The 45,765-nt window shown below is 57.0% G+C and carries 36 protein-coding genes; 16 read left to right on the forward strand and 20 right to left on the reverse strand.

Annotated features, from left to right (window positions below):
* Positions 1-209 (forward strand): hypothetical protein (locus CEE69_RS33430; RefSeq protein ID WP_233215786.1); only part of this gene is annotated, 209 nt, incomplete at its 5' end.
* A gap of 558 nt (positions 210-767) precedes the next feature.
* Here the strand turns inward: CEE69_RS33430 and CEE69_RS29725 are convergent.
* The 3 genes from CEE69_RS29725 to CEE69_RS29750 all read right to left on the reverse strand — a co-directional run bounded on the left by CEE69_RS29725 (position 768) and on the right by CEE69_RS29750 (position 5,205).
* Positions 768-2,093: a nucleotide sugar dehydrogenase gene (locus CEE69_RS29725; RefSeq protein WP_199169989.1), complete on the reverse strand. Its 1,326-nt coding sequence runs from the start codon at positions 2,091-2,093 to the stop codon at positions 768-770.
* Positions 2,094-2,943: 850 nt separating this feature from the next.
* On the reverse strand, positions 2,944-3,954 hold the full coding sequence (gene gmd / locus CEE69_RS29745; RefSeq protein WP_099264162.1) for a GDP-mannose 4,6-dehydratase: 1,011 nt from the start codon (positions 3,952-3,954) through the stop codon (positions 2,944-2,946).
* A gap of 306 nt (positions 3,955-4,260) precedes the next feature.
* Entirely contained in the window at positions 4,261-5,205 is a 945-nt protein-coding gene (locus CEE69_RS29750; protein WP_099264163.1) for a GDP-L-fucose synthase family protein, read from the reverse strand.
* 702 nt (positions 5,206-5,907) lie between these two features.
* Here CEE69_RS29750 and CEE69_RS29760 point away from each other — a divergent pair.
* From CEE69_RS29760 to CEE69_RS29775, 4 genes are read left to right on the forward strand one after another with little or no spacing between them, the layout of a single operon-like run.
* Positions 5,908-6,753, forward strand: a complete 846-nt coding sequence (locus tag CEE69_RS29760; protein ID WP_099264165.1) for a hypothetical protein — start codon at positions 5,908-5,910, stop codon at positions 6,751-6,753.
* Positions 6,754-6,767: 14 nt separating this feature from the next.
* A complete protein-coding gene (locus CEE69_RS29765; protein ID WP_099264190.1) occupies positions 6,768-8,165 on the forward strand; it encodes an HD domain-containing protein in 1,398 nt (465 codons plus the stop codon).
* 22 nt (positions 8,166-8,187) lie between these two features.
* Positions 8,188-8,943: a glucosamine-6-phosphate deaminase gene (nagB, locus tag CEE69_RS29770; protein WP_099264166.1), complete on the forward strand. Its 756-nt coding sequence runs from the start codon at positions 8,188-8,190 to the stop codon at positions 8,941-8,943.
* Positions 8,940-10,448, forward strand: coding sequence for a DUF389 domain-containing protein (locus CEE69_RS29775; RefSeq protein WP_099264167.1), 1,509 nt, complete (start codon positions 8,940-8,942; stop codon positions 10,446-10,448). Before nagB ends, CEE69_RS29775 begins: the two co-directional genes overlap by 4 nt.
* A 156-nt stretch (positions 10,449-10,604) precedes the next feature.
* Here CEE69_RS29775 and CEE69_RS29780 read toward each other — a convergent pair whose 3' ends face one another.
* Both CEE69_RS29780 and CEE69_RS29785 read right to left on the reverse strand, forming a co-directional pair.
* Complete coding sequence (locus CEE69_RS29780) at positions 10,605-11,615, reverse strand: substrate-binding domain-containing protein (protein WP_099264168.1); 1,011 nt, start codon at positions 11,613-11,615, stop codon at positions 10,605-10,607.
* Positions 11,616-11,853: 238 nt separating this feature from the next.
* Positions 11,854-12,114, reverse strand: a complete 261-nt coding sequence (locus tag CEE69_RS29785) for a hypothetical protein (protein WP_008655679.1) — start codon at positions 12,112-12,114, stop codon at positions 11,854-11,856.
* A 337-nt stretch (positions 12,115-12,451) separates the two neighbouring features.
* Here CEE69_RS29785 and CEE69_RS29795 point away from each other — a divergent pair, with 337 nt between their 5' ends.
* The 7 genes from CEE69_RS29795 to tnpA all read left to right on the forward strand — a co-directional run bounded on the left by CEE69_RS29795 (position 12,452) and on the right by tnpA (position 21,983).
* Entirely contained in the window at positions 12,452-14,248 is a 1,797-nt protein-coding gene (locus tag CEE69_RS29795; protein WP_007324371.1) for a 30S ribosomal protein S1, read from the forward strand.
* Between the two features lie 305 nt (positions 14,249-14,553).
* Positions 14,554-15,831: an ABC transporter substrate-binding protein gene (locus CEE69_RS29800; RefSeq protein ID WP_099264170.1), complete on the forward strand. Its 1,278-nt coding sequence runs from the start codon at positions 14,554-14,556 to the stop codon at positions 15,829-15,831.
* Positions 15,832-15,836: 5 nt separating this feature from the next.
* Positions 15,837-17,759, forward strand: a complete 1,923-nt coding sequence (locus tag CEE69_RS29805) for a sensor histidine kinase (RefSeq protein WP_233215789.1) — start codon at positions 15,837-15,839, stop codon at positions 17,757-17,759.
* On the forward strand, positions 17,756-18,220 hold the full coding sequence (locus CEE69_RS29810; RefSeq protein ID WP_099264172.1) for a response regulator: 465 nt from the start codon (positions 17,756-17,758) through the stop codon (positions 18,218-18,220). The genes CEE69_RS29805 and CEE69_RS29810 overlap by 4 nt, the downstream gene beginning before the upstream one ends.
* 218 nt (positions 18,221-18,438) lie before the next feature.
* Positions 18,439-19,479, forward strand: coding sequence for an N-acetyl-gamma-glutamyl-phosphate reductase (argC, locus tag CEE69_RS29815; protein WP_099264173.1), 1,041 nt, complete (start codon positions 18,439-18,441; stop codon positions 19,477-19,479).
* Positions 19,480-19,535: 56 nt separating this feature from the next.
* Positions 19,536-20,915, forward strand: coding sequence for a DUF1015 domain-containing protein (locus tag CEE69_RS29820; protein ID WP_261341367.1), 1,380 nt, complete (start codon positions 19,536-19,538; stop codon positions 20,913-20,915).
* Between the two features lie 615 nt (positions 20,916-21,530).
* The gene (tnpA, locus tag CEE69_RS29830) at positions 21,531-21,983 is read left to right on the forward strand and encodes an IS200/IS605 family transposase (protein WP_099264176.1); all 453 of its coding nucleotides are present in this window, start codon (positions 21,531-21,533) and stop codon (positions 21,981-21,983) included.
* Positions 21,984-22,486: 503 nt separating this feature from the next.
* Here the strand turns inward: tnpA and CEE69_RS29840 are convergent.
* The 13 genes from CEE69_RS29840 to CEE69_RS29900 form a co-directional block, all read right to left on the reverse strand.
* The gene (locus tag CEE69_RS29840) at positions 22,487-23,422 is read right to left on the reverse strand and encodes a lactate/malate dehydrogenase family protein (protein ID WP_099264178.1); all 936 of its coding nucleotides are present in this window, start codon (positions 23,420-23,422) and stop codon (positions 22,487-22,489) included.
* 145 nt (positions 23,423-23,567) lie between these two features.
* Positions 23,568-24,431 (reverse strand): class II aldolase/adducin family protein, encoded by an 864-nt coding sequence (locus tag CEE69_RS29845; protein ID WP_008670095.1) that lies wholly within the window; start codon positions 24,429-24,431, stop codon positions 23,568-23,570.
* Positions 24,432-24,517: 86 nt separating this feature from the next.
* The gene (locus CEE69_RS29850) at positions 24,518-24,820 is read right to left on the reverse strand and encodes a EutN/CcmL family microcompartment protein (protein ID WP_008655706.1); all 303 of its coding nucleotides are present in this window, start codon (positions 24,818-24,820) and stop codon (positions 24,518-24,520) included.
* Entirely contained in the window at positions 24,817-25,491 is a 675-nt protein-coding gene (locus tag CEE69_RS29855; RefSeq protein ID WP_099264191.1) for a hypothetical protein, read from the reverse strand. Before CEE69_RS29855 ends, CEE69_RS29850 begins: the two co-directional genes overlap by 4 nt.
* 81 nt (positions 25,492-25,572) lie before the next feature.
* Positions 25,573-25,860 carry a EutN/CcmL family microcompartment protein gene (locus CEE69_RS29860; protein ID WP_099264179.1) on the reverse strand — a complete coding sequence of 96 codons (288 nt, stop codon included), beginning with the start codon at positions 25,858-25,860 and terminating at the stop codon, positions 25,573-25,575.
* A gap of 2 nt (positions 25,861-25,862) precedes the next feature.
* A complete protein-coding gene (locus CEE69_RS29865) occupies positions 25,863-27,287 on the reverse strand; it encodes an aldehyde dehydrogenase family protein (protein ID WP_008655710.1) in 1,425 nt (474 codons plus the stop codon).
* A 53-nt stretch (positions 27,288-27,340) separates the two neighbouring features.
* Positions 27,341-27,649, reverse strand: a complete 309-nt coding sequence (locus CEE69_RS29870) for a EutN/CcmL family microcompartment protein (RefSeq protein ID WP_008655712.1) — start codon at positions 27,647-27,649, stop codon at positions 27,341-27,343.
* A gap of 63 nt (positions 27,650-27,712) precedes the next feature.
* Positions 27,713-28,948 (reverse strand): acetate/propionate family kinase, encoded by a 1,236-nt coding sequence (locus CEE69_RS29875; protein ID WP_099264180.1) that lies wholly within the window; start codon positions 28,946-28,948, stop codon positions 27,713-27,715.
* Between the two features lie 84 nt (positions 28,949-29,032).
* Positions 29,033-29,302, reverse strand: coding sequence for a BMC domain-containing protein (locus CEE69_RS29880; protein ID WP_007324357.1), 270 nt, complete (start codon positions 29,300-29,302; stop codon positions 29,033-29,035).
* A 70-nt stretch (positions 29,303-29,372) separates the two neighbouring features.
* Complete coding sequence (locus CEE69_RS29885; protein ID WP_008655717.1) at positions 29,373-29,669, reverse strand: BMC domain-containing protein; 297 nt, start codon at positions 29,667-29,669, stop codon at positions 29,373-29,375.
* 116 nt (positions 29,670-29,785) lie between these two features.
* Positions 29,786-30,511, reverse strand: coding sequence for a phosphate propanoyltransferase (pduL, locus tag CEE69_RS29890; RefSeq protein WP_099264181.1), 726 nt, complete (start codon positions 30,509-30,511; stop codon positions 29,786-29,788).
* Positions 30,508-31,383 (reverse strand): DeoR/GlpR family DNA-binding transcription regulator, encoded by an 876-nt coding sequence (locus CEE69_RS29895; protein WP_099264182.1) that lies wholly within the window; start codon positions 31,381-31,383, stop codon positions 30,508-30,510. Before CEE69_RS29895 ends, pduL begins: the two co-directional genes overlap by 4 nt.
* Positions 31,384-31,569: 186 nt before the next feature.
* Entirely contained in the window at positions 31,570-32,163 is a 594-nt protein-coding gene (locus CEE69_RS29900) for a hypothetical protein (protein ID WP_099264183.1), read from the reverse strand.
* An 84-nt stretch (positions 32,164-32,247) separates the two neighbouring features.
* Here CEE69_RS29900 and CEE69_RS29905 point away from each other — a divergent pair, with 84 nt between their 5' ends.
* Positions 32,248-33,333: a DMT family transporter gene (locus CEE69_RS29905; protein ID WP_099264184.1), complete on the forward strand. Its 1,086-nt coding sequence runs from the start codon at positions 32,248-32,250 to the stop codon at positions 33,331-33,333.
* A 37-nt stretch (positions 33,334-33,370) separates the two neighbouring features.
* The gene (locus tag CEE69_RS29910; protein WP_099264185.1) at positions 33,371-36,331 is read left to right on the forward strand and encodes a GTPase-activating protein; all 2,961 of its coding nucleotides are present in this window, start codon (positions 33,371-33,373) and stop codon (positions 36,329-36,331) included.
* Between the two features lie 222 nt (positions 36,332-36,553).
* Here the strand turns inward: CEE69_RS29910 and CEE69_RS29915 are convergent, their stop codons facing one another.
* Positions 36,554-41,293 (reverse strand): PVC-type heme-binding CxxCH protein, encoded by a 4,740-nt coding sequence (locus CEE69_RS29915; protein WP_233215790.1) that lies wholly within the window; start codon positions 41,291-41,293, stop codon positions 36,554-36,556.
* 292 nt (positions 41,294-41,585) lie between these two features.
* On the reverse strand, positions 41,586-43,505 hold the full coding sequence (locus CEE69_RS29920; RefSeq protein ID WP_099264192.1) for a sulfatase family protein: 1,920 nt from the start codon (positions 43,503-43,505) through the stop codon (positions 41,586-41,588).
* Between the two features lie 355 nt (positions 43,506-43,860).
* Here CEE69_RS29920 and CEE69_RS29925 point away from each other — a divergent pair, with 355 nt between their 5' ends.
* Together CEE69_RS29925 and CEE69_RS29930 are read left to right on the forward strand one after the other, a co-directional pair.
* On the forward strand, positions 43,861-44,637 hold the full coding sequence (locus CEE69_RS29925; protein ID WP_099264187.1) for a TatD family hydrolase: 777 nt from the start codon (positions 43,861-43,863) through the stop codon (positions 44,635-44,637).
* Between the two features lie 213 nt (positions 44,638-44,850).
* Positions 44,851-45,540 (forward strand): response regulator transcription factor, encoded by a 690-nt coding sequence (locus CEE69_RS29930; RefSeq protein ID WP_099264188.1) that lies wholly within the window; start codon positions 44,851-44,853, stop codon positions 45,538-45,540.
* The last annotated feature ends 225 nt before the right edge of the window (positions 45,541-45,765 follow it).

Genomic DNA, 45,765 nt, shown 5'->3' on the forward strand with positions numbered 1-45,765 from the left:
TCGACCCGCCGCTTGTGGCCCAGGTCCAACGATTGAAACTCCTGCCGTACCCATTCGACCACCATCCGTGCAACCTCCGTGCGATGAAAATTCAATTCGGAAAATCTTCGCACGGACGCGGCAAAAGGCAAGGAAAAGTTGTGGGGTATAAAAAGGCTTCTAGCCTGTCGATCGGCTGCTGGGAACTGGAGCTTACGCTCGGTGGCTAAGAGGTTGGTTGCGGAAGGGGGCGGGTTGTGGCGGAGGCCCTCAGCCTTTCCCTGTCGCATGTGAGGTCGTGTAGTTTTGCTTTGCCCTCCCTTTGGGAGGGTCGGACCGCTTCGGGCCGGGGAGGGTTACTCGCTGGATCCAATGCTGAGTCCTCCCCTCGCTTCGCTCGACCCTCCAAGGGGAGGGTGATGACAAAGGCTTTGCAAAATAACAACTTGAAAACTGCACAACCTCGTCAGAGAGGGAACGTGATGAATTGGGGCTTGCTTACGCTGCGGGTTGAGATTTGCAGCGACGAAGAGGCCTTCGTCGCCTATAGGTTGTGCGGGGGTGACAGGCTGGAAGCCTTTTTGTACCCCACATCTTTTGAGAGCCGCTTGCGTTGGGAATACAAGCGGTTTAAGACCAAACATCCCTTGCCGAGGAATCATTAGTGTTTGATTAGCGGCGATTAGTGTTCCCTTGACCGCTCTGGTGGAACACTAATCCACTCTGATCGGACACTAATCTTTGGTGTTTCGAGATGTGGGGTATAAAAAGGCTGGAAGCCTATCCCACTAGGCTTTGAGGACTTTGGTTTGTTGTTCGGGGGGCAGTTTGGCAGTGGCGTTGCGGGTGTCGACGATGAATTTGGACCACTGGGCGAGTTCGTGAATGTCGAGGCAATCGTGCCAGGTGGAAATCAGGACCAGGTCGTAGTTTTGGATCGTTGCTTGATCCCAGGCGACGCTGGGTTTGCCGGCCCAGTGTGAGTGTTCTCGTGATGGGCGAATGACGGGGACATACGGATCGTGGTAGTCGACCTCGGCACCCTGCGAGGTCAGGCGATCCAATAGTTCGTAGGAGGGTGATTCTCGGTCGTCGTCAACGTTGGGTTTGTAGGCCAGGCCAACCAGTAGCACCTTGCTACCGTTGAGGGCTTTTTTGTGTTGGTTCAACGCATCAGCACAGCGGCGAACGATGTGCGTGGGCATCGCTCGGTTGATCTCACCAGCCAGCTCAATGAACCGAGTGTGAACGCCGAATTCGCGGGCTTTCCAAGTCAAGTAGAAAGGGTCGATTGGGATGCAGTGACCACCGAGGCCGGGGCCAGGATAAAAGGCTTTGAAGCCGAAGGGTTTGGTGCTGGCGGCTTGGATGACTTCCCAAATGTCGATGCCCATTTGGTCGGCGACAAGTTTTAATTCGTTGACCAATCCGATGTTGACGCTGCGGTAAATGTTTTCGAGCAGTTTGGTCAATTCGGCAACTTGTGTGCTGCTGACCGGGACGACTTGATCGAAAACGCTGCCGTAGAGGGCTTCGCCTGCCTTCAGGCACGCTGGCGTGTGACCGCCGACGACTTTGGGGATGTTGGTGGCGGCGAACTCGGGGTTGCCGGGGTCTTCTCGTTCGGGCGAGTAGACGACGTGCACGTCGGTGCCGACGGTCAGTCCGGCGGCTTCAATGCGAGTGACCAGTTCTTCGGCGGTGGTGCCAGGGTAAGTCGTGCTTTCGAGGCTGATCGTTTGCCCTGCACGCAGATGCGGCAGGATCGATTCGATGGTTCCTACAACGTAGGAGAGATCGGGTTCGAAGTGTTCGTCCAGCGGCGTGGGGACGCAGAGGATGATCGCATCGATTTCACGGATTTGGCTGAAGTCTGTTGTGGCGGCGAGGTTGCCGGATTGAATCGCTGTGGCAATGGAGTCCGCAGCGATGTGTTTGATGTAGCTGGTGCCAGCGTTGATGGCGGAGGTCTTCTTGTCATCGATGTCGAATCCAACGGTCTTGAAACCGCCGCCAGCATAGGCCAGTGCGAGGGGAAGACCGACATAGCCGAGTCCGATCACGCCTATGGTGGCGCTGTGATCTTGGATCCGCGAAGTGAACTCGGATGGCATGAAGGTAATGAGGTGTCGGCTTCGGGGGGAGAGAGGAAGTGGGATAGGCTTCTGGGCTGTGCGTGAAGGTCAAAGGGACTCAGGATGGTGTTCCGAGGCCTTCACTCCGAAGATGTCGTGCGGTGTTGAAGTGCCGTGCTCGCAAGGTTGAAATCACCCTCCTGAACGCAGTTGGGGAGGGTCGGAATGCGAGCGTTCAGCGAGAATTCGGGGGAGGGTAATGCGCGCCGTTTCCCATGCTCGGCCCTCACCCTCGCGTACGCCTGAACGGCGTCGCTCGACCTCTCCCCAAACTTCGTTTCGGGAGAGGTGCACGATGTTGGATGGCCGAATCTGACTACGGGGCGGGCCTTGCTTACGCGGCGGGTTGTGATGAGGGTGGCTGCCAGGGAACCGGAGCTAACGCTCGGCGGCTGATAGGCTCGGTTGTGGATGGCCGAATCTGGCGAGTCCGGCTACGGGGTGGGCCTTGCTTACGCGGCGCGTTGTGATGAGGGGGGCCGCCAGGGAACCGGAGCTAACGCTCGGCAGCTGATAGGTTCGGTGGGGTGTAGGTGAGCGACGAAGGGGGCTTCGTCGCCTACAGGTGACATGGGGAACAGGTGATATGGGGGATGACAGGCCACAAGCCTTTTTATACCCCACATCTCGAAACACCAAAGATTAGTGTCCGATCAGAGTGGATTAGTGTTCCACCAGAGCGGTCAAGGGAACACTAATCGCCGCTAATCAAACACTAATGATTCCTCGGCAAGGGATGTTTAGCCTTAAATCGCTTGTATTCCCAACGCAAGCGGCTCCCAAAAGATGTGGGGTACAAAAAGGCCACAAGCCTATCCCATATTTGGTGCTATGAGAGTGACTTTTGGGCTAACTCGGTTTTGGCGAGTTCGAGGTCGTGTTCGACCATCAGCTCAGCCAATTGTTTGCAGCTGGTTTCTGGTTCCCAGCCGAGTTTGGTTTTGGCTTTGGAGTAGTCGCCCAGTAGCAGGTCGACTTCGGTGGGGCGGAAGTATCGAGGATCGATCTCGACGTACTTGTTCCAATCCAGGCCCAAGGCTTCGAAGGTGTAGTCGAGGAACTGGCGAATGGTTTGAGTTTCGCCGGTGGCTAGGACAAAATCATCGGGCTCGTCGTGCTGGAGGATTCGCCACATGCCTTCGACATAGTCTTTGGCATAGCCCCAGTCTCGTTTGGCGTCGAGGTTGCCGAGATAGAGTTTGTCTTGCAGCCCGAGCTTGATCCGTGTGGCGGCACGAGTGATTTTGCGAGTCACAAACGTTTTGCCGCGGCGTGGGGACTCATGGTTGAAGAGAATGCCGTTGCTGGCGAACAAGTTATAGGCGTGCCGGTAATTCACCGTTTGGTGGAAGGCGTAAACCTTGGCACAGGCATAAGGACTTTGCGGTTGAAACGGTGTCGTTTCGGTCTGCGGTGTTTCGATCACGTCGCCGAACATTTCACTGCTGCTGGCTTGGTAGACGCGAGTCGGTTTTTGCTTGTTGAGTTGGCGAGCGGCTTCGAGAACGTTTAGCGAGCCAAGGCCAACGGTTTGTACCGTGTAAACAGGCGAGTCGAATGAAACCCGCACGTGTGACTGGGCACCGAGGTTGTAGATCTCGTCGGGTTGGATGTCCAAGACGAGGTTGGTCATGTTTTGACCGTCGGTCAGATCGCCATAGTGCAAGTGCAGGTTGGAAGACTCATGCGGGTCTTTGTAGACGTGATCAATCCGGTCGGTATTGAAAGTGCTGCTTCGACGAACGATCCCGTGGACCTGATAGCCCTTTTCCAGCAGCAAGTCGGTGAGGTAGGAGCCGTCTTGGCCCGTGATGCCGGTGATGAGTGCGGTTTTGGTCATGGTAGGAAAAGAGTGGGAAAGGGACGCAGGGGCTCAGGGCCACAGGTTCAGGGTTTTCCGAATTCTGGCGAATGCGGGTACGGAGTGTGAGGGGATGCCTTGCTTACGCGGCGGCTTATGAAGGATGGACGCCTTGCTTGCCGGCTTGTCGTTTGAGTTGCCTACGGCGTTTTCACGGTGTGGGATGGGCACTCTTGCCCGTCGAAGTTTTAGAAGTCGGCCGAGAGTGGCCAACCTAGAGCAAATTCGACAAGCCTTGCTTACGCGGCGGGTTATGACAGCGGGTGGTGATTGGTGACGTAGAGGCTAGACCGAGCGGACTTCGCCGGATTGGGCTCGTTGTCGATAGTCGGCGACGGTTTGGGTGAGGCCATCGTCCAGGCTGATGGTTGGTTGCCAACCGGTGGACCGGATTCGGCTGATGTCGGTGCATTTAACGGGGGTCCCGTCTGGTTTGCTGGCGTCTTGGACGATTTGTCCTTTGAAGCCCGTTGCCTCTGCAATCTTTTTGGCAAGATCGGCGATTGTGAGGTCGACTCCCGTTCCGACGTTGACCCAGTTTGGAGGGTTTTCAAGCTTGAGCAGGTGTTCCACGGCGGCGGCCAAGTCATCGACGTGCAGGAATTCACGTCTTGGTTTACCGCTGCCCCAAACGGTGACTGAGTCGGCGTTCTCTTTCGCTGCGGCGTCGAAGCGGCGAATGAGGCCCGGAATCACGTGTGAGTTGTCGGGGTGGTAGTTGTCGCCTGGGCCATAAAGGTTTGTAGGCATCGCACTATGGAAGAGTGCGCCGTGCTGTTGTCGGTAGTACTGGCAAAGCTTTAGCCCCATGATTTTTGCCAGGGCATATCCCTCGTTGGTTTCTTCAAGCGGGCTGGTCAGTAGAGCGTCTTCTTGGATCGGCTGAGGAGCCATCCGCGGGTAGATGCAGGTGCTACCTAAAAACAAGAACCGTGAGACACCCGTTTGGTACGCCGCGTGGATGGCGTTGGCCGCCATCATGGTGTTGTCGTAGGCGAAATCGGCCGGGTAGGTCGCGTTAGCGTGAATCCCACCGACTTTGGCTGCCGCAAAGACAACAGTGTCGGGGCGTTCCGATTCGAAGAACTCGTTGACAGCAGCTTGGTTGCAAAGATCGAGCTCGGTCCGAGTCCGAGTGATGATTTGCAGATCATCGCGGTCGGCAAATCGGCGAAGGATGGCCGATCCGACCATGCCTCGGTGTCCAGCAACGAAGATCTTCTGGGGCATTGTTGGGAAGTGGGAAAGGGCCGCAGGGGCTCAGGGCCACAGGCGGATGCTTTGGGGGACGGCTCGCTTCCTGGCGGAAGCATCGGTTGGGGTGCCAGGTGAGACCTGGCCTACGGGAGGCTTGGACGGCCTTGCTGACGCGGCGGGTTATGACTGGTGCCGGTCGTTTCGACCAGGAAATCGTTTGGTCAGCGCGGACTTCGTCCACTTGGGTGACACTTGTTTCATTGTCACCGCCGGCGGACCGGAAAGTTCAGCCAGAGTGAATTCGTCGCCTAATCGGACTTTCCACATCTGGATGATTGTTAAGTGCTCAAAGTCGCGGCATCGGGTGCGACCTGGTGGGGCTGCACGTATTGCACGACTTCAAGGTATCTGGTTCAGGTCCATTCTAGCTTCCTGAACCAATTCCGCTTCCCCCTCCGCAACTTTTGATCGCCCCCGTTGGGGCACCCGAGCTGCGGTGTGAAAAGCTACTCAATCCATAGCACGCTGAGCGGGCGGAGGAGCAACTTCCCGGGGATGCCGTGAAGATTAGTTGGTGTCATGGATTGTGAATCGGCGAACTCGCCAGTGCTGGCGTAATCGGATTCATTTTCTGTTAAGCTCTCGCTACAACCCACACCTCGCTCGTTTTCGGCTGTCACAAAGTGCACCGCCGTCTGATATTTTCGTCCCGATTCGACCGGTTCGCCGCCCCCCATGCCGATTCAAGTCACTTGTCCAAATTGTCTGAAACGGTTCCAAGTCAGCGACAAGTTTGCTGGGAAGCAGGGGCCCTGCCCGGCCTGCAAAAAGACGATTCGGGTCCCCGACGCTTCCGAAGCCGTCACGATCCACGCGCCCGAAGACGATGGGCCGAAGGATTCAAAGGGACAGAGCGTCCTCAAGCCGATCACTCGGACAGACCGAGATTTCACGCGGCGGCACCTCTACATCGCAGCAGGCGTTGTCATTGGGATGCTCTTTCTGGCTCTCGGGTTCCGCTTTGCGATGGGTGGGGCTCCGCTATGGGCTCAGATTATCGGGATTCTATTGCTTGCGCCGCCCGTGGTGCGAACAGGGTACAGCTTCGTTCACGACGCTGAATTGGAACCCTACGCTGGGGTTGAGCTTCGCAACCGAGTCCTGATCTGCTCGGCGATTTACACAGCGATTTGGCTGGTCTACGCGTTCGTTCCTGCGTACGTGTTGGAATTGGACCATGCCAGCGAGATGTCTTGGACGACGGCCGGGATCGTGTTTTCCGTCATGATCCTGATCGGGGCGGCGGTTTCGGTGGGGGCGTTTGAGCTGGAGTTCATCAACGGGCTGGCTCAATCCGGTTTGTACTTCGTCACCGTGATTTTGCTGGCTCTGGTCGCAGGTGTTTCGCTCGCGGGGCAACCGGGAGCACGCCGTGAGCTGGATCCGGATTGGGAAGACGAGGAGTTCGTCGACGATCTCGTGCAATTGTCTTTCCCGGTGGAGGTTACCAGGGCGACTGAATCAACATTTCTCGATCGAGCCAGGCAAATGAATGGCACGGTTCAGGATTTGTCCGTTTGAGCGACCGCGAATCTGTGTGTGTTCCTGAAGTGCATTTGATGGATCGCGGGCCGTCACGGTTGCGGATTCCGCCGGCGATCGATGTCCCCGTCTCGGCTCGTGTTCAGCGATTGATTGACACCTCTCCAATGAGGCGGCTGGCGTCGATCAGTCAGCTCGGGTTGGTGTCCATGGTTTATCCGGGAGCGATGCACAGCCGATTGGAGCATTCGCTTGGCGTCTATGCCTGGGCATTACGAGTCTTGAATCAGGTCGGCGAGCCGAGCCTAGCGAATCAAAGCCCAGCAACCCAAGACGCTGATGACGTTCGTGCATCAGAAGCCTTCATTGTCGCGTCTTTGGTGCACGATGCTGGTCACTGGCCGTTTTGCCATCCCATCGAAGACATGGGCCAGTCCGGTATGCCGCGACACGAGGAACGTGTCGAAGCGATGTTGCGGTCCGGGCCGCTCGCCGATGCACTGCTGGCGGATTGGTCGTGCACCGCCGACGACGTCATGGCGATCCTGTGTCCGAAAAAGATTGATCAGTATCCAGCGGCAACTCCGTCGGAGCACATCGCGTTTTATGCGAGCTGCCTGAGTGGGCCAATCGATGTCGACAAATTGGATTACTTGCAACGTGACAGTCTGCATGCGGGGGTTCCGTACGGTCGAAACTTTGATCCGATGCGAATCATCGCTTCGTTGGTCCGGCATCCGGATCGGCCGAAGCTAGCCATTCACGAAAAAGGACGTACTGCGGCGGAGATGATGGTCTTCGGTCGCTATGTGATGTTCAGCGAAGTCTACTGGCATCACACGGTTCGGTCCGCCACCGCGATGTTGCAGCGAGCCGTTCACGAGTTGCAGCAAACTGTCGACGGCCAGAAAGCCGACATCACCGAGTGGATAGATCTAAGCGAGTCAGCTTGGGTCAGTCGGTTTGTTGACGCTGCGGATCAGCGTGGTGGACCGGTGAAGAGTTTGGCGGATGGGTTGTTCGGGCCGACTCGGAAGTTGCTTAAGCGAGCGGCGGAGTTCAACGTTGAGTCCGGCGAAGACATGCACCAGATTCTGGCGAGGCGTCCGTATTGGTGGCTCGCGTCTTGTTCGCAACCATTGGCCGATTCTATCAGCGATGCGATTGGAAAGCCCGTTGAGCCGGAGTTGGTGCTGATTGATGCGCCTCCGGTCAAGCTGGAGGTCGACATCAACATCGACATCGTGCTTCGGTCGGGCGAGGTCGCGACGCTGGGGGATGTCTCGCCGGTTGCGTCGGTGTTGGCCAACCGGCAGTTCGACAATCATGTCAAACGCGTTCGCGTCTTTGTGCCGGAGTGGGTTCGAGATTGCCTGGCTGATTTGCCTGGCGATTCGATGAGAAGATGGCTGACCGCGGCGGTTGCTGAAACAGAGAAACAGTGGGCGTGACTCTGGGATCCTTTTTGAGCGGGTGGGCGGAATCAACGTGATTGAGTTAGAGATTGTTGCCGACCACGAATCGGCCTCCGCACGATTGGCGGGTTGCATCGTCGAGCAGGTTCGTCGCGAACCGGCAAGTGTTCTTGGCCTGGCCACGGGTGGAACTCCCGAACGAACGTATGAGCTTTTGGTTGAGAAGGTGCGAGCCGGTCACCTGTCGTTTTCGCAGGCCACCACGTTCAACTTGGACGAATACGTTGGGTTGCCGCCCGCTCATCCACAAAGCTATCACGCGTACATGCGATCTCGTTTGTTCGGTGAGACCGACTTTGATCCAAAGCGCACCCATCTGCCCGATGGAACGGCGGATGATCTGGCGAAAGCGGGAGAGCAATACGAGGCATTGATCACCGAAGCGGGCGGCATCGATTTGCAATTGCTTGGTTTGGGTGCGAACGGGCACATCGGGTTTAACGAGCCCGGTGCGACGGAAGACAGTCGCACGCGAGTGGTGGATTTGACGGAAGAAACCATCGCCGCGAATGCACGGTTTTTTGAAGCACCCGAGGACGTTCCGCGGCGGGCACTCACGATGGGAATCGCGACCATTTTGGAAGCTCGTGAGATTGTTTTGATCGCGACGGGCGAGTCGAAAGCGGAAGCGGTCGAGCGAGCCGTTCGCGGCCCGGTTACTTCGCAGATGCCGGCGTCGTTTCTTCAGCAGCATTCAAGCGTCACGTTTGTGTTGGACGAAGCCGCGGCAAGCTTGTTGGGTTCGCGGGCATGAGCGTCACGTTGCTGGTCGGTTCGCAGAAGCAGTTGGCCGATGGGCTGCCCTGGCTTCGTCAATTCGCGGAATCGACGAAGTTGCGTGCGGACATACTGGTGCTGGGGTTGGATCACCGAACGCTGGAGCTTCGCAGTCAAAAGGAGCTGGAGAGCATCGGGTCAGAGTCGCCGAAGCAAGCAGCCACGAAGTCACCCAATCGCGTCGAGCGAGTGGAAGCCGATGTGGAGGCGATTTCGCTGCAGCTGGCCAAGTGGGATTCGCGTTTGTTGTTGATGGTCGACGATGTGGATGACGACCGGTTCCAAGCGACCTTGTTCGATCGGTGTGCGATCAAATCAGTTTGGCTGAGTTCGAAGGGAGCTCCGCCGGAGTCGTCTCATCATGTTTTCTCGATCGACGATTCGTCTGACAAAGTAACCCGATGGATCTCGCGGCGTTTGTTGGGGATGGATCCCGGGTTGCATTTGGGACACGAATGGTTGACCGAACTAGCCAAGCAAAGTGAGCCGCCGTCTGATTCCGAGTCAGAGCATCCTGACCCAATTGATGCGGCGATCGAGAAAGCACTGAGTTTGGAACGCCAGCGCTGTGACGCTGGCGATTTGATTTGGGTGCCGTTTGGTTCGAAGCCTTCGTCCGAGCCGCACTACAAAGTTGCTCGAGCGTTGCTTGGTCAATCGACGCAAGCCTCGGTGGCGTTGGTCAGTCAGAAAGAGAGTTGGAATCAGTCGTTGTCGGCGAGCGTTCGCTATTGGGCCAGTCACGTGGCCGAGCCGATGGATCGTGAGGCACGGTTGGAGTTGGCTCGGTCTCTCGAGGAAGGATCCGAGCCCAGTTTGGAGTTCCTTGGATTGATTTCGGCGGCGGCGATGTTGGCCGCCTTTGGTTTACTGCAGAATTCGGCGGCGGTGATCATTGGTGCGATGTTGATTGCTCCTTTGATGACGCCGATCATGGGGGCCGGATTGTCGTTGGCCCACGGAAACCGGCCGTTGTTCCGGCGTTCGATGCTTTCGATTGGAATCGGTTTTGCGGGCGCGTTTGGATCGAGCTTCCTGTTTGGATTGCTGGTTCGGTTGGTGCATCATCCGGTTGTGACGGATGAGATGTGGGGCCGCTGCAATCCATCGCCGTTGGATTTCTGTGTCGGTTTGGTCGGCGGCATGGCGGCTTCATACGCTCGCACGCGAAGTCACTTGTCGTCGGCTTTGGCGGGAGCGGCGATTGCGGCGGCGTTGGTGCCGCCCATTTCGACCGCGGGTTTGCAGGCATCGTTCAATGTTTGGGAATCGACCGAGCGTGGATGGCCGGTGTTTGGGCCGCTGATCTTGGTCTGCGTCAACGTGTTGACGATCATGATCGGGACATCGTTTGTGCTCTACGCTCGCGGGTTGCGAGTCGAATCAGGGCACAAGTGGGCAACGCGGATGACAGTTTCGTTGGTAACGTTGCTGATGTTGGTGCTGGTGTGGATGATGCACCTTGAGAAGTGGCTGTTCTGACGAAGCGGCCTGCAACTGTAGCTCGGTGGTCCTCCACCGAGAAATAACCGATTTAAAACACCGACCTCACATAGCGGTGCGGCGCAAGCCGCCCGGTGCCGCAACACCGTAGGGCTCGCGCCCTGACGCTACAAACGCTGTTAGTTTCGAGTCTAGCTACGTCGCAGTTCTTTGCTGAACCGATTCACGGAGCACGACGTCGCCGCCGAGTGTCGGCAAGTCTGGTTGGCCGCCGTTGATCATCGCGATGATGGCGGTGGCTGCGGCCTGGCCCATCTCTTTGCCGGGCTGGCGGATGGTGGTCAGTGGCGGGATCATCCACTCCGATTCCGGTTGATCATCCACGCCAATCAACGAAACCTGATCGGGAACGGAAGCCTGCCGGCGATGGAGAGCCAGTCGTGCACCGAATGCCATCAGGTCATTCGCGGCAAAGATCGCGGTGTAGGGCACGCCGCGCTGAACCAGTGTCTCGATCGCGTCCGCGGCGGATTCCGCGTGGAAGTCACCGTGGATGATGTGATCGTTGGTCACCTCGATTCCGGCTTGCTGCATCGCGTGTTGGAATCCAGCGAGCCTGCCAATCGCATCGATGTGATCCGCGGGCCCCGAGATGTGAACGATTTCTCGATGGCCGTGATCGATCAGCGTTTGCGTCGCGTTGGCACCGATTTGGAAGTTGTTCGTTGCGATGTTCACGCCATTCCAATCCGGCATTTCTCTCGCGACGACCAGTGTTGGTTTTTGCTCGCCGAGTTCTTCGATTTTTTCAGACGGTATGTCGCCCGCGATCAAAATCAATCCGTCGACATTTCGTCCCATCAGAGTTCGGGCGGCGTCGAGAAACAAATTCTGCTTCAGCATCGCGTCACCGACGATGGGTGAGAAGCCCGTTCCGTTCAGCCCTTGCATCACGCCTTGCACGACCGAGTCATAGAACGGCGTGCCGATGTTTTGGGTCACGATCCCGATTGTCATCGAGCGGCCACCGGCCAACGATCGAGCGACTTGATTGGGTTCGTAGCCCAGTTCCGCCATTGTCGCCATCACGCGTTCGCGTTTGTCGGCTTGGACAATCAGCGGGCTGTTGAGGACTCGCGAAACGGTGCTCTTGGAGACTTCTGCTCGATTGGCGATGTCCTGGATCGTGATCCGGCCTTTTGACATCGGGCGTGGTCTCATTGGGAAGCGAAGGAAAGGATCGTTCTGCAGGGAAGTGAACGTTCGATTCTGATTCTAACCCGATTTGGCCAAAAAGGCGCCACCACGTGAGTCGACGTGGAGCGTTTGCTTTGTGGCCCTATTGAGCGTGCCGGTCAGGCTCTGCGACCCGACGATTTGCCTTCGCCGGCCTTGGGAGGCCAGCGTGCGTTTTTCGGCAGCGGAGTTGGTCTCGCGGGCGAGATCACTTCGCCGGCGGATTCAATTCCTGCAGCGACTTGCCCAAGCGTTTCCGCGGGGCGGCTTTTCGGCCGGTCGAGCGCGTGCCCTTCTTGGCCGGCAGGGCTTGTTTACCCGTCGTCGGTTCTTGCAGCAACGCCGCGACTTGCGGGTTGATTTCGGACGACTCGTCAGGAGTGCCGATTTGCTCGACCGCGTCGCTCACGCCCAGGATGACGGATTGGCGAACGCCGTCTCGTAGCCAGTCGAAAAAATTCAGGTTCATATCTCAATTGGGTGGTTGGTGTCGGTGAAGGATCGCCGCTGATGGACCGAGGATTTCGGTGTCCGGGTGGCTGCGATCCGTCCACGGGTCTCAGATCACGTGTCATGCCTCACGTTCGTCGCCTGTAAAACAATCGTCGGCGGGGTGTCCAGACCAACAAACGCATTGTGACGAATTTCCGACTTTGGTAGGCTTCTCGGCTAGGCGCCGCGGCGAGTCCGCGGGGACGCCCCCCTCCGGCTATAGTTTTACAATCCACACCACCAACCCAGGTGACGGATCGACGGGTCATTTGCCGGAGCCCGATCGATACGATTTCACCATCGGTAACGTTTTTATGGTTAACCGCAACCTCATCCGCTCCCTCGAAGACGACGACATCCTCGGCGATTTGGCGCTGCTTGCCCCGGAGGACGAAGCCGAAGAATGGCTTCTCGACGCGATTGCTGCTGAGCAGCAAGATTACAACTCCGGCAAAATCGTCGACGGACGAATTGTTGAACTGAACGACGAGTGGGCTCTCGTCGACGTCGGCTTCAAAAGTGAAGGCACGGTCGGACTGGATGAGTGGGGTCCCGAAGAGGACCAGCCGAAGATCGGCGACACGGTCAAAGTTCTGATCGAAGAGATGGAGGATGAGCTCGGTGCAGCCGACGATCCTTATGGCATGATTTCGCTGTCCAAGCGAAAAGCCGAGAAGATCATCGAATGGGAAGCGATGATGGAAACGGTTGCCGAGGGCCAAGTGGTCACCGGTACCGTCATTCGCAAAATCAAAGGTGGCTTGCTCGTCGACATCGGCGTCAACGTCTTCCTGCCTGGTTCGCAAGTCGACATTCGTCGTCCCGGCGACATCGGCGACTTCATCGGTCGTGTTGTCCAAGCCGAAGTGCTCAAGATCGACGACACTCGTCGCAACATCGTCATCAGCCGCCGCAGCTTGATCGAACGTCAGCGTGAAGAAGATCGCGCTTACTTGATGCAAGAGCTGGAAGTCGGCCAAATCCGCAAAGGTATCGTCAAGAACATCGCCGACTTCGGTGCGTTCGTTGACCTCGGCGGCATCGACGGTTTGTTGCACATCACCGACATGGCTTGGGAACGAATCGGTCACCCAACCGAAATGCTGTCGATCGACCAAGAGATCGAAGTCAAGGTTCTGCACATCGACCGCGAAAAGCAAAAAATTGCTTTGGGTCTGAAGCAAAAAGACCGCAACCCTTGGGAAAACATCGAGACCAAGTACCCGGTCGAATCGGTTCATCCTGGCGAAGTCGTCAACGTGATGAGCTACGGTGCGTTCGTGAAGCTGGAACCAGGCATCGAAGGTCTGGTTCACATCAGCGAAATGAGCTGGACCAAACGGGTCAATCACCCAAGCGAATTGGTCAATATCGGCGACAAGATCGATGTCATGATCTTGGGTGTCGATCCCGAAGGTCAGCAATTGTCGCTGGGTATGAAGCAAACGCTGAAAAACCCATGGGACGAAGTCCTCGAACGTTACCCCGAAGGCAAAGACGTCAAGGGCAAGGTTCGCAACCTCACCAACTACGGTGCCTTCATCGAGTTGGAAGAAGGGATCGACGGTCTGTTGCACGTCAGCGACATGTCCTGGACCCGCAAGATCGCTCACCCGAGCGAAGTGCTGGAGAAGGGCCAAGAGATCGAATGCCGTATCCTCAGCGTCGACGAACAACGTCGCCGGATCGCTTTGGGTCTGAAGCAACTCGACAACGACCCCTGGGATGGCGACATTCCAGACAAGTACCAACCCGGCCAATTGGTCAAGGGTGAGGTCACGAAGATCACCAACTTCGGTGTCTTCATCGGACTCGAAGACGGCTTGGAAGGTTTGCTGCACATCAGCGAATTGGCCGAGCACAAAGTCGAAGATCCGGAAGAAGTGGTCAAGGTTGGCGATCCAATCGAAGTCAAAGTGCTTCGCGTGGACACCGACGAACGCAAAATCGGTCTGTCGCTCAAACGAGTTGACTGGAGCGAAGAGCAAGAGAAGACCGCCGCCGCAGCCGAAGCCGCCGAGTCGGGCATGCCGACTCCGATGGACGAAGGCGATTTGAAGGGCGGTTTGGGATCGGCTGGACCGTTGATCCCGACTTCCGACTCGGAATAGTCCGAAAAATTTTCGATCGAGCCAAATCGGATGTTTTCGCATCCGGTTGCTCGGTTGAAAAGGTTTCTCATCGTTGGAGGGCCTCTTTCGGCCTTCACAGCTTCGATGGGGGATATGGGATCGAAACGAGGCGTGCTCATCTTGAGTACGCAGAGCATTGAACAGTTGACACATACAACGGGCGTTTGATCTGCTTCAGACGCCCGTTTTTGTTTGCGCCGTATGTTTTATCTCTGACATGCGGTCAGCTTTCAAAGACTGCTCCTGCTTGTTTCTCCACGATCTCATATTTTACGACGGTTGCCATGAATCTCAATCGACGCGAAATGATTGGCGCAACGCTGGCGACCGTTGCTGCATCGACGCCGATCGCTCGATCGACGGCGTTCGATCCTCCGACGATTCACGTCCCGACCAAACCGGTCGTGCGAGTCCTGGGGACACACGTGACGTTGCAAGAAGATTTGCGCGTCCGTGCCGAGGCTGATCTCGGGATCCAACTGGAGTTCTCGCCCGGCGGAAGTGCTGAGGTGCTGCACCGAGCTTCAACGCGACCGGAAACGTTCGACTTGTACGAGCAATGGTCCAACAGCATTCGGGTCCTTTGGCAGGCTGGGGCGATCCAACCGATCGAACGAAACCGCATCCGTTACTGGGACGAGATCAACCCACTGACTCGAGTCGGACGTTTGACGCCCGATGCGAAACGAGGGGCGGGTGACGCGCCGAACAAACTGTTGTTTATCCAGCCCGATGGAACGCTTGGCGGCAAGGCGACCGACCACGTTACCTTCCTGCCCTATGTCCACAACGTTGATTCGTTTGGCTACGACGCCGCCGTCGTACCTCAAGGCATTCCGTACGAGACCGAATCCTGGGCGTGGTTGCTCGATGAGGAATGGGCCGGACGAGTCGCGATCGTGAATGAGCCAACGATCGGATTGTTCGATCTCGCCTTGGCGGTCCAAGCGAAAGGTTTGGCGGAGTTTGAAGACATCGGCAATCTCAGCGAAACAGATCTGGAAACGCTTTTCAAAGTCTTGGAGCCTTATCGGCAGAGCGGACATTTTCGCGGGGTTTGGAGCAGCGTTCCAGCGTCGGTTGATTTGATGAGCCGCGGCGAAGCTGTGATCGAAAGCATGTTTTCTCCCGCCGTATTTGACCTGAAGGGCCGCGGGATCGATTGCGTCTATGCATCGCCCAAAGAAGGCTATCGGGCTTGGCATGGTGTGATGTGCTTGTCCTCGAAGACGACCGGTCCAGTCAAGGACGCGGCCTACGAATACATGAATTGGTGGCTGTCGGGATGGCCTGGTGCTTTCATTGCAAGGCAAGGTTACTACATCTCGAATCCCCAACGTTCTCGCGAGGAACTCAGCTCAGCCGAGTGGGACTACTGGTACCAAGGCGAACCAGCGGAGACAGATTTGCTCGGCACCACGGGACAGGTCGTCGTGAAGCAGGGCCACTCTCGTGACGGCGGTTCTTACGAAAAGCGATTCAGCAATATCGCGGTTTGGAACACGGTCATGAAGTCGTACGAGGCCAGCCTCCAGCATTGGAATGAGTTCTTGTCAGGATGAATGCAATGTTGGCTCGCTTTGTAGGACAGACTCTGAGGCAGCGCATTTACTTGGCGTCTGCTTGTTTCGTGCTGTTGTGTGTAACGAGTGCCTGGATTGGTATCACCGGGCAATCGGCGTTGTTGAAGAGCTTTGCTGAGTACCAACGAGCGGAGAACACGTCGGTCGCAATTGAATCGATCGACCGGAAGGTTCAGGAGCTGAAGTCTCGTAGCGAACGATATTTGCTGACTGGAGCTTCCGCGCAGTACCGCGCCGCGTTGAGTTTGCAGGACGGTTTGGCGGCAGAGATTGAGCGGGCGAAGGGCAACAACCCCGCGATCCAAGACACGTTGAACCAAATGGAAGGCCACTTAGACGTATTGAACAGTCAAATGAAATTGGCTGCGGAAGAACGCGAGATCCGATCTCGTTTGGTTCAGGTTGAGTTGCCGGAAAAGGCAGAACGTGTTCGCGTTGCATTCAACGAACTTCGCGCCGAGTGGATGGAGACTCCGGTCGAGAAAGAACCACAGATACGCAAGCACGGCGGGTCTCGAGGAGCGTATGTCTCGGCCCATCGATCACTGCTTGAATACTTCAATCATCCGAAATCCGAGAGCTTCGATCTCGCGACTCAACACCTCGAGCGATCCCGGCTGATTTGCAAAGAACTGAAGGACGATCCTGAGAACCAAGAGGACGATGTTCAACAACTGATCGAGGAAATTCTTGCGAGTCTCGCCGAATTTCAACGAGTTGGGACTCGAGCGTTCCAAGCCACTCGCGGTTACATGGTTTATTCCAACGTCGTGATGGCTGGTGAAATATCGGAGTTTAGTTATCAGTCTTCACAGCTGAAGACTTACGTTCAGGAGCAGAAGGCACTGAACCAGCGGAACCGCGAAGCGTCTTTCAAGCGGTCGCAGTACTTGGCCGCGGGCGCCGCGATCGGAGCGGTTTTGCTCGCCATCCTGCTGGCGACGACCCTCTCGATGGCGGTTGTCGGGCCCATTGGTCGCTTGACCGAGATGTTCCGGCGCTTGGCGGCTGGCGAAACGATGGCCATCGCCGATGAAAGCGGACGCACCGACGAAATCGCTCAGATGATCAACGCGGCGAGAGTCTTTAGCGACAAGAATCAGGAAACCAATCAGCTGCTGAAACGCTCGGAATCTCTCAGCGAAGAGCTGGCAAAAAAGGCGGATGCACTTGTTGAGTCCAACCGCGAACTCGATAACTTCGCCTACATTGCGTCCCACGATTTGAAGTCTCCTTTGCGAGGAATTCAGCATTTGGCGAGTTGGGTCCAGGAAGACTGCGAAGACATCTTGCCTGAAACCTCGCAAACGCATTTGGCTCACATGCAATCTCGCGTTCGGAGCATGGAATGCCTGCTCGACGATCTGCTCAATTATTCCCGTGTTGGTCGCTTGGACACTCGCCCGGAAATGGTGGACAGCGATGAACTGGTTTCATCAATCGTTGAAATGGCGGATAATTCGGACGGTTGTCGCGTCACTTGGGATTCGCTTCCAACTTTGTCGACCGCTCGGACTCCATTGAAGCAAGTGTTATTGAACCTGATCACCAATGCGATCAAGTACAACGACAAGGGACTGGACGGACACGTCGATGTTCGTTGCTGCGAGAAAGATGGTTGGTACAAGTGGGAAGTCAGCGACAACGGCATCGGGATCGAGCCTCGATTTCACGAAAAGGTATTCCAAATGTATCAGCGAGTAGCTCCAGAAGTTTCCGAAGGAAGCGGCATGGGACTTGCGATCGCGAAGAAACATGTGGAACATTACGGCGGAGAAATAGGAATCCAGTCGTCACCGGGAGAGGGAACCACATTCTGGTTCACTTGGCCGGTACAGATCGATACAGTGAAGGCGTCATCCAACGGCGCTCTCGCTGCAGACCCCATTGCAAACGTGCCCACATGAAACCGTCTCCTGTCGACAGCTCGAACCAAGACGACGTGAAACGTCCGACGTTCCTTTTGATCGAGGACGACGCGGTTGACGCCGAGGCGTTTCGCCGTGCGGTGAAACGCAACCACGTCGATTGCGAATTGGTCCACGCCAGCGATGGCGGCGAAGCTTTGCAAAAGCTGCGTGACATGGTCGACGAGAACGACGATATCGGCGTTCTGGCGTTTCTCGACCTGAACATGCCTGGACTCAATGGGCACGAATTTTTGGCAGAAGTCCGCCGGGACGAATCGTTGAAACGGTTGGCTGTATTCGTTGTGACGACTTCTCGCCATAAACGCGACATTGCATTGGCCTACGACAAAAACGTCGCTGGCTATTTTGAGAAAGACGACTTGGCATCGGTGCTGGAAATCGCACGCCAATTCGCGGGACGCCTGGTCTTCCCGACCCTGGGCCGCAAGAGCGACTGACGACCTGTTGGAGTGCTTCGCGCGACAAGGGCCTGGTGCTCATCTCGGGCTGATAGCTGTCTGCATTTGGACTCCTGTTCTTCGCGCGGCTCGGCCGACCAGCTTTTCCGATGGAGTCACATGGTTGTCGTTGGCGCCGGAAAAAGCGACAACATCGGTGCGAGATCGTTCACCACTTGAGTGAACCCGTTCCGAGTTGAAGCCTCCTTAGTTGCATCATGTCATCATCTAATCTTCGCGTCGCTCTCGTTGGATCGACCGGTTACACCGCACTCGAAGTCGCCCGACTGTTGCTCACCCATCCCAGTGCGGAGTTGGTGGTCGCGACCAGTCGCCAAGACGAGGGCAAACCGCTGTCGGAAATTCATCCGATGTTGGCCGGACGCTGCGACGTGGCGCTGCAACCGCTCGACGCGGACGTGATCGCCAAATCGGCCGACGTTGCGATGTGCTGCTTGCCCCACGGAGCCTCCGCAGAAAGCGTCAAGCAATTGGCCGACGCTGGCATGCGGGTGATCGACTTCAGTGCCGATTTCCGGCTGTCGAGCCTTGAGACGTACGAGCACTGGTACGGCGTCAAGCATCCATGGCCGGAACGGATTGGCAATGTCGTCTACGGCATGCCCGAGTTTTTCGCGGACGAAATTCGCAGTGCGGACATCGTTGCCAATCCAGGGTGCTATCCCACGTCTGCGATCATGCCACTTGCTCCACTGGTGAAAGCGGGATTGATCGATACCGACGACATCATTGTCGACAGCAAGTCGGGCGTGTCAGGAGCCGGTCGTTCACCGAAATTGGGAACGCTGTACTGCGAGACCAACGAATCGATCTCCGCCTACGCGGTAGGCACTCACCGTCACGCACCCGAGATCGCGGACTTGGTTGAACGGATCGCGGGGGCTCCGATCGAAGTGATGTTCACGCCTCACCTGACACCGATGGATCGTGGCATCCTGTCGACGATTTATGTGAAGCCGGCGGGCAAAGCTGGCTCGGTGGAGGAAGCCGTTCGTTCGATGATGAGTTTGTTGCGAGACACTTACTCGGACCAACCTTGCGTCCACGTGGTCGATCACTTGCCAGCGACGAAGTATGTCGCCGGGACCAACCACGTTCAGATTTCGGTTCGTCCCTCGGGCAAACGTGCTGTCATCGTTTGTGCGATCGATAATCTGACCAAGGGTGCCAGCGGCGCGGCCGTGCAAAACATGAACGTGATGTTCGGTTTGCCAGAAACGGCTGGTTTGTTGATGTGATTTCGCAGTCGTTGGCGTGAGGTTCATGCCACGGATGTTTGGAAATCGACTTGGACTTGAAACGTTGTTCTGCATCGGAGCTTGTTATGCCAGAGGTCACACCGTTTGCCGCGTTGCGTTACAACCTGGATCACATTCGGTCGTTGTCCGAAGTTGTCGCTCCGCCGTATGACGTCATTGACGAAGACTATCAAGACGTGCTTTACAAGCGGCACCCATCCAATGTGATTCGCGTGATCTTGAATCGCGAGGAACCTGGTGATGAGGTTGGCGAGACGTACTCGCGAGCAGCCGGTTTCGTTAAACAGTGGATCAGCGAAGGTGTGCTGAAGCAGGACGACGAACCGGCGTTCTATCTTTCTCACCAAACCTTTGTGGTCTCCGGCGAGGAAGGTGAGTCCAAGACCGTGACCCGGCGCGGGTTCATGGGGCGAGTTCGTTTGGAGCCTTTTGGGAAAGGCAACATCCATCCGCACGAGGAAACGCTTCCCAAGGCGAAGGTGGATCGTCTGAAACTGCTGAAGGCGACGGAGCAGAACAACAGCCCAATCTTTGGTTTGTACCCCGACAATGACAATGCGGTCATTGAATGCCTGGAAGCTGCCAAGGCCGATGTCACACCGATCGAAGCCACCGACGATGCGGGCGTGGTTCACACCGTTTGGCCGATCACGGATTCCGAAGCAGTCACGAAGGCCAGTCAATTGTTGGCGGACAAACCGATGTTCGTTGCCGACGGACACCATCGATACGAAACGGCATGTGACTACCGGGATTTCGTTACGGAGCAGGCCGGCGGGATCGCCCCGGATCATCCGGTGAACTTTGTGATGACGATGTTGGTGGGCATGAACGATCCAGGATTGGTCGTGCTGCCAACGCACCGACTGATTCGCGGCATTCGTCCACTGCGTTCCGATGAGTTGATCGAACGACTTGGCGATCGTTTCGATTGCGAAACGCTGAGCGGTGGCATGTCTGCGGCACCTGATGCTTGGACGCGAATCCAATTGGCGAATCGTCAAAGTTTGATGGCGTTGTATGCCGCGGAAGATGAGACGTGGGTGATGGTCAACGCGAATGAGAAGGCGATGGCCCGCATGTCGGAGCTTGCCTGCGACCAAAGTGAGACGTGGCGATCGCTGGGAGTCAGCTTGCTGCACAAGTTGGTGTTGGAGGATTGCTTGGAAGAAACAAATCATCCCAAGCCAACCTATGTCCACGAGGTGACGGATGTGTTGGCCGGCTTGAAAGGCGAGACCGACGCCGCGGAATCAGAAGGCGACGGCGAATACACCTTCGCGGCGCTCGTGATGCCCGCCACGGTGTCGGATGTCGAGCAGATCAGCTTGAACCACGAACGCATGCCCGCCAAAAGCACCTACTTCTATCCCAAGTTGCTGAGTGGTTCGGCATTTCATCGATTGATGCCGTGAGTGTTGAGGGAGTCGGAGAATGGGGCGATACGCCGCAAGCCCCGATGTTCCAATTCGACGGCCCCGTCCGGGGCGGATGGACATGTTTTCTGGGTAACGGTTCTCGGGGCTGACACCCCGAGCTAGGAACGCGGACTCCTCCGGAGCCATGCATGCACAACCGCCCCGGACGGGGCCGCCGTTGGCATTCGACGAACGGTTCGTCTGGGGCGATGAGTCGGATGAATTTGGCCGTTGGCCAAAACGTGCGGGTGGCACGTTGCAAGACCAGGGGCGTTGCCCGCTGGCTATGTTGAGTTTGGCCTTTGGCCAATGCGGCTGACTGGCCAACGGCCTGTTTCATCGAAGCCAGGGGCATCGCCCCTGGTACTCGGACCGACATCGATCGGTTTGGCCAAAGGCCAAGATCAACCGGGCCGCCTCGCATGCGATGTCAGACGCCACAATTGCCTCTCGGAACATCATGGGGCGGTGATCGTCTAAGCTGAATGTCGGTCGTTGGCTACTCTGGCCAACGGCCAGTTTCAACGAAGCCAGGGGCATCGCCCCTGGGACTCGAACCAACGTCGAAGGGTTTGGCCAACGGCCAAATTCAACCGAACGGGGAGACATCCAATGCCACAGTCATTGTCTCAACTCTATGTTCACTTGATCTTCAGCACCAAAGACCGGTTCCCGTTCTCAAAAGACGACATCAGAGACCGCGTTCACGCCTACCTGGCATCTGTTCTACGCGAAATGGGGGCACCGTTCGTGGTCGTTGGCGGCGTCGACGATCATGTTCACGTTTTATTTGATATGGGCCGGATTCATCCAGCAAAAGACTTCGTTGAGAAAGTCAAACGTGAGACGTCCAAGTTTGTGAAGACGCTACGTCCCAATCTGGACAAATTCTATTGGCAGCGCGGGTACGGGATCTTCTCCGTTTCTTCGACGCATCGTGATAGCGTTGTTGCGTATATCGAGAACCAAGAAGAGCATCACCGGGCAACGACGTTCCAAGAAGAGTACCGTGACTTCCTCAAACGCTATGGGATTGCGTTTGACGAGCGATACGTTTGGGAGTGACGAGGATGAATTTGGCCGTTGGCCAAAGCGTGCGGGTGGCGCGTGGCAAGACCAGGGGCGTTGCCCGCTGGCTATGTTGAGTTTGGCCTTTGGCCAATGCGGTTGACTGGCCAACGGCCAGTTTCATCGAAGCCAGGGGCATCGCCCCTGGAGCTCGAATCAATATCGATCTGTTTGGCCAACGGCCAAAATCAACCGGACCACGGAGACGCACAATACCCCTGTCATTGCCGAGAAGGACGCTCAGTTTCGACGGCCCCGTCCGGGGCGATTGGATGGGGGTGGGTTCGTTTTCTCGGGGCTGACACCCCGAGCTAGGAACGCGGACTCCTCCGGAGCCATGCATGCACAACCGCCCCGGACGGGGCCGCCGTTGGTAGCTCGGGGCGGAAGCCCCGAGACCGGTGGTGCACATCACGATGTCGCCCCGGATGGGGCCGTCGTCGTCTTCGCCAGAATTCAGATGCTCGAGCGAGTGGACCTCCGAATTCTGGTGAATCCGGCTACTTGATCCGTGGCAGGACGGTGTCGAGTGTTTTGCGGAGGGCGGCGCCGCTGGCTCGCAGGCCTTGGACTTCCTTGGGCCAGAGGTCGATCTCGAGTTGGTCGACGACTCCAGTGCGGCCGACCACGGTGGGGACACTGAGTGCCACATCGTGGATGCCGTAACAGCCCGATTGCACGCTGCTGACGGGCAGCAAGCATTTGCGGTCGAGGATCACGGCGTCGATCACATCGCGGATGGCAATGCCGACGGCGAAGCCCGCTCCGCCCTTGCGTTTGATGACTTCTGCACCACTGCCACGAGTCCGGGTGAACAACTGATTCGCGAGAGCTGGGGTCCAGCCTGGGAATTTTTCGAGTGGCAAACTGCCGATCGCTGCGCTGCTCCAGATGGGAACCATCGTGTCGCCGTGTTCGCCCAAGATCAACGCTTTCGTTTGCGTTGGTGGTGCCTTGAGTTCTTCTGCGATCAACGAACAGAACCGGATCGTGTCGAGCTGCGTTCCCAATCCGATGACTTGCTTGGTTGGCAATCCCAGCATGCCGGCGGCGACGTACGTCAGGATATCGACAGGGTTGCTGACGACCAGCACGATCGCGGATTGCTTTGGCCCGGCGGCCTTCACATCGCGAAGGATTTGGACGAACAAGTCGGTGTTGCGGTTGATCAAATCCAAACGTGACTCGTCCGGTTTGCGACGCAGGCCTGCGGTGATGCAGATGATGTCGCTGTCTGGGATGTGCTCGTAACCACCACCCACGATCGTTTGATCCGCGACGCTTGGCGAACCGTGTTGCAAATCCAACGCGTGACCCACGGCGGTTTCAACGTTGACGTCCAGCAACGCGATTTCGCGAGCCAAGCCGCCGCACTGCAACGCGTAAGCGGCACAAGATCCGACGAGGCCGCCGGCACCAATGATGGAAACTTTCATGGGATCAGTTGAGTTGGATGTGGGGGATGGTTTGTGTGGTCAAAACGTCCGGAATGTGGCATAGGCTTCCAGCCTGTGAGTGCGCAACCACAGGCTGGAAGCCTATGCCACATCCGAATTCTGGCGAATCCGGCTACCTGGTGAGCTAGCTCGACGCTTTCATCTGACGCATGACTTCGTTGGTGATCAGCTTGACGAGTTGCTCTTCGTCCACACCAGCTGGTGCAGCCGATGCCGAACCGGATGTCTTGATCGGTGGTGGTGGTGCGAAGGCACGACGCTCGACGCCTGAGTCCTTCCACGATTCGCGGAAGATGTCGTTGGCGCAGATGTCGCAATCTTCGTACTCGGACGTGTTGCGTGGGTCTTTGAAGCCCCATTTGTCCTTCAGTTCCAGCAATTCACGCGACTTGGTTTCGTCCAAGTACGACACGTTGCCCAATTGCTTGGCGAGCAACAACATGCGGCAGTAAGAGTCGAGGATCTCAGTCCACCAGTAAGCTCGTTCCACCGATTCACCGTAAGAAACGGTGCCGTGGTTGGCCAAAATCATGACGTTCGTCTTCTCAACGAAAGGAATGATCGTGTCGGCGAAGGCTTGTCCGCCAGGTGTTTCGTACTTGGTGATCGGCACGTCGCCCAGGAAGACTTCGACCTCGGGCAAGATGCACTGTGGAATGGGCTCGCGAGCGATCGCAAACGCAGTCGCGTGTGGTGGGTGGCAGTGAACGACGGACTTGATGTCAGCACGTTGCTTGTAGATTTCCAAGTGCAACAACGCTTCGCTGCTGCGTTTCTTGCGACCAGCGATTTGTTTGCCGGTCATGTCGATCATCGAGATGTCGTCCGGAGTCAAATAGCCTTTGCAGTGCATCGTTGGTGTGCAGAGGACTTCGTTTTCGCTGACGCGGACGGTGATGTTGCCGTCGTTGGCCGCCGCGAATTGACGGTTGTAGATGCGGCGACCGATGTCGCAAATGTCTTGTTTGATCTTATGGATGTTTTGCATGACAAGTGGTCCAAGTCAGGAAAGGGAAGTCGAGAGATGGGAGATGAATCGGAACGGGGTGGGCGTTCCGAATTGAGTTTTGTTGATCACGAGGTTTGCACCTCGCAGTGGTCCAGGATGGCGACGATGGAAGCGTCGGTTGGTTTGACGTCGGGGCGAAAGGGAGCGGCGGATTCAGGCCCTTCGGCCAAAGCGACCCAGTCCCCCTGTCCACTGCCAACCAAATCCCAGGCGATGATGGTGTCACCACCGATTGGTTTCGCGTCGTCTTGGTTGACCTGGATTTGGTCCGCGGACTCCACGACTTCGACGCAGCGAAGTTTGTAGCCCTGCATGGACGGATGCATTCGCGAAAGCGTCACGGTTCCAATCACACGAGCGATCTTCATCGAGATGTCTCCTGTGACGTGGAAGCGGTTGGCTTTGGCAATTGAGCGATGGTGTTCGCCGCGTTGACGAGAGCGACCAGGTTGAATCGCTGCATGTCGAGCACGAACGTGTCGGCGTCCATTTCCGCTGCGAAGCGTGGAATGTCTTCGAGGCGGGTGATCAAGGCCGCTCGTGAACCCGATTGAATGCGATCGAACAAGGTCGCGGCAGGACGGTCGGTCACGATCACGGCGCGGTGAGCTCGCGGGCAATGATCAACGCCGCGAAGCGAAAGCTGACGAGTCAGCGCGTCGCGAATTGATTTGGAGGATGTGTCGGTGTGCAGTTGGATGAAGCGTTTGCCGGAGTTGCTTGCCGGTTTGGTTGCAGCGGCGTGCGTGGACTTCGATCCAGCCAGGGTGATTCCGCGTGATCGCATTTCGTCGCGAGCGGCGGGGGTCACGATGCCTCCGGACACCTGAACCTGGGTGACTCCCGAGGGAACGCCCTGGATGACGTCGACGCTGATGACTTTGTCGTTCAAAACGTGAACGGTTTGGTCATTCGTCGCTGGTTTGGGCGGCGAAACGCTGGTGTCAGTTTGGTCTCGCAACCGGCGCAATACCTGCTCAACGATCGACGCGATGTCGACGTTGTTAGGCGTTGCGGATTGGGTTGCGGGGGAGGTCATGGGTTTGGATTGGTAGCCGGATTCGCTGGGATTCGGTTGTTGGGTTCGTGTTTGAATCACAGGCTGGAAGCCTATGCCACTTCACTTCTTCTTGGATTTCTTCTTCTTCGTTGGTTCGTCGATCAGTCCCTGGACGCTCCAGCGAGCGGGGCAGGTTTCGAAACCGGTCATCTCGCGGATGGGGCCGGTTTCGCTGGTCAGCATCACGCGGTCACCGACTCGGCACCCGAGTTCGTCCAACACGAGCAACGGTGCTCCGTCTGGTTTCTCGTTCACGCCGGTAGGTTGAATGAGGACCAGACGTTGGCCTTGCAGCGATTCGTGTTTGACGGTCGCGCGGGTGTGACCGATGACGCGTGCGGGTTGCATGCTCAGACCACTCGCAATTCGTCGATCATGCTGCAGCGTCGTTCGCGGGTGAACGTGTCAGGTGTCGTGACGCCTTCGCCGGTTGGCCCTGCGATGGAGAACGACAGGTAGCCTTCGCCGCCCAGTCCCAACGATGCCATGCAAGGACCGTTTTTGACGTACAGGGTTGTGTCCAACTCCTTGCCCATCTTGGTCATGTTGTGAACGTTGCGCGAGTGAATGATCGCGGTGTGACGGAAGCCGTGTTCGTAGTGCTTGGCCATCGCGATGGCGTGGTCCACGTCACGTGCTCGGACGAACGGGATGAACGGCATCATTTGTTCAACGCTGACGAATGGGTGATGTTCGTCGGTTTCGCCAAAGACCAACTCGCACGATTCGGGAACCTTCACACCAGCGGCGGCGGCCAGAACTGCGGCGTCTTTGCCGATGTAGTCTTTTGCTGCGGCGTCGTGGTTGTCATCGCCGACTTGAGTGATTGCGACGGAAGTCAGCTTTGCGATTTGGGCTTGGTCAAGTTGAACGGCTCCGGCACGTCGCATGGCGGCCATCATGTCATCGAAGACCGAGTCGACGACGAAGACTTCTTTTTCCGCGATGCACAACAAGTTGTTGTCGTACGCACCGCCTTGGATGATGCAGCGAGCCGCGTTGTCGAGGTCGGCGGTTTCGTCGACGACGACGGGCGGGTTGCCTGGGCCAGCCACAATGGCTCGTTTGCCACTGTTGAGTGCTGCACGTCCAACGGCGGGACCGCCGGTGACACAGATCAATGCGACGTCGCGGTGACCGAACAGTTCCGCAGCACTTTCGAGCGTTGGTTCAGCGATCACGCAGATCAAGTTGTCGATGCCGACTTCGCGAGCGATTTCTTCGTTGAAGCGACGGACACCTTCGACGGCAACCAAACGACCGGATGGGTGAGGGTTGACGACGACCGCGTTTCCACCGGCGATCATGCTGACGGCGTTCCCGGTGATGGTTGGCAAGCTGTGCGTGACGGGGGTGATCGCCGCGATGACGCCAAACGGGGCTCGCTCGATAATCGCGAGACCGTGGTCGCCGGAGAAGGCTTTGGTTTGCAGGAACTCGGTGCCGGGCGACAATTCGCCGAGGGCTCGCAGTTTTTCGATTTTGTGTTCGGGGCGGCCGATGCCGGTTTCCCGCATTTCCATCAGGCCGAGTTCTTCGCAGTTCTCAATGCTGATCTTGCGAATGATATCGATCACGCGTTTGCGATCTTCCATCGGACGTTCGCGAAGTTGTTCGAACGCACGACGAGCCGCGGTGACCGCATCGGAAGCGTTGCCGAAGATGCCGTGGCTGCCTTCGAAGGCGTTCGCCGAATCCGGCATGCTGGGCATCGGGCCGACTTCCGCGAGCACTTGTGCGACCACGCTGCGAATGGTGTTTTCGTCGAGTTGCATGATGAGAGATGAGTGAGGGGTGATGGAGTGGAACAGGAAAGCGATGGCACGTGTCAGGTGCTGGCTTTTACCTCTTTGGCATCCACGTGAACGGAATCGACCAAGCCGATGACGACCGCGTCGATGGGAAGTGTTTTGGTTTCAGGGGTCAGTCGAGCGCTGCTGCCTTGGCACACCAGCACCAACTCACCTTCGCCAGCGCCCAACGTGTCGACCGCGATGAAAGTGCGTCCCGTTGAGGAAAGCTTTGCACGCGTTTTCTCATCGAGCCGGTAAGGCTCGACAATCAACAACTTGTGACCGGTCATGGATGCAACCTTTTGGGTGCAAACGACCGATCCGGTGACGCGGGCTAGAAACATGGGAGTGGTGGGTTGAGGTGATGTGTTTGGATTGCGTTTGAATCAAACCAGGTGGGACCTGGCCTACTGGGCGGCGAGAGCACGGAGGCTTCGCTTGGCCACGATCCATTCTTCGTTGGTGGGCAAAACCAGAATCTGAGTTTTGCTGGACTCGGTGTGCAGGCTTCCTTCACCACGCATGCCGTCATTCTTGGAGGCATCCAGTTCGATGCCAAAACCTTCCAGGCCTGAAGAAACGGCGGCCCGGACCACGTCGCTGTTTTCACCAATTCCTCCGGTGAACACGATCGCATCCAAGCGACCCAGCGCGACCATCATTCCGCCGAGGTGTCGGCGAATCTCTTCGGTGTAAACACCGAGCGCCAATTTCGCGTCGGCGTTGCCTTCGGAGGCGGCCGACTCGATGTCTCGCAAATCAGCCATGCCGCCGGAGAGACCTTTCAGTCCACCTTGGCTGGCCAGTGTTTGCAGGACTTCTTCCAGCGATTGGCTGGTTCGTTGCATGATCAACGGGATCGCGAAAGCGTCGAAATCGCCTACTCGGTTGTTTTGCGGGACGCCGGTTTGAGGTGTCATGCCCATCGTGGTCATGATGCTCTTGCCGGAATCAATCGCGGTCAGCGAACTGCTTCCGCCCAAGTGACACGAGATGATCTTGGCGTCGTCGCGACCCAAGACTTCTGCGGCACGTTCGGCAATGAAGCGGTGGCTGGAACCGTGAAATCCCCACTTTTGAATTTGCATCTCACGCGTCCATTCCGCAGGAATCGCGTAGGTGCGACGCTCCGGCGAAATCGTGTCGTGAAATTCGGTTTCAAACGCGGCGACCAACGGTAGCTCCGGAAAACGTTGACGTAACAGTTTCATCGCAGCGATGTACGGTGGGTTGTGCGCCGGGGCGGCGGCACTCATTTCGTCCATCGCTTCAAGCACTTCGTCATCGACGACGAAGGTGCCACTTTTGCGTCCACCGTGAACGGCTTTGAAACCGATCGCGGCAACTTCATTGGCCTCTTTCAAACATCCGTTTTCAGGATGGGTCAGTTGGTCCAAGCAGGCTTGAACAGCAACGCCATGATCCGGCACGGGCATCTGCGTTTCTTCGCGAAACGTTTCGCCTTGATGCGATCGAGTCACAATCACTTCGCATTGACTGATGGGTTCCCCAATGCGATCGACGGCCCCACGAGCGAGCACGCGAGAGTCGGGGGAGGCATTCGCAGATTCAAAGTCACCGGACATGTCCAGCAGCTTGTACTTGAAACTGGTCGAGCCCAGATTGGCAACGAGGATCAACATCGAATCACGGTCCTTGTGAAAGAGGTTTCACGCAGCGTGTGTGAACCAGGTTGTGAACGTCGCAACCGGATCACACGGCGGCGATCAATTGAAGTAAGCGTTCATCAAGCCTTCGGCTGGACGAGCGATCACGTGGCTGCTGACCAATTCGCCGACTTGAGCGGCTGCGGCGGCACCGGCTTCGACGGCTGCGCGGACGCTTCCGACGTCACCGCTGACGACGGTCGTGACCATGCCACCACCGAGGTCGACACGTTTGACAACAGCGACGTTGGCGGCTTTGGCCATGGCGTCGGTGGCTTCGACCAACGGCAAGAGGCCCTTCGTTTCAATCAAACCAATGGCATCGTTCATTTGAGATTCTCGTAAAGTTGTTTTGGTGAGGTGGGAGACAATCGGGGTGACAGACGCTGCTGTCGCTCGATCACTTTTTGCTTGACGAAGGCAGCTTCAGGATCTTTTCCAAATCGCCGTGTGGGCGTGGGATCACTTGAACGCTGACGACTTCGCCGACGCGGCCGGCTGCTGCGGCACCCGCATCGGTGGCTGCTTTGACAGCGGCGACATCGCCGGTGACGAACACGGTTGCCAAGCCAGCACCAATCTTGTCCCAACCAAGGAACTGAACGTTGGCGGCTTTCATCATTGCGTCGGTTGCCTCCACTGCTGAAACGAAACCTTTGGTTTCGATCATGCCGAGGGCTTCACTGATTTTGGCCATCTTCTGAGATACCTAAAAAGGAAAGGGGAAAACGTGAGAGAGTGAGAGTTGGCAAATTGCCAACGGTTTCAATCACCGGACCGAACTGGCACCGGTGAACGGTTTGAGTGAGTCGATCAGTGCTGGCAAGCACAGCCGGACTTTTTCAGTTCAACGCTGGTCGCTGCATCCAGGTTGCAAGCGTTGCCTTCGTCCGTGTCGATGTGAACTTCCAACTTGGCGGCTTTGTCGGCACGAACCAAAACGTCTTCGAACGAAACGCTGCAGTCGGGGCTGCGAATCGAAAGCTGCATCATGTCGCCATTGGACACGCCGTAGTACTCCGCGTCGGCGAAGTTCATGTGCACGTGGCGAGCGGCGCGGATGACGCCTTGTTCGAGTTGAACGCTGCCGGCGGGGCCGACCAACACGCACCCGGGCGTGCCGTCGATTTTGCCGCTGTGGCGAACCGGTGCGTTGATGCCCAGTGAGATCGAATCGGTCAGTGCTAGTTCGACTTGGCTGGCTCCACGCGTTGGGCCTAGCACGCGAACGCTGGGGAGCATTCGTTTGCGAGGTCCGACGACCATCACGGTTTGCTTGGCCGCGTAAAAGCCATCTTGGTAGAGGTCTTTGTCTGGTTCCAAAACGCTGCCGCGACCGAATAAGATCTCAACATGCTCGTCAGTCAGGTGGCAATGGCGAGCGGAAATGCTGACACGCAAGTTCGGTTTGCCATCGACCCAACCCAGAGGTTGTTGTCCGGCGGAAGCGACCGACGAGGCTGGCGGTGCCATGCCCGATTGACGGATCGCGTTGCGAACGAGGGATTCAATGCGTGAACGATCGACAGCCAAGCTCATGAGAGATTCGCGTTGTTCAAGGAATGGGTGGGGGAGGAGTTCGATGGGGACGCGGCCGGAGCCGGCGTCGATGTTTTGTGCGGGGACGGGGCCTGCGATGACTGAGTCAACGGGGACTGGGCCAAGCGTAGTTGGACACCGGCGGATTCCAGCCACGCTTTCGCGTCAGAATCCAGCCCGTCGTCCGTGACAACCGTGTCAATCTGTTGCAATTCGCAAATTCGGCTCAAACTGGTTTTTCCGAACTTGCTGTGGTCGGCCAACACGATGCCTCGTTCAGCCGAAGCGAGCATCGCCTTTTCGCTTTCCACCAGCATCATGTCGCTGTTAAAAAATCCGCGAGGCGAGACGCCGGCGACCGACAAGAACGCGGTGGTGACGTGGATGTTTGCCAATTGCGAATCGGCCAGAGGACCGATCGTGACCGAGGTGCGTCCGCGAACGCAGCCGCCGATCATGACCAAGTCGATTGAATCGCTGGTGGAAAGCAAGTGTGCGACCGGCAGCGAATTCGTCACGACTTGCAGCGGCCGATGGATGATCAGGCGAGCCAATTCGTAAACCGTGCTACCGCCGTCCAGCAAAATGGTGTCGTGGTCGGCGATCAATTCCGACGCGGCTCGGCCGATCGATTGTTTCGCGGCCCAGAAATCGTCGTTTCGGGATTCGAATACGCTGATCGTGTCGGAATCGCCCGTCCAGTAGACGCCGCCGTGCGTGCGGCGAGCCAAACCCGCTTCTTCCAGCATTTCCAAATCGCGACGGATCGTCGATTCACTGACCGACAATTGCGACGCCAGTTCACCCAAAGCCGCGAAACCGCGGTCTTTGACCAAATCACGCAATCGATCTCGACGTTCGTCGGTGGTCACTGAGTGGGGCGCTGTGGGGATTGGGGCGCTGTAGCGAAGAATCTACCAGGCAGGTCCGTTGCTCATTTGCAAGATTTCTTGCAGAGCGAAAGGTTTCTGCCATCGGATGGTATTATTCTTTCAAGCTTACACCATTGCAAGCGTCCAATTGTGTGGATTTGGAAAAGATGGGAGGAATGAATGTCGCTACGCGTTGGGCTGGGCGGCGACTTCGGGATTGTCAGTGATAGATACCAACCACCCACTGGTCCGATCGAGCATCTCGAGCGCGTCGATCCCCACTGATTCCCAGATATAGATGGAAGTCTGGGTGGATAGGGTAGAGTTTGAGTGGTCTGGAGCTGTCGCCGCGATCGTGACGTTTGGAAGATCTCTTTCAAGAAAGAGCTTTAAGGCGGTGAGCAATTGTTGCCGCGTTTCAGCCCATTGCTTCAAAACGTTTCGCTGGATCGCCGAGTCAATCGGCTGCCACACGAGTTTGACTTTCTGCGTTTGATCGCCGGCGGATCCATCCGGATTGGTCGGCTCCGGACGCCGGAGCTCGCACAGCCTTCCACCCTCCGCTGCCAATTTTGAGCCATCCAGGTAGACTCGTCGCAGTTGATTGTCTGCGTTGAATTGGTAGACCCGGTCGGGCCCATCGTAGAAAGCCGGTCCACCGCCGGTTCGCCAGCCGACCACCCATTCTCGGCCGCTCGCCCGGTGCAGCAGCCGAGCTCGCTCGGGCAAATTGACGCCCTCCAACAGTAAATCTTCGCGGTCGTGAGTTTCGCGTGCCATCGTTTTCGGTTTGTTTGTTGGACTGAATACGTGAATTGAGCTGTCGCTGTCTTTCTCTTTCTATCTTCCTCGTTCGGATGCCCCATGAGTTCTGATTCTTCGATCGATCAGAACGACTTCGCCGTCGAGGATGCGAACACGGCGGCGGTTGCGTGGTGGGAACGACTCGGCAGCGGAATGATCTCGCCAGGAATTGGCTTTGGCATCGTGGCGGGAATTGCCTCGGCGGTGTTGTACACGCTGGCGAACATCTCGCTCCGCAATGCGATCTCGGTGGACCCTTTCATTGTTTCGACCTTCAAAGCGGCTCCGACCGTGTTGGTGCTGACGCCCTATTTGGCGGTGGTCAAAGCCAGCGGACGACCGATTGCGACCAGTCGCCAATGGATTCCAATTTTCATCCCAATCGCGCTGGTTGGGCAAGTCATTGGCAACGGAGCTTTCCAGGTGGCTCTCGGCAGCATCGGTTTGGCTGCGTCGGTGCCGATCACGCTGGGATCGTTGTTGATCGGTAGTGCGATATTGGGCTGGATTCTGCTGAGGGAACCGGTTCGCGCTCGGACGCTTGTTTCGATTGCCACGCTGATCATCGCCGTGATCGTGTTGTCACAGTCTCGCGGCGTCGAACCGGTCGAGTGGCATTCATCGTCGTCGGAAGTCTCTGAGGAACCGGTGGATTGGGTGCACTCGCCGATCGTTGGCGCTTTGTGCGCGGTATCGTCCGGATTGGCCTACGCCGTTTTCAGCACGACGATGCGTTTCACGATGAAACGCGGGATGTTGGCGTCGATGGCGATGTGGATCAGCGGTGTCTCGGGCATGTTGGCTTTGGCGGGCATCGTCGCGATCAGAACGGGATGGTCGCCGATCGCGGATATTCCACCGGCGATGTGGCAGTCCATGATTCTGGCCGGGATCTTCAATTTCACCGCATTCGTTGCGATTTCGACGGCATTGAAAGTCCTCCCGGTCGTGGCCGTGCACCTGATCAATGCGTCTCAAGTCGCGATGGCGAGCGTTGCCGGTGTGCTCGTCTTTGACGAACCCGTGACCAAACTGTTGGTGCTCGGCATCTCGTTGACCCTGGCCGGACTGACGATCCTTGCCACCCGGCGGAGGCCAGCTCCGGATCCATCGACCACATTCCAGTCAACCTTTCGTTCGGAATAACCGATACACACGTTAAGACCCGTCGTGCCGTTGCAGAATGCTTGATTGTTGCGACTGCACCTCGGGAAGAACCCAACGTGATGTCACCGACCGCGGAAGAAAATTGACTGTGTCAGAAAAACGCCAACGTTTGGCCGCTTTGTTGATTGCAACAAGCTTGTCGACGTCTTCGTGTCTCGCCACCGTGGCCGTTCAAGCGGATGAACCCAAGGCTGGAACGCCAACTTTGGCCGCACCGGCGATGAGTCTGCCTGAGACGATGCAGTTGCCTCAGCAGTTGAGTTTCCCGGCGTCGAAGAGTGGCGCCGCAGTCGCCGGCAAACAGGCCGGAAAGAGCACCGCGGACTTCGTGCCTGAGAAATCATTCGACGGGATCAACGATCCGAGCAATCCAAACGCCATCGAACCGCGTGTGGCGGGCAGCGCCGTCGTCGTTCGCGAAAACCGTGATCCGACTCGATCGCACTTGCAGTTCCGCGAGCAAAATGGTCAGTGGAGTTCGAAGGGCGGCCCCATCGGTTCGGCTATCCAATTGTTGCCGCCACAAATCGCTGCACCGGCTGAGATCGAAGAACCCGTGTTCTTGGGAAACTCGGACGTCACCAGCACCAAAGAAACGACGCAGCCGCCGCGGATGGTGACTCGACAAGACGCTCGGCTGAACGGTGTCCGCAAAACGTGGGAACCCGAAGGACCACTGTTCACTCAAACCGAACCGTCGATGGTTCTGCGTGGTCCTGAGGCCGCTGAAGCTGAACTGGAAGAGCCCACCAAAGAACAGTTGGCGGACACTCCACCGGATCTGTTCGATCCGACAAAGATGCCATCGGAATTTGATTCGCGGCCGACTCGCTCGGTTTCGGATCGAACCGGATCACCATCTTGGAACGGACAATCCAACTCGAATGCCACTCAGTGGAACGCTCGGCAGAACGTCGATCGCGTGACACCGCTTCGTGATCCCGTGCCGTCAACCACGATGGCACCCATCGGCAGCGGCGCGTTGCCTCCACGGAAAGCTCCCGCGTTGCAATCGCCAACGCGTCCTGAAGTGAAATTGGAAACACTTCCGACTTTGCCGGCATTGAACGCACCAGCTTTCCAATCGCCCGAGACGGGTCAAGAGGTCGACGACTTGCCGCAGAAGGTCGATGAGCTGACCAGCAAGATCGAAGAATTGACTCAGCAACTGAACGCGTTGAAGTCGAGCAAGCCGGAACCAATCGAAAGAGCGAAACCGGAAGCGGCGAAAGCCAAGCCAGCAGCGCCGGCGACGAAGGCTCCCGCGAATGTGATTCCGCCGAGCATTCCGAAGACAAAATCGGCGATCGATTCGTTGCCGGAGATGAAGCCGACGGACAAGCTCGAGGCGTTGCCTTCGTTGAAGGACGCCGAATCATCGACGTCTCGAGAAACGGTTGGCAGCGGATTGCAAAGCAATCAATTGTCGCTCGAGGCTCCGAAGTCATTGACGAAACCAGAGTTGGCGACGAAACCAAAGTCGTTGGAATTGGAACTTGATTCGGCGGACAAGAGCGAAGTTGACGCGGCGCAGAAGTTGAACGAAAGCATCGCGGAACAACTTCGTCGCGAAGAGGCTCGTGATCGTTCGCAAATTCGCAATCGAGAGGATGTCTCGCTGAGTCCCGCCTCGCCACGACGCTCGACCAGCGATTCTTCGCGGATGACTCCCAACCAACGCGACCAAGGGATCTTCGAGCAAGAAGACTCGGACGAACTTTCGCGAGTTCCGTTGCAACCGGTGGAACGAGATCGGTTGATGCCGCTCGCGGATGCACCGTCGGGTTCGGTCAGCCTGCGAGACATTCGTGGCAATGACTTGGACGAAGCCGACTTGGAAGACCTATACGACGCGGATGCGGAAGTAGCCGACGGCGACGCCGAATTGTCCGAGCAGAATCAAAGACGTTTGGCTGAATTGGATGCGACTGGCCGGCCAAAGACTCATAGCGGCAAGGGTGCGGCTCCTAACTTGAGCACCGGCTTGATGCGGATGCAAAAGCCGATCGTTCAGTGTTTGCAGCACTACTACGGACGGCGGGAACAGGCCGACGGACGCAGCAATTGGGGAATGATGCACGCTGTGATGGTGTTCGGCCCGGACACGCGTTTGATCGCTCGTGGCCGTGACTACAGCACGATCGCATGGATGGCCGGCAACAACGTCTGCCGTGGCCAGCGATTGATGGAAGTCGAAGGCGGAAAGATCAAGGCTCGCGAAGGCGTTGGACTTCAAGGGCACCAGGCCCAATGGTTGGCTGTGCTGGCGATGGCTGGCGTTCCAAGCGACTATCCGTTGTATGTCGACGGCGAAAAGTTCAGCGTGGCCGACTTGGTCAAAGTCGAAGCGGCCGACTGCTTGGAAGGCGAGGAACTCACGTTCAGCCTGATCGGGCTGTCTCACTACTTGGACACGGAAACAACTTGGATCGGTGCGGACGGTGAGCGTTGGAACTTCGAACGCTTGATCGCCGCGGAATTGGATCAACCCGTGGTCGGATCGGCCTGTGGCGGCACTCACCGTCTGATGGGTTTTGCACACGCACTTCGCAAACGACGTTTGGAAGGCCAGCCCATCGAAGGCCAATGGGCTCGCGCGGAACAGTTCTTGGACGAGTTTGTCGACTACACGCTGCGATTGCAAAACCGCGATGGGTCGATGAGCACGGATTGGTTTGAATCACGCCAAGACAACGGTGACATGGATCGCAAGGTCCAAACGACCGGGCACATGGTCGAGTTCTTGTTGACGCACTTGCCGGACGAGGAGTTGCTCGAACCCGAAGTGTTGCGATCCGTCACGTTCTTGCTGAACTCGATGTTGAAGGGACGCAACAACGATTGGTCGATCGGGCCCAAGGGGCATGCGTTGCGATCGCTGGCGTTGTTCCATCAACGGGTCTATGGCGAGCCCGCTGCATTGGTGAACCAACGCAGCGTCGCAAGGCAGCGTCAGCCGACCCGCCGGTCCCGCTAGAAGACGCGAAAGGGAATTCGGACGCCACGTAGGCCATGTCCCACATGGCGTTGAGTGAAACGCCGGTGCCATCGACGCTCGAGAAAGAGCGTCATTGGGTGGGTACGCCTCGCTTCTTGCGAAGCCTCGGCTCGGTCGCCAGGTACAACTTGGCCTACGGTGGTTGTTGCACGAATTCGCGTAACCGGATTCGCCGGAATTCGGACGCCACGCGAACACGTTCTACTTCTGATTGCTGAGGATGTAGTTCAGCAGCTCGAAGACCTCGTCCTCCGTGTACTGATCGAGCAAGGCCTTTGGCATCATCGAGGTCGATGTCTTGACCATCTGCTCAATCTCATCCTGCTCAATCACGGTGGGCTCTTTCGCTTCCGCATTGGCGAGCAACTTGACGACGTCATCGGTCTCTTCGACCAGCAAACCCGAGAACGTTTGCCCGTCGGCGGTCAGAACCAAGTGCATTGCGTACTTGTCGTCGATGCGGTCAGACGGATGCAGGATCTCCTTCAACACCTCACGCGAATCGCCTTTCCATTTGCTGACGACTTCGTCGAGTGCCGGACCGATTTGCCCGCCTTTGCCAGCGACTTGGTGGCAGCTCGCACAGGTGGCTTGTTCGAAGATCTGTTGCCCGATTTCGGCAGTTCGACCACGCAAGCCTTCGGTCAGCTTGTCGCCGGCGAAATCGTCGATTGTCCAGGCTTGCACAAACGAACGATTGTTTCCGATCGGATCAGCCGGCTCGTAGGGATCGGCGTTGTAGGCATCGAGGTCTTCGACGACGACCATCACACCGTACATCCGGTACCAGTGTTGAGGGAACGTGCAAACGTAGGGGTACTCACCGGGTTCGGTGGGAGCCGTGAACGTCAACGCTTCCTTTTCGTTAGAGGCAACCAGGTCAGTGCTGTGTAGCACCAGTTCGGAGTCAGGGACGTATTGCTTGCCCTGGAATCCACCGCGAGGTCCGGCTTGTAAACCGAGTTCCGCCACCTTCTTCAGTTCACCAGGAACAGTGATGACCAAGTTGTGCGGCATGCCGTCGTGGTTTTCCAAGACAACCTGCACGGGGCGTCCCGCTTCGACGGCGAAATAGGGCACGTCGTAACGCATCTCTTCATCGACCGTTTTGATGCGGACTAAACGCACGGTGATCTCACGCAGACGATCGCGAAATTGTTTGGCGGTCTTGGTCGGCAATTTGGCGATGGCTCGGTCGGCGACTTGCATCGCGTCGATGAACGGGTCGCTGGTGCGGTTTCTCGCCTTGGTTCGCTCGGCAAAATTGACAAGATAGCGAGCCAACTTCAGCGACGTTTCAGGCTGGTAGGCTTTCTTCGGAATCGCGAGCAGCGTGGCAATCCCGTCTTCGCGAAAACCTTCGCAGGCTAGTTTGCCGACTCGTTCAAACGTGTCGTTCCAGTCGCCCGGGACAACAGCCAGCGTTCGAATGGCGGCGGCAACGACTTCTTTTTTGTCACTGTTGGACATCAGGTCGACGACTCGTTCCCGTTGCGATTCACGATCCAGACGATCGGGAAGCATCGCGACGCCAGTCAACCAGTTGACCTTCGCCGCATCGGATCGCTTTGCCAATTCGAACGATGCGACGTCATCACCGGCAACGATCAATCCAGCCAACGCAATCGGAGCGATGGCGGCATCGCCTTTTCGAGCGGCTGCGGTGAATCGGTCCTGCAACGCTTCCAAGTTGCCAGCGGGAAGCTTCAGCAACATGTTCGACAACCCGCGAGCGGCTCGCAAGTTGACGTCTCGTTTGGATTTGTCCTTCCAGTCCAAGTTCTCGATGACGCCGAGCAAGACATCGCCGGGGTCGGAGTCTTGCAGGGCGACCAATGCGTCCAGTGCGGCACGTCGGTCTTGGTCACCAACTTCGCCACGAGCCAAAATCGCGGCATGCAGCGGTTCGTACTTGGGATCTTTGGAGTCTCGTGGAACCGCCAACAGAGCCGGCGTCGACAGACGCTCGATTTGGTACGAGACGATCTCTGGTGAAAGGTCAAAGAAGACTGGCAACGCGGCGTTGTACGGAGCGATCTTGCTGCCGTGGCCGTCGAACGTCGCACCGGGATCGGTCAACAGGTGGACTTGGTCAACCGCGTATCCGACCTGAGGTTGAATGTGCCCGGCGTGTGCGCGGGCCGTTTGACTTTTCGCGTCTTTATCCTCCGGCAGATACGGAGCACGACTGGCGATGACCTGTTCGAAACGCTGCATCGTTTCTTCGAGAGCGTAGTCGAGGTAGTGATCCATCGGCATCTCTTTGACATGCAATGCCGCTCGGATCAAGCGATCTTGATCGTCCAATGCCCAGGGTTCGCCGAACGCGTGCGAAATGCCACGCAGAGCTTCCATGCGAACTCGCGGATGTTCATCGGTCACAAGTTCTTCGTAACGCTGAGTCGTGTCTTCAATTCCGGCCCAATAGGACAGCACACGGGTGGCGGCACTGCGGGCTCGATGATCGTCGCTGGCGAGGACTTCGGTCAGCAGTTCTTCGTTGACTTGGTTGTGAGCTTGATGCAGCCACAACAATTCCAACAGATCGTGATCGTCGTCCTCGGTGGCTCGACAATCCGGCAATTTTGCATTTGCCGCGGCGATCACTTCCTTTGTTGGTCGAGCATGCAATTCGCGTCGGACACGGTATGCGTGGCGTTGGTTCTTTCGACCAACATCCGAGCACAATTGATCGATCAGGTCGGGCGTGCTGGTGTCAGCGATCACAGGGAGCTTCACCAACGGACGTTCTTTGTGAGTCAAACGCCAGATGCGGCCGTGGCTGTGGTCGCGACTTGGATCACGCAAGTTGTGTTGCAGGTGACCGATCAAGGCGTTGTGCCAATCGATGATGTAGAGCGACCCATCGGGAGCGATTTCGATGTCGACTGGACGGAAGTTGCCATCGCCACCACCGACCAACATCGGTTCCTCGATGCCTTCGTAGCCGGAGTCCTTTTCCACGACCTGGTGGCGAAGCACGGCACGGTCGCCGATCACGTTCGTCACCAGGAAATCGCCTTGAACGTCGTCGGGGAAGTGCTCGCTGCTCAGGAAGCGACACCCAGCCAGCGGGCGAATTCGTTTCGGATAGAACGTTTGGTAGTTGACCAATCCGTCGTTGTAACCTTGTTCGCTTGCAACACGACGATGTTGTGCACCGCCAGGGTGTTTGATCGGGTAATCCAGTCGCGTGCTGATCCCGGTTGCCCAGTAACTCTTGCCCGGCGATGCGTCACCGATGAAGTCTTGCCCCCAATCGTTGAATCCGAATCCCCACGGGTTTGCGAACGCGAAGTTCACGTGAACACCGAATTTCTTCGTGCGAGGATCGTAACGAAAAACACCACCCTCCAAATTTCGAGTCAGCCCGTAGGGACTTTCGATTTGCGTGAACTTGAACGTGCCTTCTTGAGCATAGAGATGCCCGCCGGGACCGAAATCAAACGCGGCCAGTCCGTGGTGCGAATCGGCGGTGTCAAAGCCAACGATCGCCCGAGTTCGCTTGTCCGCGACATCGTCGCCATCAGTGTCTTCCAAGAAGTAGATGTCGTGTTGCCCGCCAACGAAGACGCCTCCGCGTCCGATTTCGAATCCGGTCGGCTGATGCAATCCGCCGGCAAACGTTTTGCACTCGTCCGCGTCGCCGTCACCGTCGGTGTCTTCCAGGATCAGCAACTTGTCATCCATCGGCGACTTCGGTTGCCAGTGCGGGTAGCTCGGCATAGTCGAGACCCACAGTCGGCCTTTGGAATCAAAATCCAGAGCGACCGGGTTGGCCAGTTCGGGAAACTGTTGCTCGGAAGCGACCAGTTGGATTTCGTAGCCGTCGAGCAGCGTGAACGTTTTGAGTTGTTCGTCGGTCGTCAAGTATTCCAACGACCCGAGCTTGCCGCGTTTCGCGTTGGGATCATCGGGTCCACCCACGTTGGTTTTGGGGATGATGAACGGCAGCGTGTTGGAATCATCGATCGGTTCGCTGATGTTCTCGCCACCGGCGATCGCCCAAACTCGAGCGTCTCGGTTGGCGGTCATCTGATCGAGAATCTCGAGTTCGCGGTTCATGACCGAACGGTTGTTGTAAGTTCCGTCGCTGCCCGCGCTGCCACGTTTGCCATAGATTGAATAACCGTTGACTGCTCGGTAGCGATTGAACCAATGAAAGTTCTTGTCTGCGACAGCGGCCAGGAGCGTCGGGTTGGTTTGTTCGGGCACGTCGACTTCACCGAGCAGTCCACGAACCATGATCGGTGCGAGTGCGGTGTAACCATCCGAGTTCAGGTGTCCGCCGTCCAACGTCAGTTGCTGATCACTCTTTTCGAAAAGCTCCTTTGTCGGAGTGAACAGATTGACGAACGAAACACCGTGCTTTTCGGCAACAGCTCGCATCGTCCGCGCGATTTTGCTGAGCGCCGCGTTTCGAGGTGCGGCTTCGGGAAGGTTCGGATCCTCGGTCGCTTCAAACGCAATGGGTGAGATCAACGCGATGCGTGGGTTGCTCTCTCCGTTGTAGACCTGCGACTGAGTGTGCGAGATCAGCTCATCCAGTTCGTTGGTGAAGTCACGAAGGACTTTTTTGTGATCCAATCCTTCGCCAAGTCGAAACGATTCGTTGTAGCCGAAGAACATGAGCACAACGTCCGCGCCGCTGTGCGTGAGGTGTTCGTCGGGCGATCCAAAGTCGAGGCTTCGCAGGCGGATCTTGGGTTCATCCCCCGGGGCGCACAGGTTTCGGATGGTCAGATCCAAATCGGGTCGCACGGCATGCAAGAGCGTTTCAAACTGATTCTCATGTTGCATCCGTTCGCCGAGCGCGTTGCCGATCAGACAAACGTGGTCGCCTGGTTGAAGTTCCAACGCGGGCGGTTGGGCCTGGACGATTGCGGGAGAGAAAACAAACACCAGCGCCGCGGAGGCGAAGAGATGGCGAAGTACTGTCATCGGTTGGGGATTCACAAGACAGGAGGTGGGATGATGGCGAGTCATGCACGACTGCCAGAAAGCAGATCATGTGCAATTTACAACAGGCGCTTGAGCGACGTGTTCTCGAATCAAGATTCTTACACGACTTCCATGAACCCGTGTGGTTGGTGCTCGAGCATCGCCCAGCGTTTCCGCTGATTTGACGACGCGATACCAACGACCACCTTCGGATATCAGAAGATGGCGGATTTCGTTCGCGAAGGGGATTGAATTGCGTCTTGGTGAGCTGGTCAACGACGCGGTCGCGAGCTCACGGTTGATCCAGATGATCGAGGTGTTGTTGGATCAAACCTTTCGGATCCGGATTGAACGGCAGTTGAAACAGTTTGGATCCCATTGGATACGGATTGCCCGCCAAGGCGTTGACGTGCCGCACCATGTTGAAAATTTGCAAGGCTTCGGTGGGCGATTGGCTGAGTTTCAGTGCTCTTTGAAAAGTCGGGCGAGGATCTTCGATTCGTAGAATCGCGGCGAGTTGTGCGGCTCGCGATGCAACCAGCGGCTCGGTATCGAGCGTTCGGCGACGCAGCAGTTTGACGAACGTGTCGTCCGCTGCCATGTCTCGATTCGCCGAGTGATTCGATGCCGCGATGGAACTGGCCGCGACCAACGCCCAGTAACGCTGGAGCATATCGCCGCTGTTGATCGCCGAAAGCAATGCTTCGCTGGCTTGGTCCCATGGCATGACCGCGATGTTGACCGTGTTGATATAGCTGGCGATCTCTTCCGACATTCGTTTCCCGTTTTCGACGGGTGCGTCCAAAACTTTCAGCATGCTGGCTTCGGTGAGAAAGCCCAGGTCATTGGTTTGCTTCAAGTGTGCGGTCAGCTTCGTTCGCAGTTCGGTCAAGCGATCGCCGTGTGCAGGATCGCCAGCCAAGTTGTTCACCTCGTCGGGATCGTCGGCCAAATTGAACAGTAACTCTGGCGGCCGAGGCTTGAAGAATTGGCTTTGAACATCATTCAGTTTGCCGGTGTGATACCGCGCCCGCCACTGTTGATACGCCAGCATCTCGTATCGGTAGTCTGCCCACATCGCATCAGGTTGAAAGGACTCGAAGCAACGAATTAGCTTCCAGTCACCGACTCGAATCGAGCGAACGAGATCGTACTTTTCGTCCATGCGATCCGCGTATCCAAACGCTGTTTCGCGGGAGTCGACGTCGGCCGATTCAATCCGGGGGCCGAGAAACGCTTTGCCGTCGATCGGGCCAGCCTTGTCCAAACGAATGCCGGCCAAATGAAGCACGGTGGGTGCGAAGTCGATGAATGACACGAATCCATTTGTGCGGCTTCCGATCTCACGATCGACAAGTTTGCGATAGTTGTCGGGAACACGAACGACCAGCGGAACGTGCAGCCCGGATTCGTAGATATAGCCTTTGCCGCGAGGCAACACGCCACCGTGGTCGCCGAAGTAAAACACGAATGTGTTTTCCAGCTCACCGGCTTGTGATAGTTGGTCAATGACACCGGAGACTTTCTCGTCAATGATGCTCATCCGGTCGCGATAGAACGCCGCGGTGTGCCGGAAGACTTGCGTGTCGGGAAAGTAGGGCTGCAGCGACACGGTCGCTTGATCGAAGTCGGTTGGCTTTTGCAACGCGTCGACGCCAAAGTGCAATCGGCCTTCGTGCGAATCGGCGAATGTGACAACGTGAAAGAATGGTGTGTCGGCGGAAGGTCGGTTTTTCCAAGACGCTTTTCGCGAAGAGTCATCCCACGGCTGCATCCGCTTTTTCGCGTTGTAGTCCTCTTTCGAACTGTTGGTCGTGTAGTAGCCCGATTGTCGAAGCCAAGCCGGGAACATCTCAACACCTTGTGGCAACGTCGCGGGCTCGGTTTTTCGATGAAACTGAGTTCCAATGCGAGGGCCGTAGCAACCGGTGATCAACGTCGTTCTCGCGGTCGAGCAAACCGGGGCGTTGCTGAACGCTCGATCGAAGGTCACACCGTGAGCCGCCAACGCTTCGATCGCGGGTGTTTCGACTCCGGTTTCATCGAAGTGTTTCAGATAGTGCTTCGAGTTGTCCTCCGACATGATCCAAACGATGTTCGGTCGAGAGGAAGCTTTCGCCGTCGATGGCGAAGGTTGGGCTTGCGCGACGATCGGAGCAACGCAGAGGATGGCCAGTGAACAGATCGCGACACGAAACATCGATGGAATCATCTTGGGCAAGACCTCTTGGATCGAAGGCGGGACCGGTCGGGATGGGGGCGTTGTCGTGGGGTAGCGTGAACGAGCGAGACGTTCAGCGAGGCGACCGGGTGCCCCCAATGTATCAGCTTCGAATCTCCGGTCGGTGGTTTCACTTTCGCATCACGCCGAAATGTTTTGACGTTCAACGAACAACTCGAGGCACAGGCATGAATTGACTGATTCGTAAAGGCCGATCAATCGCTTCAGCTTCTCAATGGTTGCTGCGTCGGTTTCTGGGTGCTACCCAGTTTCGTGAAATGAAACAGAATGAACGTCATGGCGAATTGCCAACTTGATTTCTGCCAACGATCCATCTGAGACCCGAATGAATCCTCTGTTCGACACTCACGCTCATCTGAATTCCAAGGACTTCAACGATAACGTCGCGGAAGTGGTTGAGCGTGCTCGCCAGTCCGGTGTGGTTGGCATTGGCGTCATCGGAATTGATTTGGCGACCAGCAAACGGGCGGTGGAGTTGGCGGCACAGTTCCCCGATTTCCTTCACGCCGTGGTTGGGATCCAACCCAACTCGGTCGCCGAATCCAACGAAGGCGATTTCGCGGAAATCGAAAAGCTCGCGACGGCACCGGGAGTTCGCGGGATTGGCGAGACCGGACTGGATTGCTACTGGGACGACACACCGATCGAGCAGCAACAGGCCGCGTTTGATCAGCACATTGATTTGGCGAATCGGTCGAATCTGCCGATGGTCATCCACATGCGAGAAAGTGGCGAGCTGATCGCGGAGCAACTTGCACGGCAAGAAAAACTTCCCGCCGCCGTGATGCACTCCTTCACCGGCGACTGGGAGTTGACCGAACGATTCCTGGATATGGGACTGATGATCAGTTTCGCTGGGATGGTCACGTTCAAAAAGAGCGACGAGTTGCGGGAGGTTGCCAAGCGAGTGCCGGAGGATCGATTGCTGATCGAGACGGATTCACCGTATTTGTCGCCTGAGCCGATGCGAGGAAAACGTCCCAACGAGCCTGCTCGGGTGGAGCATATCCTGCGTTGTTTGGCGGATGCAAGGAACGTCCCGACGGCACAACTCGCGGCGGCGACGACGGAAAACGCCCGGCGGTTTTTTAAGCTCGCGTGAAAGTTGAAGTCTGCCATCGGTTAGAATCCACCGGCGGACCCCCTCGCTTGAATTCGTGTGCCGAATCCACTGATTCTGCATTCTCGCATGAGATCTTCATGAAAGCTTCAACGAATCGGCGGTTAGTGGGTGGTGCCAAACTTCACATCTTCAACGAAACTACACGCCGAACGGAAGATATGAATCTCCTCTCCAAACGCAGCATGCGGACGAATGTCAAAAACCAAAGTTCTCATCGTTGAAGATTACCGGCCGTTGGTCGAGACGCTGGAGTACCAGCTCAAACGAGCCGGTTACGAAGTCTATCGAGCGGCGGACGGACGGGAGGCTCTCAACCAAGCCAAGCTGTATCTGCCCGATGTGGTTGTCTTGGACGTTGACCTGCCGATTCTCAGCGGCGTCGAAGTCTGCAAGCAATTGCGATCGGACGCGACCACCAAAGACACGCTGATTTTGATGCTCAGTGCTTTGGGCGAAGAGTCTGACCAAGTCGTCGGATTCGCGGTCGGAGCGGACGATTATGTCGTCAAACCAGTCGAGAGCTACAAAGTTCTGCTGCAGCGAATCAAAGCCTTGCTGCGTCGCCGCGAACCCAGCATGGACGACGCGGATGCGATTTCGCGATGCGGTGTGACCGTCGATCGCCGGCGTTTCGTCGCGACCATCGAAGGGGAAGCAGTCAAGCTGACGAAGAGCGAATTCCGGTTGCTCGACACCCTGATCCGCCAACCCGGCCGAGCTTTCGACCGAAGCGAGTTGGTCGACGCGGCTCTCGGCGAAGACACCATGGTCCTGGAGCGAACCATCGACGTCCACGTCCGAGCCCTCCGCAAAAAGATGAGCGAGCACGCCGATCTGGTGGAAACGGTGCGTGGGATCGGTTACCGGTTCCGTGAGGAGTAGGGCGTTCGACCTTTCGGGGCGGTGGAGGATCTTCGCGACGTTGGTGAAGGTTTGCGGCACGCGACTCTCGGTGGGGGACCTCCGAGCTAGTGCGCCTGCAAAGGCGATTGAATTGTCAGGTGAAAGTCCTGATCGGGGAATTCGTTACCGCCCCGTAGCTGATGGTAACTGCGTTTTCAACAGAAAGGGTGGAGAGCAACCAAAAGCGAATGAGCAGTCCGTAAC

This window comes from Rhodopirellula bahusiensis (assembly GCF_002727185.1).
GTDB classification, from domain to species: Bacteria; Planctomycetota; Planctomycetia; order Pirellulales; family Pirellulaceae; genus Rhodopirellula; species Rhodopirellula bahusiensis.

Coding starts and splice junctions, on each gene's coding strand:
- gmd (WP_099264162.1), bottom strand. CDS start 3,954: ATGACCAAAACCGCACTCATCACCGGCATCACGGGCCAAGACGGCTCC.
- CEE69_RS29920 (WP_099264192.1), bottom strand. CDS start 43,505: ATGATTCCATCGATGTTTCGTGTCGCGATCTGTTCACTGGCCATCCTC.
- CEE69_RS29845 (WP_008670095.1), bottom strand. CDS start 24,431: ATGCAAAACATCCATAAGATCAAACAAGACATTTGCGACATCGGTCGC.
- CEE69_RS29885 (WP_008655717.1), bottom strand. CDS start 29,669: ATGGCCAAAATCAGTGAAGCCCTCGGCATGATCGAAACCAAAGGTTTC.
- CEE69_RS29865 (WP_008655710.1), bottom strand. CDS start 27,287: ATGCAACTCGACGAAAACACCATTCGCAGCGTGGTCGCACAAGTGCTC.
- CEE69_RS29810 (WP_099264172.1), top strand. CDS start 17,756: ATGAAACCGTCTCCTGTCGACAGCTCGAACCAAGACGACGTGAAACGT.
- CEE69_RS29860 (WP_099264179.1), bottom strand. CDS start 25,860: ATGCAACCCGCACGCGTCATCGGTCACACCCGCGCGACCGTCAAACAC.
- CEE69_RS29840 (WP_099264178.1), bottom strand. CDS start 23,422: ATGAAAGTTTCCATCATTGGTGCCGGCGGCCTCGTCGGATCTTGTGCC.
- CEE69_RS29910 (WP_099264185.1), top strand. CDS start 33,371: ATGCTTGATTGTTGCGACTGCACCTCGGGAAGAACCCAACGTGATGTC.
- CEE69_RS29805 (WP_233215789.1), top strand. CDS start 15,837: ATGTTGGCTCGCTTTGTAGGACAGACTCTGAGGCAGCGCATTTACTTG.
- CEE69_RS29760 (WP_099264165.1), top strand. CDS start 5,908: ATGCCGATTCAAGTCACTTGTCCAAATTGTCTGAAACGGTTCCAAGTC.
- tnpA (WP_099264176.1), top strand. CDS start 21,531: ATGCCACAGTCATTGTCTCAACTCTATGTTCACTTGATCTTCAGCACC.
- CEE69_RS29925 (WP_099264187.1), top strand. CDS start 43,861: ATGAATCCTCTGTTCGACACTCACGCTCATCTGAATTCCAAGGACTTC.
- CEE69_RS29905 (WP_099264184.1), top strand. CDS start 32,248: ATGAGTTCTGATTCTTCGATCGATCAGAACGACTTCGCCGTCGAGGAT.
- CEE69_RS29870 (WP_008655712.1), bottom strand. CDS start 27,649: ATGTTTCTAGCCCGCGTCACCGGATCGGTCGTTTGCACCCAAAAGGTT.
- CEE69_RS29750 (WP_099264163.1), bottom strand. CDS start 5,205: ATGCCCCAGAAGATCTTCGTTGCTGGACACCGAGGCATGGTCGGATCG.
- CEE69_RS29855 (WP_099264191.1), bottom strand. CDS start 25,491: ATGACCTCCCCCGCAACCCAATCCGCAACGCCTAACAACGTCGACATC.
- CEE69_RS29780 (WP_099264168.1), bottom strand. CDS start 11,615: ATGTCAAAAGGCCGGATCACGATCCAGGACATCGCCAATCGAGCAGAA.
- CEE69_RS29850 (WP_008655706.1), bottom strand. CDS start 24,820: ATGAAGATCGCTCGTGTGATTGGAACCGTGACGCTTTCGCGAATGCAT.
- CEE69_RS29900 (WP_099264183.1), bottom strand. CDS start 32,163: ATGGCACGCGAAACTCACGACCGCGAAGATTTACTGTTGGAGGGCGTC.
- CEE69_RS29930 (WP_099264188.1), top strand. CDS start 44,851: ATGTCAAAAACCAAAGTTCTCATCGTTGAAGATTACCGGCCGTTGGTC.
- CEE69_RS29795 (WP_007324371.1), top strand. CDS start 12,452: ATGGTTAACCGCAACCTCATCCGCTCCCTCGAAGACGACGACATCCTC.
- CEE69_RS29800 (WP_099264170.1), top strand. CDS start 14,554: ATGAATCTCAATCGACGCGAAATGATTGGCGCAACGCTGGCGACCGTT.
- pduL (WP_099264181.1), bottom strand. CDS start 30,511: ATGAGCTTGGCTGTCGATCGTTCACGCATTGAATCCCTCGTTCGCAAC.
- CEE69_RS29775 (WP_099264167.1), top strand. CDS start 8,940: ATGAGCGTCACGTTGCTGGTCGGTTCGCAGAAGCAGTTGGCCGATGGG.
- CEE69_RS29875 (WP_099264180.1), bottom strand. CDS start 28,948: ATGTTGATCCTCGTTGCCAATCTGGGCTCGACCAGTTTCAAGTACAAG.
- argC (WP_099264173.1), top strand. CDS start 18,439: ATGTCATCATCTAATCTTCGCGTCGCTCTCGTTGGATCGACCGGTTAC.
- CEE69_RS29915 (WP_233215790.1), bottom strand. CDS start 41,293: ATGACAGTACTTCGCCATCTCTTCGCCTCCGCGGCGCTGGTGTTTGTT.
- CEE69_RS29725 (WP_199169989.1), bottom strand. CDS start 2,093: ATGCCATCCGAGTTCACTTCGCGGATCCAAGATCACAGCGCCACCATA.
- CEE69_RS29785 (WP_008655679.1), bottom strand. CDS start 12,114: ATGAACCTGAATTTTTTCGACTGGCTACGAGACGGCGTTCGCCAATCC.
- CEE69_RS29880 (WP_007324357.1), bottom strand. CDS start 29,302: ATGAACGATGCCATTGGTTTGATTGAAACGAAGGGCCTCTTGCCGTTG.